At 39.2% G+C, this 57,671-nt stretch carries 46 protein-coding genes and 1 tRNA gene (1 of these 47 cut by a window edge); 18 read left to right on the top strand and 29 right to left on the bottom strand.

Annotation, left to right across the window (positions count from 1 at the left end; genetic code table 11):
• Window positions 1-395 precede the first annotated feature (395 nt).
• From GJ691_RS12920 to GJ691_RS12965, 10 genes are all read right to left on the bottom strand, one after another.
• Window positions 396-875, bottom strand: a complete 480-nt coding sequence (locus GJ691_RS12920; RefSeq protein WP_154367531.1) for a cupin domain-containing protein — start codon at window positions 873-875, stop codon at window positions 396-398.
• Window positions 876-877: 2 nt separating this feature from the next.
• Entirely contained in the window at window positions 878-1,489 is a 612-nt protein-coding gene (locus GJ691_RS12925; protein WP_246200178.1) for a M23 family metallopeptidase, read from the bottom strand.
• A gap of 185 nt (window positions 1,490-1,674) precedes the next feature.
• Window positions 1,675-2,361, bottom strand: coding sequence for an HNH endonuclease (locus GJ691_RS12930; protein ID WP_246200179.1), 687 nt, complete (start codon window positions 2,359-2,361; stop codon window positions 1,675-1,677).
• 645 nt (window positions 2,362-3,006) lie between these two features.
• Complete coding sequence (locus tag GJ691_RS12935; protein ID WP_154367533.1) at window positions 3,007-3,762, bottom strand: HNH endonuclease; 756 nt, start codon at window positions 3,760-3,762, stop codon at window positions 3,007-3,009.
• Between the two features lie 394 nt (window positions 3,763-4,156).
• Window positions 4,157-5,392: an Lcl C-terminal domain-containing protein gene (locus GJ691_RS12940; protein WP_154367535.1), complete on the bottom strand. Its 1,236-nt coding sequence runs from the start codon at window positions 5,390-5,392 to the stop codon at window positions 4,157-4,159.
• Between the two features lie 164 nt (window positions 5,393-5,556).
• Entirely contained in the window at window positions 5,557-6,243 is a 687-nt protein-coding gene (locus GJ691_RS12945; RefSeq protein ID WP_154367537.1) for a DUF6630 family protein, read from the bottom strand.
• Window positions 6,244-6,314: 71 nt separating this feature from the next.
• Window positions 6,315-6,881, bottom strand: a complete 567-nt coding sequence (locus tag GJ691_RS12950) for a hypothetical protein (RefSeq protein WP_154367539.1) — start codon at window positions 6,879-6,881, stop codon at window positions 6,315-6,317.
• Between the two features lie 210 nt (window positions 6,882-7,091).
• Window positions 7,092-7,667, bottom strand: a complete 576-nt coding sequence (locus tag GJ691_RS12955) for a leucine-rich repeat domain-containing protein (RefSeq protein WP_154367541.1) — start codon at window positions 7,665-7,667, stop codon at window positions 7,092-7,094.
• A 90-nt stretch (window positions 7,668-7,757) separates the two neighbouring features.
• Window positions 7,758-8,687, bottom strand: coding sequence for a ketopantoate reductase family protein (locus GJ691_RS12960; protein ID WP_154367543.1), 930 nt, complete (start codon window positions 8,685-8,687; stop codon window positions 7,758-7,760).
• 230 nt (window positions 8,688-8,917) lie between these two features.
• Complete coding sequence (locus GJ691_RS12965) at window positions 8,918-9,856, bottom strand: family 43 glycosylhydrolase (RefSeq protein ID WP_246200180.1); 939 nt, start codon at window positions 9,854-9,856, stop codon at window positions 8,918-8,920.
• A 230-nt stretch (window positions 9,857-10,086) separates the two neighbouring features.
• On the opposite strand from GJ691_RS12965, the gene nadE reads away from it, so the two are divergent.
• Window positions 10,087-12,024, top strand: a complete 1,938-nt coding sequence (gene nadE, locus GJ691_RS12970; protein WP_154367545.1) for an NAD(+) synthase — start codon at window positions 10,087-10,089, stop codon at window positions 12,022-12,024.
• A gap of 211 nt (window positions 12,025-12,235) precedes the next feature.
• Complete coding sequence (locus GJ691_RS12975) at window positions 12,236-12,889, top strand: helix-hairpin-helix domain-containing protein (protein ID WP_154367547.1); 654 nt, start codon at window positions 12,236-12,238, stop codon at window positions 12,887-12,889.
• Window positions 12,890-13,038: 149 nt separating this feature from the next.
• Here GJ691_RS12975 and GJ691_RS12980 read toward each other — a convergent pair whose 3' ends face one another.
• Window positions 13,039-14,133 (bottom strand): type I phosphomannose isomerase catalytic subunit, encoded by a 1,095-nt coding sequence (locus GJ691_RS12980; protein WP_154367549.1) that lies wholly within the window; start codon window positions 14,131-14,133, stop codon window positions 13,039-13,041.
• 4 nt (window positions 14,134-14,137) lie between these two features.
• Window positions 14,138-15,400 (bottom strand): Nramp family divalent metal transporter, encoded by a 1,263-nt coding sequence (locus GJ691_RS12985; protein WP_154367551.1) that lies wholly within the window; start codon window positions 15,398-15,400, stop codon window positions 14,138-14,140.
• A 472-nt stretch (window positions 15,401-15,872) separates the two neighbouring features.
• Here GJ691_RS12985 and GJ691_RS12990 point away from each other — a divergent pair, with 472 nt between their 5' ends.
• Together GJ691_RS12990 and GJ691_RS12995 are read left to right on the top strand one after the other, a co-directional pair.
• Window positions 15,873-16,154: an EF-hand domain-containing protein gene (locus tag GJ691_RS12990; RefSeq protein WP_154367553.1), complete on the top strand. Its 282-nt coding sequence runs from the start codon at window positions 15,873-15,875 to the stop codon at window positions 16,152-16,154.
• A 182-nt stretch (window positions 16,155-16,336) separates the two neighbouring features.
• Window positions 16,337-16,984 carry a hypothetical protein gene (locus GJ691_RS12995; RefSeq protein WP_154367555.1) on the top strand — a complete coding sequence of 216 codons (648 nt, stop codon included), beginning with the start codon at window positions 16,337-16,339 and terminating at the stop codon, window positions 16,982-16,984.
• Window positions 16,985-17,129: 145 nt separating this feature from the next.
• Here GJ691_RS12995 and GJ691_RS13000 read toward each other — a convergent pair whose 3' ends face one another.
• From GJ691_RS13000 to GJ691_RS13040, 9 genes are all read right to left on the bottom strand, one after another.
• Window positions 17,130-18,038, bottom strand: a complete 909-nt coding sequence (locus tag GJ691_RS13000) for a helix-turn-helix domain-containing protein (RefSeq protein WP_154367558.1) — start codon at window positions 18,036-18,038, stop codon at window positions 17,130-17,132.
• A 16-nt stretch (window positions 18,039-18,054) separates the two neighbouring features.
• Window positions 18,055-18,816 (bottom strand): SDR family NAD(P)-dependent oxidoreductase, encoded by a 762-nt coding sequence (locus tag GJ691_RS13005; protein ID WP_154367560.1) that lies wholly within the window; start codon window positions 18,814-18,816, stop codon window positions 18,055-18,057.
• A gap of 175 nt (window positions 18,817-18,991) precedes the next feature.
• Window positions 18,992-19,849 carry an SDR family oxidoreductase gene (locus GJ691_RS13010; protein ID WP_154367562.1) on the bottom strand — a complete coding sequence of 286 codons (858 nt, stop codon included), beginning with the start codon at window positions 19,847-19,849 and terminating at the stop codon, window positions 18,992-18,994.
• 95 nt (window positions 19,850-19,944) lie between these two features.
• Window positions 19,945-20,802, bottom strand: a complete 858-nt coding sequence (locus tag GJ691_RS13015) for a helix-turn-helix domain-containing protein (protein WP_154367564.1) — start codon at window positions 20,800-20,802, stop codon at window positions 19,945-19,947.
• Between the two features lie 144 nt (window positions 20,803-20,946).
• On the bottom strand, window positions 20,947-21,441 hold the full coding sequence (locus GJ691_RS13020) for a MepB family protein (RefSeq protein WP_154367566.1): 495 nt from the start codon (window positions 21,439-21,441) through the stop codon (window positions 20,947-20,949).
• A complete protein-coding gene (locus GJ691_RS13025) occupies window positions 21,442-22,326 on the bottom strand; it encodes a hypothetical protein (protein ID WP_154367568.1) in 885 nt (294 codons plus the stop codon).
• A 273-nt stretch (window positions 22,327-22,599) separates the two neighbouring features.
• Complete coding sequence (locus tag GJ691_RS13030) at window positions 22,600-23,034, bottom strand: SRPBCC family protein (protein ID WP_154367570.1); 435 nt, start codon at window positions 23,032-23,034, stop codon at window positions 22,600-22,602.
• Between the two features lie 23 nt (window positions 23,035-23,057).
• Window positions 23,058-23,768 (bottom strand): LytR/AlgR family response regulator transcription factor, encoded by a 711-nt coding sequence (locus GJ691_RS13035; RefSeq protein ID WP_154367572.1) that lies wholly within the window; start codon window positions 23,766-23,768, stop codon window positions 23,058-23,060.
• A complete protein-coding gene (locus GJ691_RS13040) occupies window positions 23,768-24,898 on the bottom strand; it encodes a sensor histidine kinase (protein WP_343033487.1) in 1,131 nt (376 codons plus the stop codon). The genes GJ691_RS13035 and GJ691_RS13040 overlap by 1 nt, the downstream gene beginning before the upstream one ends.
• A gap of 155 nt (window positions 24,899-25,053) precedes the next feature.
• Between GJ691_RS13040 and GJ691_RS13045 the strand changes: the two genes are divergently transcribed.
• The 11 genes from GJ691_RS13045 to GJ691_RS13095 all read left to right on the top strand — a co-directional run bounded on the left by GJ691_RS13045 (window position 25,054) and on the right by GJ691_RS13095 (window position 46,481).
• Window positions 25,054-27,312, top strand: coding sequence for a GH92 family glycosyl hydrolase (locus GJ691_RS13045; protein WP_425481744.1), 2,259 nt, complete (start codon window positions 25,054-25,056; stop codon window positions 27,310-27,312).
• A 6-nt stretch (window positions 27,313-27,318) separates the two neighbouring features.
• Window positions 27,319-29,196, top strand: coding sequence for a sodium:solute symporter family protein (locus tag GJ691_RS13050; RefSeq protein WP_154367576.1), 1,878 nt, complete (start codon window positions 27,319-27,321; stop codon window positions 29,194-29,196).
• A 32-nt stretch (window positions 29,197-29,228) separates the two neighbouring features.
• Entirely contained in the window at window positions 29,229-30,191 is a 963-nt protein-coding gene (locus GJ691_RS13055; protein ID WP_154367578.1) for a glycoside hydrolase family 130 protein, read from the top strand.
• 15 nt (window positions 30,192-30,206) lie between these two features.
• Window positions 30,207-31,286, top strand: a complete 1,080-nt coding sequence (locus GJ691_RS13060) for a carbohydrate-binding family 9-like protein (RefSeq protein ID WP_154367580.1) — start codon at window positions 30,207-30,209, stop codon at window positions 31,284-31,286.
• A 4-nt stretch (window positions 31,287-31,290) separates the two neighbouring features.
• Window positions 31,291-33,546: a GH92 family glycosyl hydrolase gene (locus GJ691_RS13065; RefSeq protein ID WP_154367582.1), complete on the top strand. Its 2,256-nt coding sequence runs from the start codon at window positions 31,291-31,293 to the stop codon at window positions 33,544-33,546.
• Window positions 33,547-33,548: 2 nt separating this feature from the next.
• On the top strand, window positions 33,549-35,897 hold the full coding sequence (locus GJ691_RS13070) for a GH92 family glycosyl hydrolase (protein WP_246200181.1): 2,349 nt from the start codon (window positions 33,549-33,551) through the stop codon (window positions 35,895-35,897).
• A gap of 51 nt (window positions 35,898-35,948) precedes the next feature.
• Window positions 35,949-37,265, top strand: coding sequence for a PNGase F N-terminal domain-containing protein (locus tag GJ691_RS13075; RefSeq protein ID WP_246200182.1), 1,317 nt, complete (start codon window positions 35,949-35,951; stop codon window positions 37,263-37,265).
• A gap of 49 nt (window positions 37,266-37,314) precedes the next feature.
• A complete protein-coding gene (locus tag GJ691_RS13080) occupies window positions 37,315-39,540 on the top strand; it encodes a GH92 family glycosyl hydrolase (protein WP_154367584.1) in 2,226 nt (741 codons plus the stop codon).
• Window positions 39,541-39,986: 446 nt separating this feature from the next.
• Window positions 39,987-43,055, top strand: coding sequence for a SusC/RagA family TonB-linked outer membrane protein (locus tag GJ691_RS13085; RefSeq protein ID WP_154367586.1), 3,069 nt, complete (start codon window positions 39,987-39,989; stop codon window positions 43,053-43,055).
• 11 nt (window positions 43,056-43,066) lie between these two features.
• Complete coding sequence (locus GJ691_RS13090; RefSeq protein WP_154367589.1) at window positions 43,067-44,605, top strand: SusD/RagB family nutrient-binding outer membrane lipoprotein; 1,539 nt, start codon at window positions 43,067-43,069, stop codon at window positions 44,603-44,605.
• Between the two features lie 16 nt (window positions 44,606-44,621).
• Complete coding sequence (locus GJ691_RS13095) at window positions 44,622-46,481, top strand: LamG-like jellyroll fold domain-containing protein (RefSeq protein ID WP_154367592.1); 1,860 nt, start codon at window positions 44,622-44,624, stop codon at window positions 46,479-46,481.
• 733 nt (window positions 46,482-47,214) lie between these two features.
• Here the strand turns inward: GJ691_RS13095 and GJ691_RS13100 are convergent.
• From GJ691_RS13100 to GJ691_RS13115, 4 genes are all read right to left on the bottom strand, one after another.
• Window positions 47,215-47,850 (bottom strand): response regulator, encoded by a 636-nt coding sequence (locus GJ691_RS13100; RefSeq protein WP_154367594.1) that lies wholly within the window; start codon window positions 47,848-47,850, stop codon window positions 47,215-47,217.
• Window positions 47,840-49,843 carry an ATP-binding protein gene (locus GJ691_RS13105; protein WP_154367597.1) on the bottom strand — a complete coding sequence of 668 codons (2,004 nt, stop codon included), beginning with the start codon at window positions 49,841-49,843 and terminating at the stop codon, window positions 47,840-47,842. The genes GJ691_RS13100 and GJ691_RS13105 overlap by 11 nt, the downstream gene beginning before the upstream one ends.
• A 304-nt stretch (window positions 49,844-50,147) precedes the next feature.
• The gene (locus GJ691_RS13110) at window positions 50,148-50,561 is read right to left on the bottom strand and encodes a helix-turn-helix domain-containing protein (protein ID WP_154367598.1); all 414 of its coding nucleotides are present in this window, start codon (window positions 50,559-50,561) and stop codon (window positions 50,148-50,150) included.
• A 437-nt stretch (window positions 50,562-50,998) separates the two neighbouring features.
• A tRNA-Arg gene (locus GJ691_RS13115) sits at window positions 50,999-51,072 on the bottom strand.
• Window positions 51,073-51,135: 63 nt separating this feature from the next.
• Between GJ691_RS13115 and GJ691_RS13120 the strand changes: the two genes are divergently transcribed.
• Window positions 51,136-51,648: an adenine phosphoribosyltransferase gene (locus tag GJ691_RS13120; protein WP_154367600.1), complete on the top strand. Its 513-nt coding sequence runs from the start codon at window positions 51,136-51,138 to the stop codon at window positions 51,646-51,648.
• Here GJ691_RS13120 and GJ691_RS13125 read toward each other — a convergent pair.
• The 3 genes from GJ691_RS13125 to GJ691_RS13135 form a co-directional block, all read right to left on the bottom strand.
• Window positions 51,642-51,788 carry an SsrA-binding protein gene (locus GJ691_RS13125; RefSeq protein ID WP_154367602.1) on the bottom strand — a complete coding sequence of 49 codons (147 nt, stop codon included), beginning with the start codon at window positions 51,786-51,788 and terminating at the stop codon, window positions 51,642-51,644. The genes GJ691_RS13120 and GJ691_RS13125 overlap by 7 nt on opposite strands.
• Before the next feature lie 639 nt (window positions 51,789-52,427).
• Complete coding sequence (locus GJ691_RS13130) at window positions 52,428-54,134, bottom strand: M56 family metallopeptidase (protein WP_154367604.1); 1,707 nt, start codon at window positions 54,132-54,134, stop codon at window positions 52,428-52,430.
• Window positions 54,134-54,493: a BlaI/MecI/CopY family transcriptional regulator gene (locus GJ691_RS13135; RefSeq protein WP_154367607.1), complete on the bottom strand. Its 360-nt coding sequence runs from the start codon at window positions 54,491-54,493 to the stop codon at window positions 54,134-54,136. The genes GJ691_RS13130 and GJ691_RS13135 overlap by 1 nt, the downstream gene beginning before the upstream one ends.
• Before the next feature lie 162 nt (window positions 54,494-54,655).
• Between GJ691_RS13135 and GJ691_RS13140 the strand changes: the two genes are divergently transcribed.
• Complete coding sequence (locus GJ691_RS13140) at window positions 54,656-55,594, top strand: calcium/sodium antiporter (protein ID WP_154367609.1); 939 nt, start codon at window positions 54,656-54,658, stop codon at window positions 55,592-55,594.
• A 72-nt stretch (window positions 55,595-55,666) separates the two neighbouring features.
• Here GJ691_RS13140 and GJ691_RS13145 read toward each other — a convergent pair whose 3' ends face one another.
• Window positions 55,667-56,689, bottom strand: a complete 1,023-nt coding sequence (locus GJ691_RS13145) for a glutamine synthetase beta-grasp domain-containing protein (RefSeq protein WP_154367611.1) — start codon at window positions 56,687-56,689, stop codon at window positions 55,667-55,669.
• Window positions 56,690-56,896: 207 nt separating this feature from the next.
• Here GJ691_RS13145 and GJ691_RS13150 point away from each other — a divergent pair, with 207 nt between their 5' ends.
• On the top strand, window positions 56,897-57,671 hold the beginning of the coding sequence (locus tag GJ691_RS13150) for a glutamine synthetase III family protein (RefSeq protein ID WP_154367613.1). The gene runs 1,412 nt beyond the window's last position; 775 of the gene's 2,187 nt are visible here — the first part of the coding sequence; it begins with the start codon at window positions 56,897-56,899; its stop codon lies beyond the right edge, outside the window.

A 57,671-nucleotide genomic window follows, 5' to 3' on the forward strand; every position in this document is an offset into this window, starting at 1 on the left:
TGAAACCGACGCAGGAGGTTCATGAATACCTTAATTTTAAAATAAATAAGCCATGAATAAAACGAAACCGTAGGTTCACGAATTCCTGTTTAAGGAAATAACCAGCCATGAGATAAACAAAAGAAACGACACTCCTTCGTTAGGTGCTCACAAAATAGAAGGAATTTTGTGACCGTCGCTATGGCCTAAATTATTTCCAAGGCTTCAATAATTCTTTACGGCCCAATCGCCTGCACTACAGAAGGAGATCGACCCCGAAATATACCATCTAAAGTTTCGGACAGTTCGTTGCAAATCAATGTTTCTATTTGGTTGGGAAGTTTATCTAAAATTTTTTCGGCCTATCCTTTCTTTTTCCAATTTCATAGCCTTGAGTTGCATTCGCAAGGTTGGTTCTAGACCTTACTTTCGTAAGTAGTGATCACAAAAATGATTAGGGGGGAATCCCCGATATTTTTAATACCGTGAAACCCACTGCCTCTCATACTGGTAATGTTCCCTCGTTCTACGTTGTATGTTTTTTCAGGGCTTTCCCAATTATCTTTTTCTAGGTATTGGCCTTTCCCGGAGATGATCACATACAGCTCTTGTTCTTTTCGGGAACCGTGGGTATGGAAACCTACGGAATCCTTGGAAGTAGGTAAGATCATATAGGCCCCGATCCGGTTATGGACCAGCTCTTCTTTTTCCTCGAACATTTGTAGGAGGTACACGGTGCCATCGCCCCCGTACATCTTGGGTCTTTTATCGTAGCGTATGACCCCTCTGGGCTTTTTGCCAAAGTGGATGGTGTTGAGGTGTATATGTTCTTCGATCAGGGTTTTGAGATATGCTTTTTCACTCTCGGATACGTCTTCTCTTTTTGATGGGGTCATAATTATAAATATGCTATGGGGTTTAAATAAAACATTTTTTTCCAACCTTGTTTGTCCGAATCCATTCTCCAGACATACGGAACCATGGTTACAATGGAATAGTGTAAATGTGGTGATTTTCCGGCAGCATTACCACTGGTTCCAACGGTTCCTAGGGTTGATTTTTTATTCACGAAAGTAAATGATGACGTTTTTAGGGCATTCAAATGGGCGTAATAATGGAGTCTCCATTTGGGTCCTAGGATCAAAACGATTTTCCCGCCCATGGGTATTTTCCCGGCATACAAAACCAGACCGATAGTTGAAGCATGGACGTTTGTTCCTGTTGCGGCAAAGATATCCACCCCTTTGTGGGTAACGGATTTCCCCCAAGGGTAAAACCAAAATGAGTTTGGGTTATAGTCCGATGTTGTTGCCCCTTGAACAGGCATTTTCAATTGCTGTGGAATCAAAAAACCGAGGGTCAGGAGGGTCAGTAGCGTGAGTAGAACCTTTTTTCTTTTTCTCAATGTGGTCTCGGTTTTTGATTGGTGCGAACCGTTTAAATAGATCGTGTATGGCATTGTGGAACATGCTGTGATTAAGCCGTTACATCGTAGTATAAAGGTACTCATTTTTGGTTGTAGGACCATACAACTGGTGAATGGGAATGGTGTGTTCGTACTAAATCGTAGTGGATGGAAAGGGAAGGATATGGAGTGTTTTTTTATTTCCTTAACCTAGAAATCTATTTTCATTATGAAATTTTAAAAATTCTATGTCAGGTAAAAATTTAGAGGGCAAAAAAATATCTCTATTATTATATTGGAAAAAGTATTTTTCGAGAGAATCGGTTTTTTTTTTGTTTCAATAAAGTATTTGACACTTTGATTTTGTAATTGGGTGTTATTGTAATTAAACCACGTTCAAATGCCTTATCATGTAGGGCATTGATGGCAATTCCGTTTCTAGGATTTAATCTATTTTTCTTATCGGTACTCCAAGGTTTTATATGGCCAGCGATTAATAGTTCACTTTGGTTTAAACCAGTAATACAGCAAGTGTTATTGTAGGATGCTAAAATGGAGCTACGAAAAAAAGCTTGATTTACTCTCACTTCAATTACTTGTTCTCTTGTTTTTCCTTTGGGAAGATTATCTAAATCAATATTGTTAAGTTCTTCAATTGTTTTATTTTCAAATTTTGATAAAAGTTTTTCACTCTCATAAGGCAATTCCTCCCAGTTATTGTAGAATTCATTCCAAATAACCTTATCCAATTTACTTGAATTGGAAGCGCCTTTAATTCCTCTTGCTTGTAAACTTGGGTCAAGGCTAGCAAAATTCACTAATTTATAAGCTATAGAGCTTGGTGTTCTGCCAATCAACCCTGCTAAATGAACAACTTGTGGATTTGACCTGTGTAATCTGCCAAATGGGAGTTTGCAATAAAGGTTTATTGCTAAAATCAATTCATTTCTTGTCCAAAGTTTTTGACCTTTTTTCATTCAATAGCTTTTGTAATTTCTATTGTTTGTCGTTTGCAGATTTTCTAAAGCTAGTTCATAACGGTTAATATAACAATCATAGCTCCGCAAGTGCGAGCGTCACGCTCGTACCTTTCCAGTTCTTATTATGGGTGCTACCTTCAAAATTACATTATGCCGAAACATTCAATCGTTAACTATTCTTAAAACTATATTTTCTTGTACTACTGTACCTTCAATCAATTGGCGCTGATACAAAACCTTTATTCTACCAAGTTATTGAAATTGTATTTTATGCTCATTTCTAATTTTTACTTTATAATTATTTAGGCCTTGTTAAAATCCTTCTTACGCTTACAGGCACAAGCGTGACGCTTGCGCCAGCGGGGGTCTTACCTTATAATTTGAAAAGGCATACAACTTATTCTGCAATTTTTACTGTTGATAAAAACTGGTCTAGGTCATCTTCGGTACTAAAATGAAAATCACTTTCAGTTTTATCCTGAAAAAAATGTAATAAATCCATTTTACATTTAAATACTCTAAACGAGTTTCCTTCATAATTATAAACAAAGAAGATTTTGTTCAAATCAACCTTTGATACAAGAACAGTTTCTATTGTTCTAGAGGCTCTTAAATATTTTAGGCTTATTGTTTGGAAATTATTCATTTGATGAAAATATTTTGATAATGATATTCCAAAAAATCTTGTGAGGGAACAAATCTTTCTGGTTTGATAATATTTTGATTGTCATATTTTATAAAAAAATCGTTTACGGATTTTTCTTTTGAATAATCATCAAAATAATCTGAAACTTTGATTTTGAAGTCTGGTGTAACTGTAATGAATCCTTTGTCAAACGCTTTGTCGTGAATTGAATTTAGACATAATCCGTTTTGGGGATTTGTTCTATTTGCTTTGTCTTTTGACCAAGGTTTTATATGACTAGCAACTAAAAAATCAGGAATGGATAATCCTGTAATACAGCACTTTGAATTATAAGTCGATAATATTGTACTTCTGAAAAAATTCTGATTTACTCTTGACTTTATTGTAGTTTCTTTGTCTTTTCCTTCAGGAAATGATTCAAAGCTTCCTGTTTCAATTTCGCTGTTTTGAAATTTAGCGATCAATAGTTCACTTTCGAAAGCTAATTCCTCCCAATTTCCATTAAAATCATTCCAAACTTCTTCTTCAAGTTTACTCCCATTAGACAAACCCTTAATTCCTTGTTTTTTTAACTCTGGGTCAAGTCTTCCAAAATTGCCAATCTTCATATTTAATGCAGAAGGTGATCTGCCAATTATATCGGCATATTTTATAACGGTTGGGTTTGTCTTACTACTACTTTTGAATGGTATTTTACAATACACATTAAAAGCAATGATGGTTTCTTCCCTTGTCCAATTGTTTTTTGTCATGCTCTTATGTCAAGATGCGGATTTAAAAGGAAATCTTTAAAGCCATAAACCGAATTAAAAGTAGAATCATAAATTTCCTACAATTAAATGAGGTAAACAAACCCAAATAGATAAACCCAAAAAATACCCGATAAAAGGTTAAGGTTATCTATATTCGATTCATCGTCAGGGTTTAATCGTTTTATTTTATCTTATAAATATCCAAACAATATTTTACACCACCTTACAGATATCCGTAATGGCAATACCTTTTTTTAGCAGTGGCCGGTGAATCACCTATGGGCTCAAGAAGTATCTAAAAAACAAAACCGCCCTAATAGGCGGTTGTCCTAGGTATGATCGTATCAAGTAAGGGCTAGGAAATATTGGGTGCCCTTTCTGTAAATAGATGATTTTAATGGGTCTCTGAACCCGTCTCTATATCGCGAACGCATCTGACATAATTGTACACATAGCGCACATCGCCCTGAGGTCCAAAAAATTCGGGATAGTCATTGCTATCCCCACTTTTGGGATCGCTTCTTTGGCAGCCTGCCCCGTGAACATCCATCAATGTTCCGTTCATCATCCCTTGTCCTTCACCAAAGGCAATATAAACGGCACTGGCATACGGGTTTGCCCCATCTAAATGTGTTGTGCCCGTCCAAAAGTATGGATATTGGCCTGGGTTACCTTCGGGGTCATTGATTTCCGTCGTGTCAAAAATAGGATCTATAGCTGGGGAATTCGTTGTTTGTGGTGATCGCGTATAATCGACGATACTCTGAAGTTCCTTGGCATTGGGCAAACGCCAATCGGAATGGGTACCCAATTCAAGATTTTCGGCATAGGCCAAAGCTTCCTCCCAATCCCGGGCTACACCATCATCGGCCTTTTGCCACATTAATCCGGTAGCTTTATCACTTACGGTACCATCACCATTATCCACAAAAGAATTATTGCCATAGTCGGTATTTCCCCTCACCATTCTAAAATACATGGTATTGGCACTTCCTGTAGCCTTCTTGTATTTCGGATAGCCCTTAATGCGCCCATCCACAAAATTGACACCGAAAATGGTTTCATCGGAATCCATGGTAAGGCCTACGTATTCGGTCGATGACCAAGTCTGTGCATCGATCTCACGTTCCCCGATACCAACATCGCCCAAGGGTTGATTGAAATAATCGGTATCGATGAACATTTCAACCGCTTGTTCCCCCATGACCTGACCGGTAAATTGGATCAGGGAATACAGTTCCTTGATCGTTGGTACGCGCCAATCGGTATATCCGCTCAAAGTGGATGCATCTGCCTTGGCCATAGCTTCCTCGAGGGTGAGTTTTTCCCCCATGTCCTGTTCCCAAAGTAATCCGGTAACGTTATCGGTAATGGTCCCATCCCCATTATCGGTGTATGATGGGGTGTTTCCGGTGTAATTGGCGTCTTGGCCATAAAAGGCATCGCCATCCGATAGGGCTGAGGTTATTGCCAGATCGGTGTAGAAGGTTTCCACGCCGGTATCGACGATCGCATAGGGATAACTTAAATTCGTTTCTTCTACTTCTTTTTCCTGTGAAAGGGCTTCGTTTTTATCACATGCCAATACGCTTAAAAATCCAGCAACAAACAATACTCTTTTTACCCTCATTTTTACAACTTGAAACGGATTAACTTCCTTACTCTACTCTGACACTTGTTTTTTCGAAAGGTTTAAAAGTTTTATCAAGTTTCGGTATTTATTTTGCATTTGAGGGCACTACTTGTGGAACGTATGGAATTGTATCTTCAAGGATATTTTTGTGCTGCCCTCTCTTACGCATCCCATTCAGGTTTGTAAGGGTCTATATTGAGCCCAACGTGGCTTAATGCCCAAAATGTTTGGTCGGCCTGATCCAGCCGGTATATAAACAGGGTATAGGTGTCGGTAGGGTTTCTCACGAACCATAAACCTAAACCAACCTTGTTCAGAGCGTAATTATAATCTTTAAGGACGAGGGTATAGCTTACGGTAACATTTTCCGGATAATCGGATACCTTGGGCAATTCTGCCTTGATGTCATTGAAAGCCAGTCTTTTTTGAATGTGTTGGTATAGCTCCTCTATGCCCGCTTTCCAATCCAAATTAAAAAAATGGAAGTACTCCGGTTTTACCTGTTGGTCCATGAGTTTGGTCAAATAATGGAAACCTTGGTCATTTGGTTTTATGTCTTTGGATTTTACTTCCTCTATATTGGAAAACAGTTCATCCAATCGCTCCTTAGGGCACCCATGTATGAGAAAATCGGAAAGTTTACCATAATCGTTTTTTAGGGTATCCAATTTTAATTTCGTTGTACGATGTGGCATGAATTTATCTTCTTTTTTGGCCAATTGGATTGCTTTTTGTGGCTGTACGTTCTCTTTCGGTAAACTCTTGCCGGAAGCGAACAACCCTTTCATCTTATAAAAAAAGAAAGCGACAAGGGCCAAAACGACCATACTGAATATAACAATGCTCATAGGGGATTATTTATGTGTTTTTGATTAAGAACCATCTAGATTAAAAATAGGTTCGTTGTGTGGTGTTCGCTTTAGAGGTGGGCATGGACAATGACAACAGGGCTTTCAAGAATCCCTGCTATTCGGGTCAGGAAATCCTCGGTGAATGTCGGGGGCCAATTATAAAAACTGATTCCGACATTGCTAAAGGCCCATCTAAATTGCGATTCGGAACTGAACCTATATGCTGAAATAGGGGCGATGTTGCCACAATTTTCACACTGGAATAGTCCGCTACCCCCTTTCGCCCACCGATCCATGGTTTCGGCCCAATTGGTACCGATTAGATTTTGTTGGCATTTTGGGCAAAGCACTTCGTCCAAACCATTGTTATACCCGTGAAATACCGTTCGCTCTGAAAAAATGTCGATATGGTTGTTATTTGTTCCTTCCACTTGGTTGAATTCATCCCCACAGCTTAGGATCTCCCTGTAATTAGGGCCAGGGGCAAATCGTTTAAATGGGGCGTTCGGATGGTTCTTCAGTTCGGTGCCGATCACTTTGTGGGTACTTAAATACCGGGATAGTTTTGAGGCAACTTCGGCCGGATCTTCATATTCCAGTACTTGGGGAACAAACGAAACGATGGATTCACTCATTGAATATTGATTACATATGACCACTAAATATAGCCACTATATTCGATGATAACCAAACTTTCGTCCATTACGCAGCATACATAGTGATCATAGCTGTTAAATCATATGCGGAAGTGTTCGGTATTTTAGTACTTGTCGAGTTTGGATTTTTAGGGGCGGAAATTGATAATGACTTGCAAATGGATCATTTGATTATTACTTTAAAGCATATCACCCAAAAACGTTTGGGAGTAATTGCTTGTTTTTCTCTATTTCCTCCTTTGTAAAATGGTTTCCGGTCGTATGCATACGCTTTAACCCTGTTAGGTTTTTTATGGATTCCGGTAGGTATTCCAAGGGATTGAAATCCAAGTCCAGTATTTTTAAATGGGTCAGATTCCCAATCGATTCCGGGAGGGTTAGGAGTCCGTTGGCCTTTAGACCAAGATACTCCAGTTGGGTCATGGCACCCAAATCCTCTGGGAGTTGGCCTAAATGATTTCCACCGATTTCCAGTACCCTTAATTTTGGCAGGGAAATAATGAATTCCGGGATGGTCGTTAAATTATTGTGATGTACCCTTAAATACTGCAGATTCACCAATTGTCCTATCTCTTTCGGAAGCTCGTTCAACCCTTGGTCCCTTAGCTGTAATCCCTTTACACTTTCAGGGTTTTTTAAGGCCTCCTCCAAGGAAAAGTAGACGGTTATGGTGCCAATTTCGGTGTCCCATTCATCATGGGTTTTCTTTTGGGAATGCACGGTATGGAAAAAAAGGAGTAGGCAAAATAAAATAGTTGGTTTCATGAAAATCGGGTTTAAAAGTAGGTCAACCTTGTTTAAAGTCAAAGCACGGTTATCCTACTTCTTTATTATGTTTTTCAATAATGGTTTGATCTATGGCTTTGGTTTTCTGGCTTTTATTTCCATGGGTAAAATGCAGTGGTAGACAAATTTATTTATAGGGGTATCAACGCCATATTTTTCCCCGAATTTTACGACCGTCCCGTTTTGGTACTCAATTTCGGAGGGTCGGCCTTGCCAAACATCACGGGTTAATGATGTCGTGGATTCATACGGGAAGGAATCTATGAAAGCCATTGTTTGGTCCACAATATCCGATTTCAGATGTACCCCGACTTTTTGGGATAACACATAGATCTCGGTCAGTAAATCGAACATCATTTGTCTTGTCTCTTTAAGTTCCATTATCTCGCCATGTGTTGTTTTTGTAATCGCTAACAGGCCACTGACACAAATTGCCAAGAATTTTCCCCAAAGATCGGATGTGATGTCATTTGATATTTCCGAACGTATACCCGCCTTGGTAAAAAGGGTTTTTAATTCTTGAGATCGTTTTGCGTCCGTTTCAATAAGCTCTCCAAATACGATAATTGGATCTACTCCGAAATGGTTGATGGTTCCGGGGGATTCTATTTTGGAGATTATTCGGCATAAACCACCAAGGATATGTTTTTCATCGATTGCTTCTTTTAATTCCTCAGAGGCCAAGATTCCATTTTGTAAGGGTAGAACCATACTGTCATCGTGGATTATACTTTTTAAATCCGTACTGATTTCCTTGATCTGCCATGCCTTAACACAAAGGATGATCAAATCGGATTTTCCGATTTTTGGAATACTATCGGTTGCGGTTAAATGATCGGTATGGAAATCCCCAAGAATACTTTTTACCTGTAATCCGTTTTTTTGTATTGCTTTTAGATGTTCCCCTCGTGCCAAAAAGGTGACATCGAACCCTGCTTGGGCCAATTTAGCACCAAAGTATCCACCTACACCGCCTGTTCCGATTATTGCAATTTTCATCTAGTTACTATTTTCGTGGTATTGAGCCCCTTTTTCGTATATAAAGCAAGGGGTATCATTGAAGCTGATATCATTCACATATTACCAATTGTAAATTTCTGATATTGTCCATAGGCAAGCAAGTTAGGGCTGATATATTTCCAGATTTAAAAGTCTTACAAATAAGAACCAAAGTACACTTTTGGTTATTTTCCATCATTACATATATGAAGTTATGGATTTCCGGTTATTTATTTTGTTGGTATCACGGGCTGAATGGTACCATCCTCATTGTAGAACAGTTTGTCAAAACATATAGATCGTCGAAAGGGGTGTGGGCTCCCTTCATGCCCCCAACCGAATTTTTCTTCCACCTCGGGGTGGTTGCGGTAATATAGATCCGAATTGTGGTAGAACATATACCATTGCCCTTTGTATTCCACGATCGAATGGTGGTTGGTGCCGCTGTTCATCTTAGGGAGTATCACACCTTTGTATTCAAAGGGTCCCAAGGGGTCATCACTCATGCAGTATTTTATTTCACCACTTGTCCCAACATAGGAAAGGTAGTATTTACCGTTGTACTTATGCATCCAAATAGCTTCAAAAAAGTCATCGGTTCCCTCGAGCAAATGCACTTCCCCGTCATAAGAGATCATATCCTCGTTGAGTTTTATCGCATTTACGACCAATTGACCCATGTAGAGATAGGCTTGCCCATCGGTATCGATAAAAACGGCGGGATCTATAAAATCGCGGTTACAGACCACCCCTTCCGAGTTGATGTGTATCAATGGGGCATTCAATGGGTCTTTAAACGGTCCGGTAGGGGAATTACCTACCGCGACCCCGATCTTACTTTGTTCCACAGGATAATAAAAATAATAGTTACCGTTTCTTTGGATCGCATCCGGCGCCCAGGCCATTTTTTCTCCCCAGCTGATATCCTCCAAGGAAAAAGCTACCCCATGGTCGGTCCAGTTTTGCATATCGGTGGTCGAAAACACATGCCAGTCCTTCATAAAAAACCAAGAGGCATCATCTTCATCATGTGAAGGGTACACGTATAAGGTATCGTTGAATACCCTCGCCGAAGGGTCGGCGGTATACATATGGGTAATAAAAGGGTTCTGGGCGATAGCGCTATGTATAACCATCAGGAAAAGAATAGTGGAAATGCCATATTTCATGGTGTCTTCGGTTTTTTTGGTGTACGAAAAAGTGTAAGGGTTGAACGCTTGGTCCTTACCGGTTTTCTACCTTAAATTTCTGACAATTAATCGGGTTGACCACATCGATAGGGATTAATTTTTAAAATAACCGATAAAGGGTAGGGGAAGGTTATTGCCCTTACCTTTCCAGTATGTACCGATTCCTTACTTTTGTAAACTGAAATACGTTTCCTTAATCCAACACAAGAATGACCGATAAACTTACGATAGCCTTGGGACAAATGGATGTGGTGCCCGGCCGACCCCGATTGAATGTAGATAAAATGCTAAGCATGATCCAAGAAGCAAAGGAGCGATCCGTTGATTTGATCTGCTTCCCCGAAATGTGTGTGGGCGGTTATCTATTGGGCGATAAATTTCTTGAAGATGCTTATTGCGAGGAGCTCATGAGCTATAATGAGGAACTTTTGGCGGCCAGTGAAAACATTGCCATTGCCTATGGAAATATTTACGTAAATGAGTCGAACGAAGGTTATCACCCCAATAAAGATGGGCGTAGTAGAAAATATAATGCCGTATATGTGATGCAAAATGGCAAATATACCGAGCGTGTTCAGGAAAACGGAATCTTGCCTGTAGGGGTACAACCCAAGACGTTGTTGCCCAATTATCGGTTTTTCGATGATGAGCGCTATTTTTTCTCCTTACTCGATGTCGCCATGGACTATGGAAAGGAACTCGGGGAGCTGTTATCCCCATTCTTGATTTCAGTAGGGGATAAAAAAGTACCTGTGGGAATGGAACTGTGCGAAGACCTTTGGTGCCATGACTATAGGGCCAAAGGGGAACCTATAAACATTACCAAAATACTCATTAAAGCCGGGGCCGAAGGCATCGTAAACCTATCGGCATCACCATGGACCTTTATGAAGAACAATGCGAGGGACAGGCGGGTGAAGTATTTAAAGGAACAATCAGGGGCTTTTGTAAAGTACTATTATGTAAACTGTGTCGGTGTACAGAACAACGGAAAGAACGTGATAACCTTTGATGGGGGATCTACGGTCTATAATGAAGAAGGGGATCCCTGTATCTTATCCAAAAAAGGTTGGGAAGAGGATTTAATGATCATTGATGAAAAGGCTTCGTTTTCCTCTAAAGAACGGCCAACGGGAAATACGATCAGGGAAAAATACCTTGCCATTTTCAACGGACTGAAAAATTCAAGGAATATGTTGGGCGATGACCCCCATTTTGTCATTGGCCTGAGTGGAGGTATCGACAGCTCTTTGGTCGCGACCCTCTTGGTTCTGGCCTTTGGGAAAGACAAGGTCGTTGGGGTGAACATGCCCTCCCAATACAATAGTGATAAGACCAAAGGGGCCGCAAAGGCCTTGGCGGAGAATTTGGGAATTGAATATCTGGTTCTTCCGATTGAGGACATGGTAAAGTCGAACACCCATATTTTACAGCTGGACGGGAAACCGTTGAGTGAATTCAATTTGGAGAACGTACAGGCGAAAATACGTGGGGCTTCCATACTTTCGAACCTGTCCGCCAAATACCGATACTTCTTTACCAACAATGGGAACAAAGTGGAAATTGCCCTAGGGTATGCCACCTTGTACGGCGATTGGGGAGGGGCGATTACCCCCATTGGTGATCTTACCAAAACCGAAGTGGCCGATATGTGCCATTATATCAATGATGCGGTCTTCGGAAAAGAGATTATCCCAGAACTATTATTGCCCGATGCTCTATGGCGATTCGGGGAAGAACAGATACAACCGACCGCCGAGTTGAAAAGCAACCAGGTAGATCCCATGAAATTCGGTTACCATTGTCGGTTGTTGGAAGAAGCGACCAACTTTCAGAAGAAAGGCATTGAGGATATCATGACCTGGTATGTTGAGGGCAACCTGCATGAAAAACTGGGAATAGGGATGGAAATGATGCTGCGATGGAATATTGATGACCCCAAAGAATTCTTAAGGGACTTGGAATGGTTTTACGATACCATACAACGTAACGTTTTCAAGAGGGTACAGAGTCCACCGATCATTCTCACGAGTAAATCCAGTTACGGTTATGACATCAGGGAATCGATCTTACCGGTATTGAAGACCAAAAGGTTCAAAGTATTGAAAGAAAAGATTCAGGCGATGGATACCTATATGGCCAAGTAGGGCGATGTTTGGTTTACATCAACCTATTTTGTAATGCATTACCTGTGTTTTAAGCGGTTATATGGGTTTTTAGTCCTTATTTCTTAGAAATATATCACAAATGTCACCGGTACTTTAACTCCAAAGGATAAATTATTCAAATTGTTGCGTTAATCTTTTGAATAGGAGCAATATCTATGTTACTTTTATAGTACTATTAAACACTATAGAGATGGCATTAACAAAACACACAAAAGGATCTTATACTGAAGTTACGTTCACAATTGCGGAGCATGAGGCCCCAAGTACGGCCCCGATTCTTCTTTTGGGGGATTTTAATGATTGGCAGACCAATGACAGTTCTTGTCAGATGGATAAAGATGGAGGCGCTTATGTAAAGCGTTTGAAACTAAAGAACGGTAAACGATATGAGTATCGTTATTTAAGTGAGGATAAAGGATGGTTCAACGACCATGCGGCCGATGCTTATGTGCCCTCGCCTTATGACGGAATAGATAACGGGGTGGTCGATTTGACCGCTGTGACCGAGAAAAAGAAGGTCGTAAAAAAAGCGGTAAAGAAACCCGTAAAGAAAACAGCCAAGAAACCGGTTAAGAAAACCGTGAAGAAGGCCAAAAAGGACGATCTGAAAAAAATTGAGGGGATAGGTCCGAAAATAGCCTCTATTTTAACCGATAAAGGCATTGGTACTTTTAAAAAATTGAGTGGGGCTTCGGTAAGCAAACTTGAAGGGATTTTAAAAGAAGCCGGACCTCGATATTCTATGCACAAACCAGGTTCATGGCCTAAACAGGCTAAATTGGCCGATCAAGGTAAATGGGACGAGTTGAAAAAATTACAGGATAAATTAGACGGAGGAAAATAATTTACTTCGTTGTTAACAAAAAAATAGCCCCAAGAATTTTCTTGGGGCTTTTTGTTTGATGTTTTGCAAATAACAACATGCATCGATTTATGAAGTGCTTCCTTTGATCGAACTATTGAAATATGCATTAACGCTAAAGGTCAAGTCTTTTAACTTGGCGGATAACACAGCAATAATTTGGAGGTTATGTCAGATTTTAAGGTAATGTTTTCTATCGCCGCGGAGATGAAGATTTCATCACCTTGCGCATAGGAATATTCTTTTCCGTTACAAAGTAGTGTGCCTTCCCCATGGTACACCACGATCACATAAAAGCTTCCGGTAGCCTTTACCGTATATTCCCCGTCTAGATCCAGTTCACTAAGACCAAAGCAATCGGTATGTGTTTTATTGAAAATGGTGTTGAAGGTAAACCCTTCCGAAGCTTCTACAAGTTCAGGTTTCACCTTCCATTTGTCCATAGCCTCTTCGAGCGTATAATCGTTATAGTGGAAACAATCGAGCATCGTTTTTTCGCCCACCCCCTGATGGATCAGTTCATCGGTTATTTGAAGTCCGGCCGGTGTGGTTTTTTCAACCCGCATGGTATAATCGGTAGGTTCCTGTACTTCCATTAAAAAGCAGCCACTACCTATAGCGTGGGGTACTCCGCCATAGATCATAAAGGCGTCGCCCGGTTTTACCTCTATTTTGTGAAGGCTGTTCAACATACCCTCTATATCTTGATCATAGAAATAGCCTTCCCACTGTTCCCGGGTAACCCCTTTCTTGAACCCCATGTAAATGACACTTTTTTCACCATCGATTTCGCGGGTGTTCAAAACATACCAGGATTCTGTTTTTCCGAAGGAGGAATTTAAAATTTCTTTCGCGTAGCGTTTATCGGGATGCACTTGAATGGTTAAGCGCTCTTGGGAATCGAGCATTTTTATCAATACCCCTGTCGTACCGAATTTTTCGGCCAATTTTTCACCTAAGTACAATTGCTTGTCCGAATCTATCAAATCTTTTAGAGGCAATAGTCCCGATGGGGTTTCAACTTTGGTAAGTCCTTCGTCCACAGGTCGATTCTTGCCCCTGGCGGTTACGGTGGACATGATCCATTCTTCGGGAAAACTATTATCTACTTCAGGAGAGTCTTTTTTCCAGCGATCGATCAAGGCACCGCCGGAATAGGTGCGCCAAACCCTATTGGTAACTTGTTTTAAAGGTATATGGGCGTATTGTTGTAAGTCTTTTTCCATTTTTTTAATTCATTAATTCTATTACTCCTTTAATTCCGGAGACCGATGTAAAAATCGCGAACAATAGGATAAGTGTCAATATAATATTGGAAACCTTACCCGCTTTATGTTCGCCCATAAGGTCTTTGCGATTTACCAGGTAAAATATACTTATCACGGTAAGGGGCAATATAATCGCATTCAACGCTTGGGAAATGATCATGACGAATACGGGTTGCGCATTGAATATGGGAACGACCAAGCCCAATAACGATATAAGAAAAACGATAAGCCTGTATTTTGGTAAACTCATATCGCGTTTGGTTTCATTATAGTCACAAATGAGCCAAGGTAGCATCAGGATATTGGGGAATTGTGAAGACACACCTGCAGAAACTATACCCACGGCGAAGATCGATGTGGCAAAACTGCCGGCCAAAGGTTGCAAAAGTTCGATCATTTGTGAAGCTTTGGAGAGTTGAATGCCCTCTACGTATAAAGTGCCTGCGGCGGCGGCCATAATGGATCCACTGATAATGAACATCAGGGTCACCGAAAAAATGGCATCGTTCCTTTGTTTTTTTATATCGGCCAATACCCAACCGGCTTCTTTTACCAAGGTCGTCCTAATGATGAAAAGACCTGAAAAAACCGTTGTGCCGATCAAGGAGGCAATAATCAAAAACGGACTCTTATCACCACTTATCGTGTCGGGTACTTTAGGAATAAGTCCCTTTAAGATTTCTATGGGTGGCGGCATCATGATAAAAAAATTGAGGATAAAGCTGGCGGACATAATGGCCACAATCACAGCTAAGGCCCTTTCGAAAAATTCGGTTTTACCGTTCCAGAAGATATAATAGACCAGCGTTATAAAGAAAAGGGCGAAGTAGAGCGGTGATATGCCCCCATCCACAATGGTTTTTGACCATTCGTAGCAGATGTCGGCAACAATGCCCATAACCCCCATGACACTACCGCATACCCCAACGGTCAAGGCAATGATAAAGAAAATACCGACGGCAGGATGAATGTGTTTTTTAAAGGCCTGTAGGGCTGTCTCACCGGTTACCAAAGTATATCGGCCGTAAAGGTTGATCATGAAATAAGTGGTAAGACAAGAAGCAAGGATCGTCCAAAGCAAAGACATGCCATAGTCGGCCCCGGCCTTTGCCATCGAGGTAACGCTACCTGTACCAATATTTAATCCGAGTAAGAAAATACCGGGTAAAAAAAGTGCGACGTAGGCGGAGAGTTTAGATCGCCAAGTTTGTTTTTCAGATTGCATTTAGGATTTTTTTATCAAAAAAAATTAAGCATGTGGGTCGGTTTGTCGTGTTACTTACATTATGCCTGTGAATTGTTTAAGCAAACAAGGTATGAAGATAGTCAACTATGCTGAATTAGGGTAATAAGACCATGTTTTAGTAAACGGTTTTTTGTTACGAAAATAACGATTGGGAACCCTGTTATTTAATAAGGACCTGTTTTATGCAGCCTCACTTATTCAGGAAGCGTGGGCATCTTGAAGATAACTGAAAAACCTCTTGTATGTTTTAGGGGTACAAACTTGGTGAATAGATTGTATATCACTTGTTCGTTCTTCGGGGGTTTGGTAAGGTTCAAAGAATTCTACCTGGGGTAAATCTTTCGTAGATAAAACCTTTCTATTTGTCGGGGAAAGACTCTAATTCGTTGATTGTGTTCTTGTTCTTAAGCTTCGGAAGATTACTTTGCGTAAAAATTTTAAAAACATTCAAATGAAATCGAAATATATTTTAATGGTCATGGCATGTGTATTTTTCGTAGTTGCGTGTAATGGCAAAAAATCACAAAAACGGCAGAATGATCAAGAACCACCTTCCGCTGATGAAATTATAAAACATATGGATGAAAATGGGGATGGAGTTCTTTCAAAAGATGAAGTACAAGGTCCTTTGAAGGAAATGTTCGCGGAAATAGATAGTAATAAAGACGGTTCCCTTTCATTGGAGGAGATTGAAAAAGCGCCAAAACCAGAAGGAGGAAGGCCACAACGATAAAGGGAATTTTTTTAAAATCCTAACGGGGCCATGCGTACAGTTCCCTCCAAGTACGGCGTTGCCCTGAAGGGATTGTAAATATCAAAGAGGAAAGTGTTGAGGAGGGTTTAATATTTGGAGACAAATATGATGTAAGGAATTTTCAAAGCAGAATGAAGTGAGGAATGGTTTAAATGATACTTATGTTCGTTAGAAGCAGTAAAATATTACGATTGCTTGTTGTAGGACTATGGCTATTGGTTCCGATAACGGTATTGGGCTACTCCCATCCAGAATCTAGTACTTCACTGTTTCAGGGAGAAAACGGTCAATGGATTCTCGAGATTCGGGCTGCACGTTCTGCTTTTGATGAGGTGGTGCAGGAAGAATATACGGTTGAAGGCTATTGCCCTCCCGAAGCATTTGAAGAATTGATTACCTCCTTGCTTTCTAATCATCTATCGCTTTATTTTAATGGTAGGAGCGTTACGCTAAACAACCCTATGGTCACTTTGGGAAACGAAGTCACCGTGAATTATAAAATAGATGACCCCGGCCAATTAGAAACCGTGGATATCGAAAATACGTTTTTCCGACATATATACAATAGCAGAAGTGCTATGGTCGTATTGAGAAACGGGATGGAAAGAAATCTACTTATATTAGATAGGAACAACGATTATATTGCCCACTTAACAATGGAAAATGACGGATTTGCGGTGGATGACGAACCCTATGGTATAGTGGGCAATTTTCAAAATATACTTTTTATAGTCGCTTTTGTGGTAACCTTAATGGCATTCGGATTGGTGGTGGGGTTAAAGCCTTTGCGTATAGCGAATGTCAGTTGATAAGAACCTAAATCCCTTACAACCGGAATACCGAAAAATTTAATCAATAAAGGGAAGTTTATTTTATGCATTCCTTTACTAGGGTACTTCCAATTTTGATATTATGATTGGCGAAAAAGGATGGAATATGTGTAGAGTAGACCCTTCAATTAAAACTGGTCCTAAATTTCATCGGTGATAGCTTTACTTTCTTTTTGAATAACTTACTAAATGATTGGGGATGCCCAAAACCCAACCCGTAGGCTATTTCACTTACCGTTAGTTCGGTGGTGGATAGTTTCTCTTTCGCTAAGGCAATCAATTTTTCGTGAATGTGCTGTTGTGCGCTTAGGCCAGTGAGCGATTTAAGTAAATTACTTAAATAGGAAGGTGATAGGTTCAATTGATCGGCAATGAATTTGACCGATGGTAGCCCATTCTCAACCAAGTTTTCTTCCTTAAAATATGTACTCAATACTTTTTCGACCTGGATCAGTATATTATGGTTGCTTTTCTTGCGTGTGATGAATTGACGTTGGTAGTAGCGGTTCGCATATTGCAATAGTAGTTCAATCTGCGCAATGATGATGTGTTGGCTAAACTGATCCATATTGCCCTCTATTTCTTTTTTGATATTTAGAATGATACCTTCAATAAGGGTTTCTTCCTTTTTGGACATAAAGAGCGCCTCATTAATGTCGTAGTCGAAAAAATCATATTCCTTAATGGAGTTTGCCAAGGTGGTATTCCAAAAAAAATCGGGATGAATCAATAAAAGCCAACCAGAGGGTTTTAGGTTTTTCTTATTATTAGGTTCAATACTTAAACGCTGCCCTGGTGAGATAAAGGATAGGATTCCTTCGTTAAAATCATATTCTTGTTGTCCATAGCGAAGTGTGCCTACATTTCTTTTTATTCCGATTGAATAAAAATCGAAGGTCCAATGTTCCCCGATATATTCGGGAAGAATTTTCGTTTTCCCATAATCGATAAGACTCAACAAAGGGTGTATCGGACTAGATAGTCCCCTAATTTTATGAAATTCGCTTATTGATTTTATTCTCCTGATTTTCATGGTTTAAAGGTACTGATTATAAGAATATGCCACCTGAAACCTCAATGCGTTGGCCATTGATCCACCCGGCCTCCGGGGCGCAAAGGAAAGCGACCACCCCACCGATATCCGAAGCTTCCCCAATTCGGCCCAAAGCCGTAAGGTTTGCGATCGCATGTCTCTTTTGTTCGTTCTTCTTGTTCTCACCACCTCCAAAGTCGGTGCCAATGGCGCCCGGAGCAACAGTGTTCGCGGTGATTTTTCGGGATCCCAGTTCTTTCGCCAGATATCTGGTAAAAACCTCGACGGCCCCTTTAGCAGCCCCATAGGCCGATGACCCGGGAAAAGAAAACCGTGTTAGTCCAGATGAGATATTAATGATCCTTCCGCCATTGTTCATCAGCTTTAGGGCTTTTTGGGTCAAGAAAAACACCCCTTTTAAATGAATGTCGATCATTTCATCAAAATCATCTTCTGTTGTTTCCATAAAGGGCTTATAGATGCCTGTCCCGGCATTGTTCACCAAAAAATCAAAATGTGGCGTTCCGTATTCCTTGTTCAGGTAATCCGAAACGTTGCTAAAGAACGCATCGAATCCATCGCTGTTTGCGGTGTTCAATGGAAAGGCCTTTACTTTTCGGTCGAGTGCCCCGATTTCGGCAACAACATCGTTTGCAGCGGAAAGGTTGCTGTTATAGGTGAAAATAATGTCTGTTCCTTTTTTTGCCAGCGTAATGGCCATATCCCTGCCTAGGCCTCGACTGCCGCCTGTTATCAATGCGATTTTATTGGTTGTCATAGGTCTTGAATTTTGTTTCAGCTAAAGTCAATAAAAATTACAGTCCATAAGTAGCCAAATCATAGGTTGTTGTAGGCAGAACCATGATTGATTAATTTTTGGGCCACAGGAGGTAGATAAAAAAAAGGGTCAACCAAATTATTGGTTGACCCTTTTTTATTTATTAAACCGGATTTTAGACCGATGCCATGTCCAAGGCTATTTTAACGGATTCAGCGATTGGCGTAGTAGGTCTACCCAAAATCTTTGATAATTGATAGGAATCATCAAATAGATCGTCTTTTGAGGCGCTAACGTCCCAACTTGCCAAACCTAAAGCCAAACCATCGGGTAGACCAATGTTTTTAAGGATATTGGCATATTCCTCTTCAGGGATGTTATTGTAGGGAATGGTTTTTCCACATTGTTCGGAGATTATCCCCGCCAAATCCTGTAAGGTATAATAAGAATCCCCAGCCAGCTCATAGGTTTTTCCTTTATGGCCTTCATCGGCAATTACGATGGCAGCTGCTTCTGCATAGTCCGCACGTGGGGCAGATGCTATTTTTCCCTTCCCTGCACTTCCTAGAAAAGCACCTCCTCCTATTGCTCCGGGAATTGATGCGGTGTAGTTCTCTGAATACCATCCGTTACGAAGAAGGGTATAGTCAATACCCGATTCCTTCAATGCTTTTTCCGTGGCCAAATGTTCTCCAGCCAAGTTAAGACTTGAGGTTTCCAAATGTAAAAGACTTGTATAAACGATCCAATTGACCCCTGCCTCTTTTGCTGCATTTATGATATTGATATGCTGCTCTTTACGTTTGCCCAATTCACTTCCCGAAATGAGTAGTAAGCGGTCGATTCCTTGAAGGGCATTGGTCAGGATTTCAGGTTTACTGTAGTCAAACTTACGGACTTCAACCCCTAAGGCCGATGCTTTTTCAGTATTTCTGGCCAATGCGACGATACTATCGGATGAAACCCTATTTTTCAATTGTTCTACAACAAAGTTCCCTAATTGGCCCGTGGCCCCTGTTATTGCAATTTTCATAACTGTGCTTTTTAATGTTTAAATTTTACAGTTCAAAAGTACAGTAGGAGGTAAGGGTTGAAAAGGTAAAAAACTGCCGTCGTATGGTAAAATTGCTACTGACGTTGTTTTTGGTAATCGGTGGGCAACATGTTTACCCTTGTTTTAAAGTATTTCGTAAAATTCGTAGGATCATCAAAACCTATTTCATAGGCAATTTCTTTTATGGTGAGTGTAGAATGGACCAATAAACGTTTGATTTCCAGTATAACACGGTCCTCGATAAGTTGTTTTGCGGTAGTGTTCGTATATGATTTTAAGGCATTGTTTATTTGTTTTGGGGTTACGTTCAGCTTTTGGCTGATATCAGCAACCCGTATTTTGTAGTTGACGTTTTCATCCAATGTTTTTCGAAACCTCATGTATAGGTTGAGCGAGTCGTTACAGACAATTTCAACCCGTTCCCGTTTGTTGCGTTCTATTTGGATCAGAAAATTTTTAAGCAGATTGCGTTGGTATTCACCCGAGTCAAAAAGTAATCCCTTTTGTTGTTCGGTAATCATTTCCTTTAAGAGTGTCAGTACTTCCTTATTCGCGATATGGCTTTGTGGGTTAATAGCATGGTTGAATATAGTATAGTCGTAGAGGTAATGATAATCCTGTTCTTCCTTGATCAGGAATTCAGGCGTGAAAAGAACAGCATAACCTTCTAGCTGTGGGTTATTGGAAAATCGTTGTACTTGCCCCATGGCAACCGGGATAACCGTGTTTTCGACATAGGCAATGGTTTCAAAATCAACTTCATGGATCCCACGTCCCTTGATGATAACAATAAGCTGATAGAAATTAAGGCGATGGGGGTCATATCCATTCTGGTCGGAGAAGTCAATGACTTTTTTTAGGGGGATTACCTCCAAACCTAAATTGGACTGATTGCTTTCAAAGTCAAATTCGGAAATTATTTCTTTGTCCATAAATGTAATTCAAACGGATATTTTTTTGAATGGCCTATATCAAATGACTAACTGTTTTACTTTCCCATTTGGCCAAATTTCCTATAAAAAGGAGTAGTAAGCAAATTAGGGTCATGAAAATCTTTATTTACTAAAGTGAAACAATTAATTGATATGGTATAAGGACATTACCCTGTTCAAATCCAATGAGCCATTGATTTCATAGAAATAGTCCAGTTGCCATTCTTGTGTTTTTATGGCCTGTTTATTATTGGCAATGTCCCATTTGGGATACACTCGGAATGCTCTTTTCCCTTCTTTGGTCTCGTTGGAGATAATACCATTTTTCAATAGTACGGATTTAGGAAATACGAATTGCCCTAACCTTTTGTCTGTACGTACATTCACCGTCAACAAATCAAAATTGTCGGTATGGTTAAAAGGTTCTATGGGTCCTATGCCTTGGCGTTTCCAGAAGGTAACGAATTGTCCGGCTTTTTTAGGGGTGATCTTGGCACTCCTGCTTCTGATGTTCCGTTTGTTCAATTTAAAGTTGCAAGCGCCATATGCTTTGCTTTCGGGTTCTAGAATCAAATCGGATAGTACAAACTTAAGCTGGTCGTAAATATGGATTTTTATTTGGGAGAGGTTCTTGTCCATTTAATTTATGGGCTTCAAAGTTTTTGTAAATATTACAGCTTTTATCCATAGGAATGTTGGGAAGATCCAAAATACTAGCCAAATGGCCGTATGTCTTGGCATAATATGATAGCTATAATTTGCATAGTAAATACCTCCTGAAAAAATTAAGGCAAGGAATGAATCTGTTTTTTTTATTTGTTCTCGGGAATACCGTTTGATGTGCATTTTGTTCGTATCCCTTATATCTTTCATTTGATCCTTTCCGTAAGGACGATATTTGTCTGGGAGATAGGGAAAAAGCATGTAAAAATTTTGAAATATGTACATTAAGGAGACACCAAGTAAAAAATATTGAAGAATGTTAAGGGCGTCATTTAGCATTTTGTAATCTATAAAATAAGTGAATTTGTAGACCCGGTAAATATGGTCTATTCCGAATAGTATCATAATCAAAGAACTCCATATACTTAAAAATAATCTGGAACTCCTTGTTAGGTTAAGGTATGTAAATGCATGAATGAAGGATACAATACAAAAAAATAGTCCAATAACTATTAAGATATAGGTAAGGGTGCTTGTTTTGTCCAAAAAACCAATATCCATTATCCAGTAAATAATTGAAATCGATTGTAAAAGGGTGATGCCTTCGGTAAGTTGAGGAATTATTTTTTTCTCATGATAGGCCATAGAGATGATCACAAAGATGAAAATGAAGAAATATGGCCACATTTCAATATGATGTTCAAAACTGTAGTCATCTTCCCCCTTAGAGGGAATAAAGGCGAAAGTACTTAATAGGAGTGCACTACTAATGATCAAGGCTATTCTTTTCCAATTTGAGGATAATCTTCTGTTTTCAAAAACAATTCCTAAAACCAGAGGAATAATCATTATCGAAACCAAACTGGTTTCGCTTTGGTATATTCGGTAGAATACAAATCCAAAAAATAGGCAAATAATTAATGCACCAATCGTGAGCAACAAATGTGTGTTGGAGAATTTTGTTTTTTTTCTTTTATTGATGGTCATAGGGTAATCACTAAAGCAATGTGGGATGTTGGTGTGAACTTAATTGCTTCCAAATTTTACTCCTTAAATTTCCCACAATTCAGAGAAGTGTGCAAGTATTGAAATAATAAGTTCTAAATAGCCCAAACAGATATACATTATATATGGTTAGCTTTGTAGAAAATCCTTTAACCTTTGCTTTATGAAATAGTTCCACCCCCCAACACAACTTTCCCTTTTGAACTCGGGAACATTTGTGGGGAAATCTTCAACGATTTCCATAGTGACTCTAAGGGTAACCCTATTCTTTTCTTCAATCAATTTAAAAGTAACGAAAGCATCTCCAGGATATTCGGCATATTTCCAGTTAAAGGTAATGCTCTGGTACGGTGTTACTTCCGTTATTTCCCAAAGATGGGTGAAAATTCGGTTCTCGTTTTTTACAACAAACCTGGTCTTAAAACCGACGACAGGGGTAAACCCGTCGATATTATCGAAAAACCAATGCTTCATTTGCCCTACGTCGGTCAGGGCTTTCCATATATCCTCAACGGGACGCTTTAATTCCTGTTCAATGATTATGGGAGGATCAGTGGTTTTCATGGTTTTGTTATGGCTATTTAATTTTATTGAGTGTTCAATATTTTTGCCTTTACATCATTTAAATAACTACGTCCTATGGTATAGCGCGTATTGTCGATTTCGAGACTATTGCCCTCAACCACTTGTACTTTGTCAATACAGATAGTAAAAGATCGGTGAATACGGATGAATTGATCGGCCGGCAGCTCTTCGGTAAAACTGCTCAAGGTTTTATGAACGATATATTTACCCGTTGTGGTTTTTATCCGTATATAATCCTTTAAACTTTCCACGACCACTATTTCGTCCAAATAGATTTTCTGTAATTTCTTTTTGTCGACCTTGACGAAAATACTGGGGTGGTCATTGTTACTGGTGCGTTCGACCGTTCCGTGTGATTTTTTCAGTTTTAAGATACGGTTGACCGATTTTAAGAACCTGGGAAAAGGAATCGGTTTTACCAAATAATCAATGACTTCCAAATCATAACTTTCCAAAGCGAATTCCTCATGTGCGGTGGTTATGACGATCATGGGGGCCTCGTGCAATGTTTTAAGGAACTCCAAACCATCTAAAATAGGCATGTTGATATCCAGAAAAATAATATCTACACTATGGCTCTGTAAATAGGTAGATGCATCCACGGCATTGGAGAACGTATCAACAAGTTCCAGTTCTTTAACCTGTTCTATATAATTCTTTATTACATTGATGGCCAATGGTTCATCATCTACAATAATCACTTTTAATTCCATTATACCTTTATCTTTAATTCAACATGAAATACATTGTCCCTCTCATAAATCTGTAGGTCATAATCGTTTTTGGCATAAGCCAATTCTAACCGTTTTTTTACATTCGATAGCCCTATGCCACCATTTTTAGAGGAAGGTTTTTTCTTCTTTCTTTTTTCAGGAATGGTATTCGAGACCTTGAATAAAAGAACATCGCCTTCGATTCTGATATTGACATCGATATACATTTTCCCAATACTTTGGCTGGCCCCGTGTTTAAAACAGTTTTCAATAAACGTTATAAGCAGCATGGGGGATATTTTCTTGTTCTCCAGATTGCCTGAGAGATTCATGTTCACCACCAAGGAATCATTAAAACGTATCCGTTCCAAATCTATGTAATTCTGTATACAATCGATCTCTTTTTTTAGGTCTTGTTTTGGTTTGTTCGACGCATATAAGAGATAGCGCATCAATTCCGACAGTTTTAGTACGACCTCCGGTGCCTTATCTGATTTTTCCAGAGTAAGGGAATAGATATTGTTCAAGGTGTTGAAAAAGAAATGGGGAGAAACCTGTGATCTCAAAAATTTTAATTCAGTGGTCAACTGCCGTTTTTCCAGATCGTGCAATTTATTGGTTTCCCGAAGCCAGTCCGCGGTGATTTTTATTGCTGTCACAAAGGATACCACGTACAATTCCCCGAGCATAGTGGTTATGGCATAGTTCAAGGTTAAGGTGTTTACAACCTCGGTCGCCTCTGGCATTACATTGGTACTGACGAAATAATACGTGAGATTGAATTTGACCAAGAGCATGATCAATAATGAGCCCAATACCAAGAGTGCGTAAGAGACGTATTTTTTATGGTAAACATACTTAGGCATAAGGTAATACACATTAAAATAGGAAAGGGCAATGTGTATGGGGAAACCGATAAGGTTTGTCTTTAAGGAATAGAGTAAATCACTATGAACATGACTCCATCTTAATGTGTTGAAAATAAAATAAATAGACCAAAATGTAATGTGGTGAACATAAGTGATGTCATAATCTTTGGACATCTTTTTCCTGAAAAAACCATTAACCCGTTCGTTTACGGGGGCATGTTTTTGTACAGGATTTAGTTCATTTTTGATGACGTTGGGCATTTGTCTGTCGTTGTTGGTCTAAAAATGTTCGGTTTGTAGTAAAAAGTACAAATATTTATGATGTCATAATTGCGGGGGTAAGTTACTTAAATTTTATAATAATCCTTCCAATTATGATATTCCGAAGTGTTTTATCCGGATTTCTAAACTAACCAATAAAGATGAAAAATTACTTGCTGTCAGCTTTTGTAACAATAGCTATTATTTCCTCTTGTACTGAGAAAAAAGAAACCTTAGGACAATCAAAGAGTATTGTTGATTACGTGGATCCGTTCATTGGAACGGGAGGGCACGGGCATACTTATCCTGGGGCCACTTCGCCTTTTGGTCGGGTACAGCCAAGTCCTGACAACGGTACTACCGGTTGGGATTGGTGTTCGGGTTACCATATTACCGATTCCATTATATCGGGTTTTGCACAATTGCACCTGAGTGGTACGGGTATAGGTGATTTGGCCGATGTGCTTTTGATGCCGACCAATTCGGAGATGGATCTAGGGTTGTTTGGAAAAAAAAGGGATTCTTTACCATATACATCCTATTTCTCACATAAAGATGAAGAAGCTTCCCCAGGGTATTATAAGGTACTTTTGAAAGATCCTGATATTGAGGTTGAGCTTACCGCTAATGATTATGTGGCGTATCATACATATACCTATAAATCGGCAGGTGAACCTTCTTTTGTTATCGATTTGGGATATGCGGTCAATTGGGACAAGCCACTCGAGAGTAGCATAAAGATGGAGGATAGTCGGCATATTGTCGGGTCTCGTTTTAGTACGGGTTGGGCAAAAAACCAAAAAGTGTTTTTTGCCATAGAAACTTCAAGCCCGATCATTCAACAGCGATTCATAGGGGATACATCGATAGGCATTGCGGCGACAGAAGTGAATGGTGTAAAAGCAGGAGGGCAGTTTTTCTTTAAGGATAATACGGAAAGTGTTGAGGTTAAAATTGCCGTATCATCGGTAAGTATCGAGAATGCCAAAGAGAATTTAAAGTTACAGGGCAGTTCAAGCTTTGGGGATGTGCGTGAAAAGACACAGGGGGATTGGAGTGGTCTTTTGTCCAACATCAAGGTAGAGACCTCGACAGATAGTTTAAAGACAATTTTTTATACGGCACTTTACCATGCCCAAGTGGCCCCGACCATATTCAATGATCTTAACGGGGAATTCAGAATGCAGAACGATAGTATTGCCAAAACTGATTTCAAGATGTATTCATCTTTATCCTTGTGGGATATCTATCGTGCGGAAACACCTTTGTTAAGTATTATGGATCCCAACCGATTAGACGATATGGTCAAATCCATGTTGGCCTATTATGATGAGAGTGGGGTGTTGCCGGTATGGGTTTTATCCGGTAATGAAACAGGGACAATGCCCGGATACCACTCCGTTTCCATTATTGCCGAAGCCATTATGAAAGGACATTCGGCTTTTGATGTGCAAAAAGCATATGGTGCCATGAAAGAGACCATGATGGGCGATGAAAGGGGATTGAAAGCGTATAAGAAATACGGATATATACCTTTTGAGGTAATGGATCAGTCCGTTTCCATAAGTCTTGAGTATGCCTATAATGATTGGTGTGTAGGGCAAGTGGCTAAGAAATTGGGCTACGAAGAAGATTTCAAATATTTTGATGAACGATCTAAAGCTTACCAGAACTTTTTCGACATCAGCTCAGGTTTCTTAAGGGGTAAATCGAAAGACGGAAAGAATTTTCACGAGCCTTTTGATCCCAAGTCATCAAACCACATAGAAGATACCGATTATACTGAGGGTAATGCTTGGCAACATAGCTGGTATGTATTGCATGATGTAGACGGATTGATAAACCTACATGGAAGAAAAGAGTCTTTTGCCTTAATGGTAGAGCAGCTTTTTACTGAGGATTCCGATTTAAGTGGTCATAATGTTTCCCCGGATATCTCAGGACTCATAGGGCAATATGCCCATGGTAACGAACCGAGCCACCATATCGCCTATATGTTGAACAAGGCAGGTGCCCCATGGCGTACCCAATATTGGGCACGAAAAATAATGGACACGCAATATAGTACTCAGCCAGACGGTTTGAGTGGAAATGAGGATTGTGGGCAAATGTCTGCGTGGTACATTATGAGTGCCATGGGTATTTATCCTATGAACCCAGCTTCGGGCGAATATGAAATAGGAAGTCCCATATTCGAAAAAACCACCATTAAGTTATCCCAAGATAAGACTTTCGTGATATTGGCCCCTAATACATCAAAAGAGAACATCTATGTACAATCCGTAAAACTGAACGGAGAACCTCTTGATAAAACTTTCATTACCCATAACGATATTATTTCAGGTGGTACCCTAGAGTTCGAAATGGGCCCTGAACCTAATAAACATTGGGGAGTACAAACCGCAACTAAATAAGGTCGTATGAACATTATAGATGTATCGATAATTCTTCTTTATGTTGTCCTTACCCTAGCTGTAGGTATTTGGGTATCTAAAAGGGCTTCAAAGGGTCTTAAATCTTATTTTTTAGGGGGCAACGGTATCAAATGGTATTATTTGGGTCTTAGTAACGGTTCGGGCATGTTCGATGTTTCCGGAACTGCCTGGATGGTAGGTATCCTGTTCCTTTATGGCGTAAAAAGTTTTATGTTCATGTGGTTATGGCCTGTATGGAACCAAATATTCATCATGATGTTCTTGGCCGTATGGATTCGGAGATCCAATATCATGACCGGTTCGGAATGGATGCTGACCCGTTTTGGTGATGACCGTGCAGGTAGGGCCGCCCATAGTATCGTGGCCATTTTTGCCGTAGTCGCGGCCGTAGGGTTCATAGCCTATTTCTTTGAAGGGGTGGGTAAATTCATGACAGTTATTTTACCGTGGGATTTTGCATTGCAGGTCGGTGAATCTGTTTTGCTAAGTTCCGAGCAATCCTATGCTTTGATCATTATAGGTCTTACTACCTTGTATACGGTCAAAGGAGGTATGTTCTCCGTTGTCGCTACCGAGGTACTGCAATACGTTATTATGGTAATAGCCGGTATTTTAGTGGCCGGATATGCTTTTTATGAATTTTCGGATGTTCAGATCAATTCCATAATATCGGATGAATGGAAAAATGTCAGTTTTGGATGGGAGTTGGGCGTACATTGGAGCGATAAGTTCGATTCATTCAACAAATTAATAGATTCAGAAGGATATAAAATGTTCGGTGCTTTTATCGGCATGTCACTTTTTAAAGGTTTCTTTGCCAGTATTGCAGGCCCTACGCCTGGTTTTGACATGCAACGTATCCTTTCTACCCGCACGGTTAAGGAAGCTGCCTATATGAGTGGTTTCACGGCCTTGGTGCTTTATATTCCTAGGTATTTGCTTATTGCGGGTATCGTGGTCATCGCATTAGTGGTTCTTGGTCCCGGGATGGCGGCCGATGCCGGATTAACAGGGGCCGAATTGGAAGTTATACTTCCCAAGGTCATTAATTTTCATGTTCCAGTAGGGATCAAAGGGCTTCTTTTGGCTGGGTTGTTGGCAGCCTTCATGAGTACCTTTTCCGCATTCGTCAATGCAGGCCCGGCTTATATCGTGAATGATATCTATAAGAAATATTTTAAACCCGTGGCTTCGGATAAACATTATATAAAAGCAAGTCATATTGCTTCGATCTTAGTGGTTGGTCTTGGGGTTTTTATGGGCTTCTTCGCAGAATCGATAAATTCACTCACCCTTTGGATAACCAGCGCTTTGTTCGGTGGTTATGTTGCTGCTAACTTTTTAAAATGGATATGGTGGCGCTTTAATGGTTGGGGGTATTTCTGGGGTATGGCCTCTGGTTTGTTGATCGCGACCCTTCAGTTTATATTAGATCAGAACAAATCAAATTTGGAAGTGGGTACATGGTTGCATGATCTTGCCCAAATACCCGCCATTTACGTCTTTCCGATTATTTTTGCGGTGTCCCTGTTAGGGTCGTTCCTTGGTACCTTTTTAACTCCTGCCACCCGTATGGAAACCTTGAAGGGTTTTTATAAGAACGTGCATCCATGGGGTTACTGGAAACCTGTTGTTGAAGCATTGAACAATGAAGGGGACCATATAAAAAAGAACGGCGAATTTTGGAAAGACATGGCAAATTGTGGTATAGGTATTATATGGCAGTCAAGTATGATCGTTTTACCGATATATTTCATGGTTAGGGATTATCCCAAAACATGGGCGGCATTGGGTATTTTTCTGGTTACTTCGATAATCCTGAAGTATACTTGGTTGGACAAAATCAGAAAAATCCCGAATTAAATTGTATAAATTAAATAAAAGAAAGAGATAGAATGAAAATTCCTTGGCAAGATAGACCTGATAATTGTAATGATGTACTTTGGCGGTATAGTGAGAATCCCATTATCAATAGGAACGATATACCTTCATCCAATAGTATTTTCAATAGTGCGGTCGTACCTTTCGAAGATGGCTTTGCCGGTGTGTTCCGATGCGATAACAAAGCCGTTCAAATGAATATTTTTGCGGGTTTCAGTAAAGATGGTATACATTGGGAGATAAATCACGAACCCATTCAGATGCAGGCCGGAAATACCGGAATGATAGAATCTGATTATAAATATGATCCCAGGGTCGTGTTCATCGAGGATAGATATTGGGTTACATGGTGCAATGGGTATCACGGACCAACCATTGGTATCGCCTATACTTTTGATTTTAAGGAATTCTTTCAGTGTGAGAATGCCTTTTTACCTTTTAATAGAAATGGGGTATTGTTTCCTGATAAAATTAATGGGCGTTATGCGATGCTAAGTCGCCCCAGCGATAATGGCCATACACCTTTTGGGGATATTTATGTGAGTTTCAGTCCGGATATGAAGTACTGGGGCGAACATAGATGTGTTATGAAAGTGACCCCTTTTGAAGATAGTGCTTGGCAGAGTTGTAAGATCGGTGCGGGTACCGTTCCCATCCATACCAACGAAGGTTGGCTCATTTTCTACCATGGGGTTATCAATACCTGTAACGGTTTCCGTTATTCCGTTGGTTCGGCAATATTGGACGAGAACGAACCTGATAAGGTCAAATATAGAACACAGCCCTACTTATTGGCTCCTACTGAATTATATGAGCAAGTAGGTGATGTACCCAATGTGGTATTCCCTTGTGCGGCCTTACATTCTATAGAAGAAGATAAAGTGGCGCTTTATTATGGCGCGGCAGATACCGTTACCGCAATGGCATTCGGGCGTATTTCGGAAATCCTGGAATTTACAAAGAAGAATAGCCTTTAACGCAATACCCTAGTTATGGATCACGAGTTGAATACCAAGAAAATAATCAGCCTAATACTTCTTTTGTTGTACATGGGGACTGTTTGGCTGGTGGCACAAGAAGCACCTAGGCAGTATGTGTCTTTTAAAACTGTGGATAAAATAAAAATTGACGGTTTAGGCAATGAGGATTCTTGGGAAAAAGCCGAATGGAGTGATTCTTTTATTGATATAGAAGGAAAAAAAGAACCTACTTATAAGACCCAAATGAAAATGGTTTGGGATGAAGATTACCTGTATTTCTTAGCAAAAATGGAAGAGCCAAACGTTTGGGGAACATTAAAGCAAAGGGACACGGTCATTTTCTATAACAACGATTTCGAGATTTTTATCGATCCCGATGGGGATACCCATAATTATATGGAGTTTGAAATGAATGCCTTGAATACGGTTTGGGATCTTTTCTTGACGAAACCTTACCGAAATCAAGGTAAAGTACTTGATAATTGGGACATTCAAGGTGTAATGACGGCGGTACATGTAGATGGCACCTTGAATAATCCCAATGATATAGATACGGGTTGGAGCGTGGAGATCGGGATTCCATGGGATGTTCTGAAAGAAGCAAACTCCCATAATAACATCCCTGTCAACGAATTCTGGCGTTTTGGTTTTTCAAGGGTCAATTGGGATTTTGTTGTGACCGATGGAAGGTATTCCAGGAAAAAAGATGCAACCGGTAAATATTTACCGGAATACAATTGGGTTTGGTCCCCGCAATGGGTAATAAATATGCATGAGCCCGAAAAATGGGGGTATGTTTATTTTTCTGAGAAGCAGGTTGGGTCAAAAGATGTTTTTACAATACCCGAAGATGAGCATGTTAAATGGTACCTCTACGAATTGTACCGTGATTTGATCAATAGTGATAAACAGGAAGTTGCTTGGAAAAAAGCGGACGGACAGGTTTTTAGGGAGTCAAAAAAAATCTTGGGAAAAAAGATAACCCCAATATTGGAAAACCAGAAATCAGGGTTTCTTCTTTGGGCAAAAAGTCCGTTTACGGGAAAAACTTTGATGATCAAGGATGATGGTAAATTTTTAAGTGTAGATTAATTTTATGCGTATATACAGAATTGTATTTTTTGTTTTTACAGGACTACTGTTCCAAACATCTTGCAAGAAAAAGGGGCAACCCATTGTAGAGGAAAATTTGACCCAATTTGTAAATCCTTTTATAGGTACAGATGGTCCGGGTAATACCTATCCCGGTGCGACCGTGCCTTATGGGATGGTTCAGTTGAGCCCAGATATAGGAATCCCGGGATGGGATAGGATTGCCGGTTATTATTATCAAGATACCATAATCAGTGGTTTCTCGCATACGCATCTTACCGGTACGGGTGCCGGGGATCTTTATGATATTTTGGTCATGCCATCAAACAGCAGGTCGTCTAAAAGAATCAAGGAAAACGGATACCGGCCTTACTCAACCTTTGACCATGAAAAAGAGAGTGCTTCTCCGGGATATTATTCGGTTGATTTGTTGGATTTTGATATAAAAGCGGAAATGACGGCAACCAAAAGGGTAGGTGTACAAAGGTATACTTTCCCTGCCGATGACAGTACCAAGGTAACTGTGGATCTTGGTTATGCACTTAACTGGGATAAACCGACCGATACTTATGTAGAGGTGGTCAATGATTCATTTATAAGGGGGTACCGGATGTCGGCAGGTTGGGCCAAGGACCAACGCCTTTACTTTTCAATGCATTTTTCAAAACCCTTCAGAAGTTATGTGGTTTATAAAGACGGTCAGGAAGTAAATGCGCCCGTCAAAGGTGTCAATACGAAAATTGAGTTGAACTATGCTATGGTCGATCGTGAGCATTTGATTATCAAAACCGGACTTTCAACAGCTGGTTTTGAAGGTGCGGATGCTGCAGTAGCTGAAGAAACCAAGGGTTTTTGTTTTGATTGTTATAAAGAAAGTGCCAAAGAGGTGTGGCAGCAAGAACTATCGAAAATACGGGTTAGTAGCAACGATAGGGACAAAAAAGGTACATTCTATACTATGATGTATCAATCGATGTTGGCACCCACCTTGTTGAGCGATTTGGATGGAAAATATAAAGCGGCCAATGATACTATTGGTGTAGCACAAGGTTTTGATCGGTACGATACTTTTTCCCTCTGGGATACTTTTCGGGCCGCGCATCCATTATACACGATAATCCAACAAGAAAAGGTAGCTGATATGGTAAAATCCATGTTGGCGCATTATAAGGAAACTGGGATTTTACCGGTTTGGTCCATGCAAGGTAATGAAACGAATATGATGATCGGTTACCATGCGGTGCCGGTAATTGTCGATGCTTATTTCAAAGGGTTTGCTTTTGACAAGGAATTGGCATATAAGGCATGTAAGGAAAGTGCAATGGTCAATGATCGCCAAATAGATGTTTATCGGGAAAAGGGATTCATTCCTGTGGATGACGGGCACGAGAATTGGTCGGTATCCAAGACGATGGAGTATGCCTATGATGATTGGTGTATTGCGATGTTCGCCAAGGATTTAGGTCATGAACAGGATTATAAGGAATTTTTGAAACGTTCCGAAAATTGGAAGAACCTTTATAATGAAAAGACCTCATGGTTACAGCCAAAAAATGAAAATGGCAGTTTTATTACACCATTTGTTCCCAAGGAATACTCACCCTATTTCTGTGAAAGTAACGCCTGGCAATACTATTGGTACGTACCTCAGGATATAGAAGGGCTTATAACTAAAACAGGGGGTAAGGAGCGTTTTAACCAAAAGCTCGATTCCATGTTCACCTATTATCCCAAAGCTGGTGACAAACTCCCGATTTTCAGTACGGGAATGATCGGGCAATATGCCCATGGGAACGAACCCAGCCATCATGTGGCATATCTTTATAATTATTTAGATCAACCATCGAAGACACAGACTTTGGTGCGACAAATTCTGAAAGAACAATATGCCAATGCGCCAAATGGCCATTGTGGTAATGAAGATTGTGGGCAAATGTCGTCATGGTATATTTTTGGGGCACTTGGTTTCTATCCTGTAAATCCGGCACAAGGCATTTATGATTTGGGTATACCTTTGTTCAAAGAGGTTGAAGTTGAAGTGGGAGAAGGTAAAATACTCAGGATTATCCAGAAGAATTTCTCGGCAGAAAACAAATACGTTGAATCCGTAATTTTAAATGGGGAAACATTGGATAGGAATTTCATCACACATAGCGAAGTCATTTCGGGTGGTGAATTGGTTTATGTGATGACCAACGACCCTGAGAATGTGGATGGGAAAAAATTGAAATCCCCCGAAAAAAATAAAATATATAGATAATTATGGGAACAGGAAGACATTTGAAAATCGGCATTTCCGTTATTATGGCCATGTTTCTCTTTACGGCCTGCAATGAGGCGGATTCTAAAACGGTTGTTACGGAAAGTAGTGAAGAACAAGATCTATTGGGTTTCGTTAATCCGTTGATGGGGACCGATTCCGATTTTAGTCTTTCGAACGGGAATACCTATCCGGCAATCGCAACACCATGGGGAATGAATTTTTGGACACCCATGACCTCAAAAATGGGTGACGGGTGGACGTATAAGTACCACGACAAAAAAATAAGGGGAATCAAGCAAACGCACCAACCTAGTCCGTGGATCAACGATTATGCGGCCTTTTCCTTAATGGCGGTAACAGGCGATTTAAAATATCAGGAAGATGAGCGGGAGTCATTTTTCTCACATAAGGCGGAGACCGTACGACCAGATTATTACAGCGTGTATTTGGCAGATTATGATGTAGTCGCCGAGGTTTCCCCAACAGAACGGGCGGCACATTTTAAATTCACCTTTCCGGAAGACCAATCTTATATTCTTTTAGATGGATTTTTCAAAGGCTCAATGGTCAAGATAATCCCAGAAGAACGAAAGATTATCGGGTATTGTCGAAATAATAGTGGGGGAGTTCCTGAGAATTTCCATAACTATTTTGTGGCTGAATTCGATACGGATTTTGAACTGAACCATACCTGGGGCGACAATTGGAAATTGAGTGAAAATTCAAAAGAAAATGAAGGTGACCATGTTGGGGCGATAGTTGGTTTTAAAACAAAAAGAGGTCAGGAAATTCATGTAAAAGTAGCATCCTCTTTTATAAGCCCCGAGCAAGCACAGTTGAATTTGGATAGGGAAATCGGGGAAGATACTTTTGAAACCACTAAAGAAAAAGCCACGGCGGCTTGGCAAAAAGAACTTAGTAAAATCCAAATAGAAGATGACAATATAGATCATATAAGAACTTTTTATTCTTGTTTGTATCGCGTATTGTTATTTCCAAGAAAAATGTACGAATTGGATAAGTCCAACGAAATTGTACACTATAGCCCCTATAATGGCAAGGTTTTGCCGGGATATATGTTCACTGATAACGGATTTTGGGACACCTTCAGAGCGGTTTTCCCATTTTTTAATCTAATGTATCCGGAACAGAATGGCCATATCATGGAAGGTTTGGTGAATACGTATAAAGAATCGGGTTGGCTGCCAGAATGGGCCAGTCCGGGTCATAGGGATTGTATGATCGGTTCAAACTCATCACCGATTATTGCCGATGCCTTTTTAAAGGGGATCGATATGGGCGATAGTGAGGTGTTGCTCGAGGCCATGGTCAAAAATGCTACAACATCGGAGAACAGGCCATTGTCTAATGGGAATGTTATTCGTTCCGTAGGTAGGGAAGGGATAGATTATTATAATGAATTAGGTTATGTACCTTACGATGTGGGCATTAACGAAAATGCGGCCCGAACCTTGGAATATGCCTATGCGGATTTCACCATTGGGCAAATGGCAACGAAATTGGGAAAAACCGAATTGGCCGATACGTTCTATAAACGTTCCATGAATTATAAAAACCTCTTTGATCCATCTACAAAATGGATGCGTGGTAAAAATGAGGACGGCACTTTTCAAAGTCCGTTCAATCCCTTGAAATGGGGAGATGCCTTTACCGAAGGAAACAGTATTCATTATACCTGGTCAGTATTCCATGATATAAATGGATTGATCGGATTAATGGGAGGGAAAAAAGACTTTGAAAACCAGTTGGATGCCGTGTTTGATATGCCCCCCGATTTTGATGATTCCTATTACGGGTTTACCATTCATGAGATACGGGAGATGCAGATCATGAACATGGGTAACTATGCGCATGGGAACCAACCCATACAGCACATGATTTATTTGTACAATTACGCCAATGCATCGTATAAAGCACAGGAAAAAATAAGAACCGTATTGACCAAATTGTATTCCGCCACTCCTGACGGATATTGTGGTGATGAGGACAATGGGCAAACGTCTGCTTGGTACGTATTCAGCTCTCTTGGTTTTTATCCGGTTACACCTGGTGTGGATGAATATGTTATTGGAAGTCCTTTGTTCAAAAAAGCCAGTATTTCTTTGGAAAACGGCAATCGTTTTGAAATTACTGCTCCTGATAACAGCAAGAATGATTTTTACATAAAATCGGCAAGTTTGAACGGTGTGGATTACAATAAGTCCTATATAAAATATGAAGACATTATAAAGGGAGGCACATTGCAGTTCACAATGGATAATCAACCCAATAAAGAATGGGCAAGTGATGAGTCGTCGGTGCCCTATTCATTAAGTAATCCAAAATAGGTTTTGGTTTTGATGGACTTTGATCGTTAAAAACATATAACTAAAAATGTTATGAAAAATAGGGCATTACTGGTAGTTTTTATATTGGTTTTCGGCTTGCTTTGCGCTTCGGTTTTAGCTCAGAACGCCTCGGTCAAGTCTGGGGACAAAACTACTTCAAAAGACCTTTTTGGCGGTAGTTTGATGGTTGCTGAAAATATCCCAAGTCCCATAGAAAATAATTCACCTTTACAGGAGCCAAAAGAATTCAGCGTTGAGGTTTTTAAAGATCAGCTAGTAAATTTTGGGGGTGAAACAGGTGATACCGTTACGGTAAAAAGGCTGCAAAATGGGCGTGTTGTTTATAAAAAAATTAAAGTCCCTGTCTATAAGAAGGGAACCGATGTTTCGATTGAGGTCAAACTAAGGTCCAATGGGGACAAATGGGATAAATCCGGCTCTTGTTTTGTGGTTACGAACCCGGAACTCATAGATGTTATCGATGTTTCTTTGGGTAAGGAAAAGTTTCCTGCAAACTCATTTGGGGACAAGGGTTTTGGAGGGGTGTTAAAGACCAATGAATATGTACCTGCCTTGGAATTAATGCGTTTTATGTCTCCGTTCGGAGTGGGGCATTACAGTGATGAAAAAAAGTATCCCAAAATTAAATATAATAGACCGGTTTATATCCCCAAATGGGAAAACGAAGTAGTTTGGGAGAAGGATATCTCGGAGCTCGAATCTGTGGTAACCGGAGAGTTTTATATTGGAGTATGGATAGATACTTGGACTCCGGATGGATATTCCGTTGATGTATCTTTAAAATATTCAGGAAGGCCTAGGCCTAAATTAAAAGTTTTGCCCTTACTGAATACGGTGTATTATGTTGAAGGACAAAAAATACCCGATTTCTTTGCCGCCAAGACCCTTGATTTGAACTTTAGCACAAACCAGGAAATGAGGAATGTGAAGTTGTATTATACGACAACAGGGCATGGGGGTCATAGTGGGGGAGATGAATTCATTAAATTGAAAAACGAAGTGTTTTTTGATTCAAAATTGGTGTTTGGCAAAATTCCATGGAGGGATGATTGTGCATCATTCAGAAGGTTTAATCCATCTTCCGGGGTATGGACGAAAAAAGATTCCGCATATGCTTACAATGAAAATTTTGAACGGGAATTTAAGGAGATTGAAGAGCGTTTAGCTTCTTCGGACCTATCAAGGTCAAATTGGTGCCCCGGTTCCAGTGTAATGCCTTATAGGATTCCATTGGGTGCACTCAAAAAAGGATTGCACGGATTACAAGTTAAAATACCTGGGACAGCCAATAAAAAGGATCAATTCAATCATTGGCTTGTTTCTGCATATATAACATACACAGAGTAACTTAGAATATAGATTCATTAAGGGTATAAGAAATTAAAAATCAGGGAGCATGAAGAATAAACTAACAGTGGTATTTTTGTTGATCATTAGTATTTCGTTGGCCCAAAAGTCCCCTGTTGACTATGTGAATCCTTTTATAGGCACCTCCAATTTCGGAACCACCAATCCAGGCCCGATTGCCGTTCGTGGTATGGCGAATGTTTCTCCGTTTAATGTGGCAGGGCCTCAAAATCTACCGTTAGAGAAAGACAGTCGATGGCTTTCTACCCCTTATGTACATGAAAACACCTTTTTAACAGGTTTTAGCCATGTGAACCTGAGTGGAGTGGGTTGCCCTGAACTAGGGGTGATTTTGGCGATGCCGACTACAGGAGCCATTGTGACCGACCACTTGGAGTATGGCAGTACCTATTCCAATGAGATAAGTCAGGTAGGTTATTATTCCAATATTTTGGATAAATATGATATTAAGGCCGAAGCCACGGCTACTACAAGGGTTGGGGTCAGTAAGTATTCGTATCCTGCTGGGGAGTCGAATATTCTACTGAATTTAGGTTTGGGGCTTACCAATGAGGAAGGCGCAAGTATTAGAGTAGTATCAGCCACTGAAATCGAGGGAGTACGTTCCGTAGGTTCCTTTTGTTACTATAAACCGGAAGAAGCTTACCCTGTATATTTCGTGGCACGTTTTTCCAGACCTGCCGATGAATTTGGGGTTTGGAAAAAACCAACAACATACAAAGGGGTAGAATCTGAATGGATGGGATATAATGGTAAAACCCGATTGATGAAAGGTTTTACCAAAGAAGTAGTCGGTGATAGCATCGGTGCTTATATGCGATATAATTTTGAAAGTCCGACCGAGGTTGAAATGAAAATCGGTATTTCATATGTAAGCTTGGACAATGCAAGGGAGAATTTGGAGAAGGAAACCTCGGGAAGGACTTTTAATGAAATTTTACTTGATGCCCGTAAAAAATGGAACCAATACCTGTCCAAAATAGAGGTTGAAGGTGGTAGCGAAGAGGATAAGACCATTTTTTACACCGCTCTGTACCACACCTTGATTCACCCCAATACCTTAAACGATTTCAATGGGGACTACCCTAAAATGAAAACACGGGAAACCTTAAATACAAAAGGCACCCGATTCACTGTATTTTCCCTTTGGGATACCTATCGAAATCTGCACCAATTAATGGGTTTGGTATATCCCAAGCAGCAATCGGATATGGTGAAGAGTATGCTGCAGATCTATGATGAAAGCGGTTGGCTTCCCAAATGGGAATTGAATGCCACTGAGACCACGACCATGGTCGGGGATCCGGCCGGAATCATTATTGCCGATACATATTTGAAGGGCATCCGTGATTTTGATGTGGAAAAGGCCTATAAGGCCATGCTTAAAAGCGCTGGGCAGTTAGAGGACAATCCACTACGTCCCGGCCTTCAGGATTATATCGAAAAAGGATACCTCACTACAAAAACCACCAATAGTGGTTCGGTATCCACCACCCAAGAGTATAATATTGCCGATTATGCCATTGCCCAATTGGCAAGGGAATTGGGTAAGAAGGACGATTATAAACGCTTTTCGAAACGGGCAATTTCATATCGGAAACTGTTCGATAAGGAATTCAACCTCCTTAGGCCCCGAAATGATGATGGTAGTTGGCTAACACCTTATAACCCTGAGTCTGGGGCCAATTTTGAAAAAAACCTCGGTTTCATAGAAGGCAATGCATGGCAATATACCTTTATGGTTCCCCATGATATTAAAGGGTTGATGAAATTGATGGGAGGAGCAAAACCTTTTGCCCAGCGCTTACAGGATGTTTTTGATAAGGGGCAGTTTGATATGGCCAATGAACCGGATATTGCCTATCCGTATCTCTTCAATTACGTGAAAGGCCAAGAATATAGGACCCAGAAAATGGTTTCCGGTTTATTGAGCAAGCATTTTAAAAACAGTCCTGATGGTATTCCCGGTAATGACGATACGGGCACCATGTCGGCCTGGGCGGTTTTTTCCATGATGGGCATATATCCTGTGAATCCCGCAGAACCCATGTATGCTTTGACCAAACCTAAGTTCGATAAAATCACCATTCATTTGGATGGGGAATATTATAAGGATAAGGCTTTGGTAATCAAATCCGGTAAATCTTTCAAAGGAGAGGCTATTCAAAGAATCAGTATCGATAGCAAGCCCTTGAAAGGGTACTTTATTAGTCATCAGGATTTGGTGGGCACTTCAGAAATTTTCATAGATTAGATATTGTTGAAGGGGTGATGGTTTTCACTCGATAATTCAGTGGTACTCGGGATGTTGAGTAGTCAAGCTTTATGGCTTTATTCCTCGTACTGGAACTATGGGGTAATTCTATGTTTCTTTTTTACGGGGTTTACTTGAAAAAAAGGGTGTCTTGCAAAATTTGTCATCGTTTTACTGTTAAATTATGGTGCTCTAATTTGTGATAAATTAGGTTATTACGACCTAGGAGAAAAGAATAAGAGGCGCCTATCATAGTATTTTAAATCAATACCTTTTTAAAGAACTGTTCTTTAGCTTTTCTACTTAGTTATTGGTCGAAAACATTTCAAAATCAGGGGTGGAATTTCAAATTTAGTGTATTAACATTATTTTAATAATATTTTAAGGTGTTGTTAATATTTAATTGAGGAAATCAGAAATCATTTAACTAACAAAACTATTCTAGTATGAATCAAAAATTTAATTATGTATTGCTGTTTGTTGCGTTGCTCTTTATCCAAGGAGCAATAGCCCAAACCGTATCAGGTACGGTTATCGATAATTATGGTACGCCTGTTCCCAGTGTCAATGTGATTGAAAAAGGCACAACAAATGGTACATCGACGGATTTTGACGGAAACTATTCTCTTGATGTTTCCGATCTCTCAGGTACATTGGTATTTTCTTCCTTGGGTTTTGTGAGCCAGGAAATTAGTATTGGGGGTAAATCTTCAATAAATGTTACATTAACAGAAGATGTGGAGCAGCTAGGTGAAGTGGTGGTTACCGCTTTGGGTATTAAAAGGGAAAAGAAGGCTTTAGGTTATTCGGTTCAGGAAGTTTCAGGTGATGATATTTCAAGTGCAGGGGATGGTAATGTTACAACTGCTTTGCAAGGAAAAGTAGCAGGGGTGAACATCACAACTACTGGAGGTATCGGAGGTAATTCAAGAATTGAATTAAGAGGTAACAGTTCCCTTGCGGACAACAATGATGTATTGTGGGTCGTTGATGGTGTGCCTTTTTCTTCAGGTGATACCAGTGATGGTGGTATTTGGGGAGGTACTTCCAATGGTGGAGGCCTTTTAGATATCAACCCAGAGGATATTCAATCTATGTCAGTGCTAAAAGGAGGTAGTGCAGCAGCTTTATATGGCTCTCGAGGTGCTAATGGTGTTGTTGTCATTACCACAAAACAAGGGAGCAAATCTCAAGGTTTAGGGATTTCGTATACTGGTAGTGTTGTTGCTTCAAATGCAGCATATTTTTTGGATTTGCAAGAAGAATTCGGTCAGGGGTCCGAGGGTGTTTATGATAGATTAGGTACTTCTAGCTGGGGTCCGCAATTCGATGGTGAGGCAAGAGAGGCCTGGACAGGGGAAATGTTGCCTTATGTAGCTGAGAAAGATAGGTTGAAAAACTTTACAAGGACAGGGGTGACCAGTAGGCATTCCGTTTCTCTTTCTAATGGAGGGGAAAAAGGTTCTTATCGAGCCACTATTTCTAAAGATTGGACAGAAGGAATTTATGCCAACAATGAAATAAAGAAAACAAATTTTGATTTAAAGGCTTCTTACGAGATTAACCCATGGCTTAATATTGACTCTAAGATTTCTTATATTAATACTAAGGGGCAGCAACGTCCGGAAATAGGTTATTATAGTGTGGTTTCTTATTTTAATTCAATGCCTATGAACATAAGGCTTCAAGATTTGAGTCCAGGATACGAGATTATTGGTGGCGAACATGTTGAGACCTTATATACAACTGCAAATGCAAACTATCGAAACCCTTATTTTTTACAGGAACAAGTAGTTAATAATGATGAGCGTAATCGTTTCTTTGGTAATTTTACCGCGAACATATCCTTAACGGATGCTTTGAAACTACGATTACGGTATGGTCTCGATAACTATAGGTATGAGACAGAAAGTGGTTATCTCTACGGGGATAATGTTAGTGACCAGAAGCCTAATTATAATACAGGGGAAAAATTCTTCTCCGAAGAAAACATGGAATTATTGTTGACCTACAATAAAGATCTTAGTGAAGATTTTAATTTAGGGGTCAGTGCAGGAGCAAATAAAATGTACAGTGATTCTGATGAGTTGTCTGCGAGCTCTGGAAAATTGATTTCAGAAGAAACCTACTTTTTGTCAGGAGCTGAAGATTCTTCAACAATAAGCGCAACTGAAAATTTTACAGAACGCGAAATACAATCTGTATATGGTTTTGTGGATTTATCGTATAAAGGCTATTTGTTTTTAAATGCGACTGCAAGAAATGACTGGTCCTCAACCTTACCAGATGATAATAACTCATATTTTTATCCCTCGGTGAACCTTAGTGGTTTGGTTTCCGAAATGGTTGAAATGCCCGATTGGGTTCAATATTTCAAGTTGAGGGGTTCATGGGCTCAAGTAGGTAAGGATACCGATCCATACAATACTTCCCAAGTATATACCTTAGGTTCGGGAAGATTTAATTTGACTACATCCAGTGAGCCCAATTTATTGGTCAATAGTGATTTGAAACCTGAAATTTCAACTTCTTCAGAAGTTGGGGCAGAGCTTAGGTTGTTCAAAGGGATTTTAGGAATCGATTTTACATATTATTCAGAAGATACAGAGAACCAAATCGTAATTGTTGATCTTGATCAAAGTACAGGTTATCAAGGTAAATACGATAACCTTGGTTTGGTTGTAAACAGGGGTATAGAGCTTATGACCACGATTACCCCTATTAGAAAGGAAGATTTCAGGTTTGATATCACCTTGAATTATGCGAAGAACAAGGGTGAAGTGAAAGAATTGGTGACTGCTGAAGATGATGATGAGTTTTATACTTTTATTGAAGACAACGGAGGTGTCCAGGTAAGGGGAACAGAAGGAGAGAAAATGGGAGACATTTTCGGTTATGCTTATGAAAGAAGTGATGACGGTCAGATTATCGTCGATGAAGATGGTTTGCCTGTAAGGGCGGCCGAAAGACAGGTTCTTGGTAATATTCAACCTGACTTTACTGGTTCTATAGGACTTAATGTCAATTACAAGAACTTTTTCATAAGTGCGTTGTTAGGAATGCAAGAAGGTGGTGAAATCTATTCTTTGACAGAAGCCAGTGCTGTGGGCTCAGGAAATGCCTTAAGAACTGCAGAAAACGATAGAATGGCATTTTTCGTTGATGGTGTAATGGCAGATGGTTCATCTCCTACACAAATTGTTTCGGCCCAAGAATATTGGGGTAGGGTTTCAGGAATAACAGAGGAATTTATCTACGATGCCTCATATATGAAACTGAGAGAGGTTTCTATAGGTTACAATTTACCATTGTCACTTTTCGGAGGAGAGTCTAATTTCATTAGAGAAGCTAGAATATCATTGATAGGGCGTGATTTGTTTTATATTTATAGGGATACACCGGGAACTGTTCCGGATGCCAGTGCATTTAGCACATCATACGGTGCTAAGGCATTTGATTTTTCTCCTGTACCGGTAACAAGATCGGTTGGTTGTTCTGTAAACCTTAAATTTTAATAGTTAAAAACATGAAAAAAAGAATAATATTTTTAGGAATGGTGCTATTGACTTTTGTGGTTGGTTGTACTGAGGATTTTGAAGAGATGAATACGCCTAGTAATGTAATTACGAAGGTTGATCCTTCTTATGTGATTAATGGGATGTTCCAAAATCCACTTAGTAATTATCAAAGGAACATTAATCTATACCCTGATTTTTATTCCCAGTACTGGTCAAATATCGTGTCAGGTTTTGAATCACCACGATATGAGTATGTTGATGGGTGGATAGGAAATCAATGGAATGAGTTTTATACGGGTCCTTTAGCGGATTATAATGCACAAATCGGTTTTTACGGAGAGGATCCCGCATATACCAATGTACTGGCCCAAATGGAAATTTGGATGTGTGCCGAATGGCAAAGAATGACTGATACTTATGGTGATATCCCTTATTTTGGGGCAGGTACCGGAGAGACTGTTCCATACAATTCACAGCAAGAAATTTATTATGACCTTATAAGTAGATTGAAAGTGGCTGTTGATGCTATTGATTCTGATGATTCCTCCCAATATGCCTTTCCAGCTAATTATGACCTTATTTATTCTGGAGATTTGGAAAAATGGAAGCGATTTGGTAATTCATTGCGATTAAGATTGGCCATGAGAATGTCCAATGTTGATCCTGATAAAGCACGTACCGAGGCTGCCGCAGCTATAGCTGATGGAGTAATGACAAGTAATGCGGATGGAGCCCATATTCCATTGTGGAGTTCGGGTTGGTATGATTATCATCATCAAATGGCTTGGAACTGGGATAATACAAGGGCATCTAGAACCTTTACAGATTATTTATACGGCCAATCAAGTGTAGGTGAGGATCCTCGGGCATGGAAATGGTTTACCTATAAAGATGATGACGATGTACTTGCAGATGAGAGTGTTATCACAGGTATCGAAAATGGATATAATACTTTACCCGCAAATGCTAAGGCATATGCAACTATTAATTTGGATGGAGGTTATGTAGGCTTTGTAGGTGATGGGGCCGATATCCTAATGTATATGCCTTATATGTTTTATTCAGAAACCGTGTTTTTGAAAGCAGAGGCGGCCCTTAGGGGATGGACAGCTGGAGATGCTAATGGACTATATATTGAAGGTGTACAGGCGTCTATGGATTATGTTGGGGTAGATGCAACATCAGCCAGCGATTATATTAGTGGTTTACCAAGTTTGACAGGGCCTAACGAAGAACAATTAAAACAATTGATTACCCAAAAATATATTGCCAATTTTCCAAATGGATCTGAAGCATGGGCAGATTTCAGAAGAACCGACTATCCAGACATTTCTCTGCCATTGGATGGTGTAAGTGGTAGTTCTAGTGTCGCAGCTGATACATGGGTGAAACGAATTAGGTATCCTGATAATCAGCATAGTTTAAATAGTATCAGTATGCCAAGTACCCAAAATACCGTCGATAGTGATAGGATGGACATACGACTATGGTGGGATACTGCCGATACCAAAACAAAATCTGGTGGTTTAATGAGTAGCAACTTTTAACCTTTAAAAAAGTATTATGAAAATTAAAAATAGAATAAATAAAATTGCGATAGGTCTATTATCGGTGACCATGGCTCTTTTCCTGGTAATTTCTTGTGATGATGATGACGATTCTACAGGAAGTTTCAGTCTTACTGAATTGGAAAGTGTTATTTCCCAAGCAGAAGCATTGATATCGGAAAGTGAAGAAGGTATAAATGCAGGTGATTATCAACCTGGTTCCAAGGCTGAATTGGAAAGTGTTGTTACTTGGGTAAATTGGAGAATAAACAATTCTAAATCTCAAGAAAACATCGATGATGCTGCTTACAAATTGAATGCGGCCATTGAGACCTTCTTAGCTAGTACTGTCTCACCCGCAATGCCATGGATTCAACAAGAAAATGATACCTATATTAGAATTTCCGATAATATCAAAACGGTATTAGACGGGGCTTTCACGATTGAAACGCAAGTGTATGCAGTTGATCTTAACCAAAAAGGGTACTCGAACAACTTGTTTTCTGCAGAACAGTCTGGACCCGATAGTGGCTTTGGAGTCAGGTATTTCGGTACGGGAAATATTCAGATCGTAACAGGTGATGGAAGTACTTGGTTAGATTCTGGCGATCAAGCTGCCGGTAAGATGGTTGGTGGTGAATGGATTGATCTTGCTTATACCAATTCCGGCTCTGAGCAAAAACTATATATTAATGGTGAATTAGTTGCTGAACAAAGTCATACGCACCTTTTGGCTGCAGATGTTTCTTTCGTAATAGGTAACAGTCCAACTTGGACAGATCGTGTCGTTAATGCTTTGGTAAGGGAATTTAAAATATGGGATACTGTATTGGATCAAAGTACTATTCAAGGTAATATTGGATCTTCAGTTGATGGGACCGAAGCTAATTTGGAATGTTACTTCCCGTTTGGGTCTGATTTAGGGTCTAGTTTCAGTGATGCTACAGGCAATTATACGGCCACCTTGGAGGGCTCAATTGATTGGGTTTCTGAACCGCCGGTGATTATATTGGATTATACGAATTTAAATGCCGCAATTGAGGAGATTACGGAGTTCAGGTCAAGTGTCGAAGAGGGTACTGAGGATGGTGATTATCCAGTAGGAACATTGGATTATCTTGATGAATTGATAGCTGAAGCAAATGAAGCTTTGGAAAGTGAAGGTAGGCAAACAGCTTTGGACGATATGGCTACATCACTATCATCAGCCATAACTTTGATCAATAGTATGTTGGTAGGGGATACTGACGGTATTTATATTGACCGGGATAATGCTGATGCAATTGGTCTACAGATTACACCAAATTATACACCTCAAGGGGATTATACAGTAGAATTCGATGTAAAGGTTGAGTCATTGTTCGGTTATGGTACTGGCGAATTCTTTAATAACGGAACATTTGGAGTTTGGGTCTACGGATATGAGGAGCTTACCGAAGAAAATGTGTTGAATTCTGGAGGATTATGGAACTTTACCGATGCCGGAGCAGGTTGGCAAGGGCCAGATACGGACCCACTTGCTATTTCAGTTGATCAATGGCAACATGTGGCAATTGTACATGATGATGCAGCTCGTACAACAACACTGTATGTAGATGGAGAACAAATGGGGCAAGATTCTGATATAGGAGCACCAAATGTTTCTGGATGGGGTGAGATTTGGCTCGGTAATGGCTGGGGTAAAATGGATGGATTTATTAAGGATTTCCGACTATGGGACGTAGCTAGATCACAAGGTGAATTGGATGCTGAGATTTCTGGCAATGAAACGGGCTTGCACATTTATTTCCCATTGGATAAGGTTAATGGAGTTAAGTTTGCAGATGAGACCGGTAATTATAGTGCGGAAATGAGAGGAATAGAATGGAATAATTAAACTTCCAAATCTATTTTTAGATTGATTCTTATAAAATTAGGGGCGGGTTTTTCCTGCCTCTAATTTTTTTAAGCCTATAAGGTTAAAAACAGGCACCAATCGAAATTTTTCAGTTTTTAACCTATAATCCATTTTTTAACTTAGTTGCTTTTCGATACGTTTTATAGATAGGCAACCGAGTACTAGGATAATTGTAGGTATTATCATGCAATAAATCGAAAAGACTCCCATGTGGTACATGAGCATCTGATTTATTGATATGAACGCTGCATAAGCATATATAGCCCAATTTTGCATATGCCAAAATGCAATCATGCATGCCATGATAATCAATGCGCAAAGAATCAGATAGGGAGGATACCAGCTGTCAATGAGGTAGTCGGGCATTGTATATATAGAGAAAATAACGAGTAAGATTTCAATAAAACCAAGAGTACAGATTATAATAATGGGCAAAGGTCTTTTTGTTTCATCCATCATGGGGACACTAATGTTTTAATATGATACAAAAGGTATTGATCGTAGGTGTTAATTTCTACTTTCAATCGAATTGGTATACTCGTAAATAATCATTTTCCGGTGAAAACCAAGATGTAAGGATTATCCTTGTACAAGTTCTGATATTAATTAATGCAAAGGAAATAAAGAAAGAAAAATACCTGAAAACCAGTAGTGATAACTACCGGTAAATCGGTATTGCTTAATAGAGGTGGAAAGTAGTTGTTAGGTAGGTTCAGATCAAATGTTTTTCTATAGCGACTTTGATCAATGAAGCAGCATTTGAAACTTCCAGTTTTTGCATCAGGTTACGCCTGTGAGTTTCTACGGTCAGGGGGCTTATAAATAATTCCTCAGCAATTTTATTGGTGGTTTTACCTTCGGCGATTAAGGTGAGAATGTGCTTTTCCCTTCGCGTTAGTTTTGGCAAATCGCCACTTTCCTGTGTAACCGAATCTGCAAGTATTTTTTGAATTTCACTACTAAAATAGAAATCACCTTGGTGCACTTGTGTTATGGCGTCGACCAGCTCCTCTCCGGTCACATTTTTTAAAAGGTACCCTTTGACACCCTTTTTGATCATTTGATTGATTATGCTGGGTTCACTATACGTACTTAAGCCTATGATACCGATATTGGATTTGATATTTAGGATTTTGGGTACCATTTCAACCCCATTTATATCGGGCAAGTTCACATCGAGTAATACAATATCGGCAGAATTTTTCTCTAAATAGGTAAGGGTGTCGGTTCCGTTCATAAATTGGTTTTTTATGAGAACACGTTTATCGTCACTTAGTAAGGTTTTAAGCCCTTCGATCACCATAGGGTGGTCATCAATTATTATGATATGTATAGGTTTATGTTGCATCTAGGTTAATTTGAACATTTGCAGTGGTACCTTCATTCATTTCGGAATGAAATTCCAACTTACCATTTAAATAAGCTACCCTTGTTTTAAGGTTTGAAAGACCCATGCCTTTAACTATACTTGTACGGTCTTCATTCTCAAAGCCTATTCCATTGTCCTCAACGGTAATGTCGACTTTATTGATGTCCCTAATGAATTGAACCAATATTTCCGAGGCTTTGGCATGTTTTATGGCATTGTTTATCAGTTCTTGCATTATGCGGTACATGGTAACTTGTTGATTTAAGTCAATCCCTTTTTCCGTACCATAAAATTGTAGGGTAACCTTCGTGTCGCTACCCGTTCTACTACTACAGTAATCCTTTAAAGCGGCTTTTAGACCAAACTTGAACAAGGTTTCTGGCATCATATTTCGGGCAATGGTACGAAGTTCGGTCAAAGAATCGTCAAGGTCTTTCATGACTTTCTTGAGTTTTGCCCCAGGGTATTCCTTTGGCTCATCCTTGTTTAATTTTGAGAGATTCAGGCTGATGCCGGATAATCTTCCGCCAAGGCCATCATGCAAGTCTATGGCAAGCCTTTTCCGCTCATTCTCTTGACCTTCTATCATGGCCAAGAAGAGCTGTTTTTGTTGTTCTTGTTTTAAAAGAGAAACTTCCGATTCTTGTTGTTGCTCCTTTTTTCGTGCCTTTCTGAGCTGGCTGTTATAACCGTAGTAACCAATAAATAGAACAAGGGCAAGAACACTTGCTATTGCCCAAAGCATATAGTTTTGTGATTTTTTCTTTTCAAGGGCAAGGGCCGTTTCACTTTTCTCATTCTTCAATGCTAGGATTTCTTTCTCTTTGGTGGCGGTTTTATACTGTATCTCGAGCTCTTGCATATCATTTTCCAATTCACTGGCTCTAACACTGTCCAAAGCGGTCACGTAACCTTTTAAGTAGTTATACGCCTGCTGATAATCGTTGAGTCCGGCTTCGTATTTTGCCAATTTATAATATGAACCTATTTTGTCATTAACGGAATGTTCGTTATCAGAAAAGTTTATATATTTTAAAGTGTACGCTTTGGCCTCTTTAAAATTGCCCATTTTATCATAGATATCCGCATATCTCTGATAGAGTAACTTGAAATAATAATTTGATTTATGGTCTTTATAATATTCAGAGGATCGGTCAAGGGCTTTTAATGCCTTGTCAAATTCGCCGGATCTTCCGTAGTAAAATCCGAGCTCCCCATAATAAAGGCCAACATAAAAAGAATTCGGAATCTTATCCAAATTTGTTTTGGCGATATCGAGTACTGACTTCATTCGATCCAGCGAATCCATTTGAGCCAATGAAGTAGCAAAGGATAAACTGTGGTAAATGATGTCTTCAGGGTTTCCTATTTCTTTAAATTGTTCCTGGCTAATTTTGAACATTTCATAGGCCTTGTCAAAACGGGACATGTTATTGTATTTGATCGCTAAATTCGTATTCCCATTGGCCACGAACATTTTGTCTCCCATTTTCTGTGCTATCGGAATGGTCTTTGACACATATGCGATTTCTTTTTCTACATTTCCTTCATATCCATAGGCCACGCCTAAATTGTACTGACCGCGTAACCATATTTTCATGTTTTGCGTCGACGAATCCTTAGCTATAAGTTTATCAGCAAAATCATTTCCTATTTTAAAATGTTTTTTTGCATTTTCAACATCAAAATAATCAAGATAACCACCAGCCAGATTAATATGGGAATCGGCTGCACCTTTCAGGTAATTGATCTTTTTGCTTAAGGCAATGGCCTTAAAGCCATTTTCAAAGCATTTTAGGGAATCTATACCCCCATAACTTCTGGCCAGTTCACTTAGGATGTTTACCCTGGTGGTGTCATGCGCTGCAGTCCTTAGGGCACTTTCAAGACTGTCGATACGCGTTTCCCGTCCTGTTTGGGACATACCGGTCAATGAAATGAATAGAATTATGGTGAATAGTGTTAAACGCATTAAGTCGATTGAATACTTTATTTGAAAAGTGCCAATATACTATAACTATATGTTACAATGAATTTCCGGTCATCAATTTAAGGGAAAACCAGTAGGGAAAAATAGAAAATGCACAAAAGCTAATTTAAAAGAGATTACTGGTCACTAAAGGATATAAACCATAGAAGAAATTACACCCATGAATCATAAAGGATAATATAGCGCATAAGAACGTAATTGCAAACTAATATTTCTCTTATTGCGATACTTAATAAAAAAGCCATGATATTAGTCATGGCTCTAAATTATACATTGTTTGTAGAGATTAATCATATGCTATTCCCGATTGCTTAAGCAGAAGATTAAGTTTTTGTTCAATCCTGTCCAATTGATTCGGGGTTTCTAAATATCTCTGAATGGTGTTTAACGTAACATCATTTTTAGGCTTTATGTTAAGTAACTCCATCTGTTCCTTCACTTCATTATCATTTAACAATATTGGAAGATGGTCGTACTTCAAATATTTGTGGTTTACATTAGGAAAAGCTTTGATAATCCTCTCTATCATTCCGTTGGATATATTATTTACACCATTTTTAATATGGTAAATAGCTCCATGACTCGTTCCTACTTTTTCAGCTAAGTAATTAGCTGAAATTCCAAGCGCTTGAAGTAAATCCTCCATCTTCTTGGAATCTTTAGATGCGTCATTGTTCTCGTTGTTTTTTGTTTTTTGCATGGTTCTGTTTTTACTGTTTTGTTATTTAAAATGGTTTCGTTTGATTCTAAATTTACTGTCTGACCTACTAAATTCCTTGTTAAGGAATAAGTAATTAGAAGCGTCAACTATAGTAGTTCTAAAAGTCTCGTTGTCATCATAGATATTTGTTGGGTGGTTAAATTCAATAACCAGATTTTTTAATTCTCTTGAAGCAGTATATGGGCTCAGTCTTTTCAATTCAATGTTTATCATTTTCCCAAAAAAGATTTAAAGACTAGTAGTGCTTTTCGTTATATGAAATACAAATATAGTATAAAAGTATTCATATACAAATATAATTTTAGTACAGTTTTTTGAATATTTCTTTTGTTACAGAAAAGCTGTGCAAATACAGAGCAGAAATAGTTGTTAGGAATAAAAAAAGCCCCAAAATAGGGGCTTGTGGAGGATGTTAGTGACCTCGACAGGATTCAAACCTGTAACCTTCTGAGCCGTAATCAGATGCGCTATTCAGTTGCGCCACGAGGCCTTTTATAGGGGTGCAAATATATTTCTTTTTACCTTTACAACAAAATATGCTTAATCTATTTCTATGAATTTAAAAACCTTTATCCGTGATATTCCAGATTTTCCATCAAAAGGTGTTGTGTTTAGGGATATCACCCCACTTTTGAAAGACCCGAAGGCCATTAGGTATACCCAAGAAGCTTTATTAGACCTTGTAGGTGGTCTCAAAGTGGATAAGGTAGTTGGTATGGAGAGTAGGGGGTTCTTTTTTGCCCCAATGTTGGCAGCGCGGTTAGAAGCTGGTTTTGTTCCCGTTCGTAAACCTGGGAAATTGCCTTATAACACCATTCAGCAAAGCTATAATTTAGAATATGGCAGTGATGTCCTCGAAATGCATTCAGACGCCATACAAAAGGGAGATAGGGTTCTGGTTCATGATGATGTCCTGGCTACCGGAGGTACGGCTAAGGCTACCTGTGAATTAATAGAGAAAATGGGGGGTGAAATTGTGCAATGTAATTTTTTATTGGAACTCGATTTTCTAAACGGAAAGGATAAACTCCTTAAATTCGAAGTGAATTCCTTGTTACATTATTGATCCAGTGCCCTAGTGGTAACGAAATAACGCCAGCCGATAAGAGCCAATTGAAATTTAGAAGCTTTTGCCAAGTCTAGCCCTTGTTTTGTGAACGAAGGCAGAAGAAATTTATTGACTTTTGCCAATAGTCTGAATATCATGGTAATTTGGTTTGATAGATGTTTCAAATGTATAAAAAAAACCTTGACGGTCATGTCAAGGTTTTTGTGTTCGAGGGTTTTGGTTTCCGATTACAATTTGCTCTTCTGTTAAATCGTATAGCTGGGCACTTTCTTGCTTTTGGCAATTTGCCGATCGTGCCAACGATGATGAAAAGTAATCCTGTGTTGAAAATCGCAATTTGTAGTATTAAAAACTGAGCAATAAAATGAATAGTATTGCTGAAACCAGAAGTTTAATTAATGTTATCATTTGAAGGGTTTTGATGATTATTAGGTTTTAATTATAATCGATTATTCAAATAAGGTATAAAATTAAAATAGTCACTTCCAAAGAAATTGAAGGGATTTGATACAAGTGAATATAGTATTGTAAGTAAAATGATGGTATATATTTCGATTATTGTGCTTTGTTCTACAATTAAATTTAGAAATGTAATAATAATACAGCTAATACATTTTAATATGTAACAATTGAAGGGGGTTTTTATGTTTGTTTTGTTCGGTGTAGGCTAATTTCATTCATAAAATAACTTTTTTAGGGTGTTTCATTTCTAGGCCAAAAAAAACCGACCCAATTTATGGAGTCGGTTATAATTATGTTTTATGATGATTTTTTGGTTATTCTTCTTTTTTCGTGATTATTTCAATAACCCCGTTTTCACCTTTTTTACCATACTTTTCTTTTGCCGAGCCGTCTTTTAAAACATTTATAGATTCAATGCTCGATGGGTCAATGGAATGCATTTCCTTTTTGTTCGTTTCCCTACCATCTATAACAATCAGGGGTTCTTTATTGTCATCTTTATGAATGTAGGTTATTTCTCTTTCTTTTACAGAGGTTCCATTTGATAGCTTATCTTCATTTTTTTCTGATACCTTCAGGATAAAGTTACTTTCAGGTTCGGGTCCCTCTGTTTTCCTTATCTTAATATGTTTTTCCGTTGTACCATCTTTTTCCTTTAGGGATTCAAATTCTTTTCGACTTACCTTTTTACCGTTGACCTTAATGGTTTCTTTACCGTTTTCATTGGTGATTTCAATGGTTTTATGTTCCTTTTTGTTTCCGTCCGCAGAAATCCATATTACTTCATCGGTATCTTCGTCTAGTTCATTTGATATTTCTTTTTCGGTTTGATAATGAAGATCTTCGTTTTTGCCAATTGAGAATGAATGTGTGTCTTCATTGTAAACGATATGTATAGGCTCTATTCCTTCGTTATCGCTGGAGAAATTTGAAGAACTTTTGGTTTTCTTCCCCTCTTTGTTGGTCGTAGAGAAATTTACGGCTATATCAATGATTTCGTTCTCGGAATTGTGAACAACCGTATAAGAAAAATCGACACCTTTTTTTAAAAGGTCCTTTTTTAATTTCAATAACTCCTTATCCGTTGTGTTCTTTGTTATGATGATTTCGATCAATTTTGAAAGTTCCGTTTTAGATGATTGATCGGATTGTGTTATGGGTACGTAAATGGTTTCTGTATTGAAACTGACCATGAAGATGGCAAGTAACGGAAGTATCAGCATTATTTTAAAACTATTGCTTTTTTTCGATTTTGATTTGTTTAACATGACGATTCGTTTTTTGATTAATGAATTATAAAAATGATTGACGATTGGGGCGCAAAATTGATTGCCCGATACTTTTAACAAGGTATATTGGTAGTTCTTGATAGATGGTATTTCTTTTGTGGCACTTTCATCGGCCAAAAACTCGAGATTTTGTTTTATGTTGGTTTTGTATAACCAGCTGAACGGATTCATCCAGGTGAAAATAGTAATGATATGACATAAAATCACGTCTATGGAATGCCACTGCGAACTATGGGCCTTTTCATGTTTTATAATGGTTGATAACTCCCCCTGTGAATAACGTTCAGGATTATAAAAAATATAATTGAAAAAGGAAAATGGAGCAATATTCCTACTGATTTTTACATGATGGAACCTTCCCTGCTTTATTACGGAATTGTTTTTGATTAACCTTGATAGCGATATTAATTGAATTATGAAGTTAATGCCGAGAATCAGGACACCTATGAGATATATGATAGAGAATATTGTTACCCAATTATTAAGGTTGGTCGATTCCTCGACTGATTCACCCGAAATCTGATTTACGGTTTCTTCAATCGGGATTGTGGTAATTTCAACATAATCGGTCAATGTAACAAAGGGTAGGATAAAGGCCGTGAGGATGCCGGCAATCAGAAAATGTCTGTTGATCTTGAAAAAGGTCTCATTCTTCAAGAGGAACTGATAGGCCAAATAAAACAGCGCTAGAACAATTGACACTTTTAGTAGGTATGTTAATAGGGCTTCCATTACTTTTTCTTTTCGATAAGGTCTATGATTTCCTTGAGTTCCTTGACTGATATCTTTTCTTCTTTGGCAAAAAAGGAAACCATACTTTTATATGAATTGTCAAAATATTCGGCCAGTTTGGAATTGACGAAATTTTTGCGATAGTCTTCAAGACTGACCAAAGGGTAATATCTATGGGTCTTACCAAAAGCTTCATATCCTACGTAATTCTTTTCCTCAAGGTTTCGTACAATAGTAGAAAGGGTATTATAATGGGGTTTCTTGCCTTTGATATCGGCCATTATATCTTTTACGAACGCTTTTTTAAGGCGCCAAAGAATTATCATGACCTCTTCTTCTTTATTGGTTAATTTTTGCATTGGTGATGAATATTTTATCCAAACATAAAACGTTTTCAGTAGTTATGCAACTAAATTAATAGTTAATTAACTATAAAAATAGTTATATGGGTATTTTTCAAATTGCTGGATTCCTATTAGGAAACAAAAATCTTAGGTTATATTTGTTTAAATGACTTCTTAATGCAGAACATTCTTTTCATAATCCTGGGTTTAACATTTTTGATTGCAGGGGGTAATTGGCTTTTAAGATCGGCGGTAGCACTTTCTTTACGGTTGAACATTCCAAAAATCGTTATCGGAATGACCATTGTGTCTTTTGCTACTTCGGCCCCGGAGCTTATTGTTAGTATTAAGGCCGCTGTTGATGGTTTTCCCGATTTGGCCCTGGGAAATGTGGTTGGGTCCAATATCGCAAATTTAGGCTTGGTTTTGGCCGTAATACTGTTGTTGGGAAGTATTGATGTAAAGAAAAGTTTCTATACAACGGATTGGCCTATTATGATGTTGGCTTCCTTACTCTTTTTTGGCTTTATTTTTTTTGATGGTGTTTTGGTGCGCTACGAGGGTATAATTATGGTTGTTGGCCTATTTCTTTTTCTGGTCTATCTTTTAAAATATCAAAAAACCGCTGTTGTAGATGAGGCAAAAGATGATGATATGCCATTGCCATTGTATAAGGCGGTTTTGTTTTTGGGGCTTGGTGGGCTCGCTTTATGGGGTGGTTCGGAATTATTGGTGAAAGGGTCTGTAGGTCTTGCGAACAATTACGGTGTTAGTGAACGTATAATAGGCATAACCATAGTGTCTATAGGGACAAGTATTCCAGAATTGGCTGCTTCGATAATAGCCATAATCAAAAAGGAAAAGGCGATTTCTTTAGGAAACCTAATAGGTTCCAATATTTTTAATATAATGGCCGTATTGGGTATTACCTCGTTGATCACGCCCATAAAAGTGATGGATCAAGGATTACTCGGAAATGATATCTTTTGGATGCTTGGTATTTCATTTTTGATCTTGCCATTGGTGTTCTTTCCGAAAGGCCTTCGATTGGGGTGGAGAGACGGATTGGTGCTCCTTGTTGTTTACTGTTCGTTTATTTATTTTACGATACAATGAATAAAAAAAACCCTGACGAAGAATCATCAGGGCGTATGGATAAAAAACAATTAATTCATTTCTGTATTTTAATTAAATCTTAGCGGATTTAACGGTTTTAATGATTCTGCCCGCAATTTTGTATGGATCACCATTAGAAGCAGGTCGTCTATCTTCTAACCAACCTTTGTATCCTTTTTCAACAGCAATCAATGGAATACGGATAGATGCCCCTCTGTCGGAAACGCCCCAAGAGAAATCCGTAATGGCAGCTGTTTCGTGTAAACCTGTTAAACGTTGGTCGTTAAATTCACCGTAAACGGCAATGTGCTCATCAACAACATCACGGAAAGCTTCGCAAATAGCGGCGTAAACTTCTTTATCTCCACAAGTTCTTAATGTGGTGTTAGAGAAGTTGGCATGCATACCTGAACCATTCCAGTCCATATCCCTTCCAAGAGGTTTTGGGTGGTATTCAATATAGTAACCATACTTTTCAGTTAGCCTGTCCAGTAAATATCTTGCAATCCATAATTCATCACCGGCTTTTTTGGCTCCTTTGGCAAATAATTGGAATTCCCATTGTCCGCAAGCAACTTCTTGGTTTATACCTTCAAAATTCAAACCAGCCTCAATACAAAGGTCAGCATGTTCTTCGACCAATTGTCTTCCGTGGGTGTTCAATCCACCAACAGAGCAGTAATATAATCCTTGTGGAGCAGGGTATCCACCTCTAGGGAAACCTAAAGGTAAGTCGGTTTCTCTGTCCATGATAAAATATTCTTGTTCAAAACCAAACCAGAAATCATCATCTTCATCATCAATAGTAGCTCTACCGTTAGATTCGTGTGGTGTGCCGTCTGCATTGTAAACCTCGGTCATAACCAACCATCCGTTGATGCGCTCTGGATCTGGGTAAATCGCTACTGGTACCAACAAACAGTCGGAAGAATCACCTGTGGCCTGTTTTGTTGAAGATCCGTCAAATGACCAATTCCCCAACTCTTCTAAAGTTCCTTTGAAGTCTTCGTGCTCTTCAACTTTAGTTTTACTTCTCATGTTTTGGGTTGGGAAATAACCATCTAACCAAATGTATTCTAATTTAATCTTTGCCATAATATGGGTTGTTTATTAAAAATTTTAAGACAAACAAAAATATGTTTTTCTATGAATTTATCTAATTTTTAGGGGGGTAATTATCAACAAATAATCAATAATTTGATTTACCCCTGTTTTTTTTGGGGTATTTTATAAAAAAGTAATTATAACCTTGTTTTAATTATTAATTCCTTAATCATTATTTTTGTCCAAATTATTTTAAATATGTCCAAAATAAGGTTTACCGCTATCTCTGAAAGTCAATCCCGCACACCATTGACCATAGATGAAAATGGAAGGCGTTCCGAGCATTTTGCAACCAATGTCTTCAATGAGGAAAAAATGTTGCAATTTTTGACCAAAGAGGCTTATGACAGCGTAAAAGGGGCCATTTTTTCAGGTTCCAAGATCGATCGTAAAATCGCCGATCAGGTGGCCGAGGCTATGAAATGTTGGGCTATTAATATGGGTGCAACGCACTATACCCATTGGTTTCAACCGTTAACGGGGACCACAGCGGAAAAACATGATGCTTTTTTCGATTTATTGCCAGATGGTAGGGCTTTGGAAAAATTCGGGGGTGGACAATTGGTGCAGCAAGAACCGGATGCTTCGAGCTTTCCTCATGGGGGTATTAGAAATACTTTCGAGGCTAGGGGCTATACCGCTTGGGATCCTACTTCCCCAGCATTTTTATATGGGACAACACTATGTATACCAACGATTTTCGTTGCGTACACGGGAGAGGCACTTGATAATAAAGCACCATTGCTCAGGGCATTAAGTGCAGTGGATTCAGCGGCTACCGGAGTGGCCAAATATTTTGATAAGAATGTATCCAAAGTAAACGCGACTTTGGGATGGGAACAAGAATATTTTTTGATAGATGAATCCTTGGCCATGTCCAGACCGGATCTTGTAATGACCGGGCGTACTTTGGTAGGACAAACGGCAGCAAAGGGTCAACAGCTCGATGATCACTATTTTGGTGTCATTCCCA

This window comes from Maribacter luteus (genome assembly GCF_009674825.1).
Taxonomy (GTDB): Bacteria; Bacteroidota; Bacteroidia; order Flavobacteriales; family Flavobacteriaceae; genus Maribacter_A; species Maribacter_A luteus.

What these genes read in the sequence shown, in the direction of transcription:
- GJ691_RS12920 (WP_154367531.1), bottom strand. Translation starts at nt 875, where the DNA reads ATGACCCCATCAAAAAGAGAAGACGTATCCGAGAGTGAAAAAGCATAT.
- GJ691_RS12925 (WP_246200178.1), bottom strand. Translation starts at nt 1,489, where the DNA reads ATGAGTACCTTTATACTACGATGTAACGGCTTAATCACAGCATGTTCC.
- GJ691_RS12930 (WP_246200179.1), bottom strand. Translation starts at nt 2,361, where the DNA reads ATGAAAAAAGGTCAAAAACTTTGGACAAGAAATGAATTGATTTTAGCA.
- GJ691_RS12935 (WP_154367533.1), bottom strand. Translation starts at nt 3,762, where the DNA reads ATGACAAAAAACAATTGGACAAGGGAAGAAACCATCATTGCTTTTAAT.
- GJ691_RS12940 (WP_154367535.1), bottom strand. Translation starts at nt 5,392, where the DNA reads ATGAGGGTAAAAAGAGTATTGTTTGTTGCTGGATTTTTAAGCGTATTG.
- GJ691_RS12945 (WP_154367537.1), bottom strand. Translation starts at nt 6,243, where the DNA reads ATGAGCATTGTTATATTCAGTATGGTCGTTTTGGCCCTTGTCGCTTTC.
- GJ691_RS12950 (WP_154367539.1), bottom strand. Translation starts at nt 6,881, where the DNA reads ATGAGTGAATCCATCGTTTCGTTTGTTCCCCAAGTACTGGAATATGAA.
- GJ691_RS12955 (WP_154367541.1), bottom strand. Translation starts at nt 7,667, where the DNA reads ATGAAACCAACTATTTTATTTTGCCTACTCCTTTTTTTCCATACCGTG.
- GJ691_RS12960 (WP_154367543.1), bottom strand. Translation starts at nt 8,687, where the DNA reads ATGAAAATTGCAATAATCGGAACAGGCGGTGTAGGTGGATACTTTGGT.
- GJ691_RS12965 (WP_246200180.1), bottom strand. Translation starts at nt 9,856, where the DNA reads ATGAAATATGGCATTTCCACTATTCTTTTCCTGATGGTTATACATAGC.
- nadE (WP_154367545.1), top strand. Translation starts at nt 10,087, where the DNA reads ATGACCGATAAACTTACGATAGCCTTGGGACAAATGGATGTGGTGCCC.
- GJ691_RS12975 (WP_154367547.1), top strand. Translation starts at nt 12,236, where the DNA reads ATGGCATTAACAAAACACACAAAAGGATCTTATACTGAAGTTACGTTC.
- GJ691_RS12980 (WP_154367549.1), bottom strand. Translation starts at nt 14,133, where the DNA reads ATGGAAAAAGACTTACAACAATACGCCCATATACCTTTAAAACAAGTT.
- GJ691_RS12985 (WP_154367551.1), bottom strand. Translation starts at nt 15,400, where the DNA reads ATGCAATCTGAAAAACAAACTTGGCGATCTAAACTCTCCGCCTACGTC.
- GJ691_RS12990 (WP_154367553.1), top strand. Translation starts at nt 15,873, where the DNA reads ATGAAATCGAAATATATTTTAATGGTCATGGCATGTGTATTTTTCGTA.
- GJ691_RS12995 (WP_154367555.1), top strand. Translation starts at nt 16,337, where the DNA reads ATGTTCGTTAGAAGCAGTAAAATATTACGATTGCTTGTTGTAGGACTA.
- GJ691_RS13000 (WP_154367558.1), bottom strand. Translation starts at nt 18,038, where the DNA reads ATGAAAATCAGGAGAATAAAATCAATAAGCGAATTTCATAAAATTAGG.
- GJ691_RS13005 (WP_154367560.1), bottom strand. Translation starts at nt 18,816, where the DNA reads ATGACAACCAATAAAATCGCATTGATAACAGGCGGCAGTCGAGGCCTA.
- GJ691_RS13010 (WP_154367562.1), bottom strand. Translation starts at nt 19,849, where the DNA reads ATGAAAATTGCAATAACAGGGGCCACGGGCCAATTAGGGAACTTTGTT.
- GJ691_RS13015 (WP_154367564.1), bottom strand. Translation starts at nt 20,802, where the DNA reads ATGGACAAAGAAATAATTTCCGAATTTGACTTTGAAAGCAATCAGTCC.
- GJ691_RS13020 (WP_154367566.1), bottom strand. Translation starts at nt 21,441, where the DNA reads ATGGACAAGAACCTCTCCCAAATAAAAATCCATATTTACGACCAGCTT.
- GJ691_RS13030 (WP_154367570.1), bottom strand. Translation starts at nt 23,034, where the DNA reads ATGAAAACCACTGATCCTCCCATAATCATTGAACAGGAATTAAAGCGT.
- GJ691_RS13035 (WP_154367572.1), bottom strand. Translation starts at nt 23,768, where the DNA reads ATGGAATTAAAAGTGATTATTGTAGATGATGAACCATTGGCCATCAAT.
- GJ691_RS13040 (WP_343033487.1), bottom strand. Translation starts at nt 24,898, where the DNA reads ATGCCCAACGTCATCAAAAATGAACTAAATCCTGTACAAAAACATGCC.
- GJ691_RS13050 (WP_154367576.1), top strand. Translation starts at nt 27,319, where the DNA reads ATGAACATTATAGATGTATCGATAATTCTTCTTTATGTTGTCCTTACC.
- GJ691_RS13055 (WP_154367578.1), top strand. Translation starts at nt 29,229, where the DNA reads ATGAAAATTCCTTGGCAAGATAGACCTGATAATTGTAATGATGTACTT.
- GJ691_RS13060 (WP_154367580.1), top strand. Translation starts at nt 30,207, where the DNA reads ATGGATCACGAGTTGAATACCAAGAAAATAATCAGCCTAATACTTCTT.
- GJ691_RS13065 (WP_154367582.1), top strand. Translation starts at nt 31,291, where the DNA reads ATGCGTATATACAGAATTGTATTTTTTGTTTTTACAGGACTACTGTTC.
- GJ691_RS13070 (WP_246200181.1), top strand. Translation starts at nt 33,549, where the DNA reads ATGGGAACAGGAAGACATTTGAAAATCGGCATTTCCGTTATTATGGCC.
- GJ691_RS13075 (WP_246200182.1), top strand. Translation starts at nt 35,949, where the DNA reads ATGAAAAATAGGGCATTACTGGTAGTTTTTATATTGGTTTTCGGCTTG.
- GJ691_RS13080 (WP_154367584.1), top strand. Translation starts at nt 37,315, where the DNA reads ATGAAGAATAAACTAACAGTGGTATTTTTGTTGATCATTAGTATTTCG.
- GJ691_RS13085 (WP_154367586.1), top strand. Translation starts at nt 39,987, where the DNA reads ATGAATCAAAAATTTAATTATGTATTGCTGTTTGTTGCGTTGCTCTTT.
- GJ691_RS13090 (WP_154367589.1), top strand. Translation starts at nt 43,067, where the DNA reads ATGAAAAAAAGAATAATATTTTTAGGAATGGTGCTATTGACTTTTGTG.
- GJ691_RS13095 (WP_154367592.1), top strand. Translation starts at nt 44,622, where the DNA reads ATGAAAATTAAAAATAGAATAAATAAAATTGCGATAGGTCTATTATCG.
- GJ691_RS13100 (WP_154367594.1), bottom strand. Translation starts at nt 47,850, where the DNA reads ATGCAACATAAACCTATACATATCATAATAATTGATGACCACCCTATG.
- GJ691_RS13105 (WP_154367597.1), bottom strand. Translation starts at nt 49,843, where the DNA reads ATGCGTTTAACACTATTCACCATAATTCTATTCATTTCATTGACCGGT.
- GJ691_RS13110 (WP_154367598.1), bottom strand. Translation starts at nt 50,561, where the DNA reads ATGCAAAAAACAAAAAACAACGAGAACAATGACGCATCTAAAGATTCC.
- GJ691_RS13120 (WP_154367600.1), top strand. Translation starts at nt 51,136, where the DNA reads ATGAATTTAAAAACCTTTATCCGTGATATTCCAGATTTTCCATCAAAA.
- GJ691_RS13125 (WP_154367602.1), bottom strand. Translation starts at nt 51,788, where the DNA reads ATGATATTCAGACTATTGGCAAAAGTCAATAAATTTCTTCTGCCTTCG.
- GJ691_RS13130 (WP_154367604.1), bottom strand. Translation starts at nt 54,134, where the DNA reads ATGGAAGCCCTATTAACATACCTACTAAAAGTGTCAATTGTTCTAGCG.
- GJ691_RS13135 (WP_154367607.1), bottom strand. Translation starts at nt 54,493, where the DNA reads ATGCAAAAATTAACCAATAAAGAAGAAGAGGTCATGATAATTCTTTGG.
- GJ691_RS13140 (WP_154367609.1), top strand. Translation starts at nt 54,656, where the DNA reads ATGCAGAACATTCTTTTCATAATCCTGGGTTTAACATTTTTGATTGCA.
- GJ691_RS13145 (WP_154367611.1), bottom strand. Translation starts at nt 56,689, where the DNA reads ATGGCAAAGATTAAATTAGAATACATTTGGTTAGATGGTTATTTCCCA.